The organism is Streptomyces sp. AP-93, from assembly GCF_022808175.1.
Taxonomy (GTDB): Bacteria; Actinomycetota; Actinomycetes; order Streptomycetales; family Streptomycetaceae; genus Streptomyces.
Genome location: NZ_JALGBX010000039.1, coordinates 1 through 55,287, shown reverse-complemented (window position 1 = coordinate 55,287; position 55,287 = coordinate 1). Strand labels below are relative to the sequence as shown.

45 protein-coding genes and 1 pseudogene are annotated in these 55,287 nt (G+C 73.7%); 26 read left to right on the top strand and 20 right to left on the bottom strand.

Annotated features, from left to right (window positions below):
• Positions 1-276 precede the first annotated feature (276 nt).
• The 3 genes from MTF69_RS39640 to MTF69_RS39630 all read left to right on the top strand — a co-directional run bounded on the left by MTF69_RS39640 (position 277) and on the right by MTF69_RS39630 (position 2,492).
• A complete protein-coding gene (locus MTF69_RS39640) occupies positions 277-1,707 on the top strand; it encodes a C39 family peptidase (protein WP_243341634.1) in 1,431 nt (476 codons plus the stop codon).
• Between the two features lie 84 nt (positions 1,708-1,791).
• Complete coding sequence (locus tag MTF69_RS39635; protein ID WP_243341630.1) at positions 1,792-2,217, top strand: SPW repeat protein; 426 nt, start codon at positions 1,792-1,794, stop codon at positions 2,215-2,217.
• Between the two features lie 116 nt (positions 2,218-2,333).
• Positions 2,334-2,492 carry an SCO1431 family membrane protein gene (locus MTF69_RS39630; protein ID WP_243341628.1) on the top strand — a complete coding sequence of 53 codons (159 nt, stop codon included), beginning with the start codon at positions 2,334-2,336 and terminating at the stop codon, positions 2,490-2,492.
• Here the strand turns inward: MTF69_RS39630 and MTF69_RS39625 are convergent.
• Genes MTF69_RS39625 through MTF69_RS39615 form a run of 3 tightly spaced genes read right to left on the bottom strand, consistent with a single transcriptional unit; the run spans position 2,467 to position 5,026 of the window.
• Entirely contained in the window at positions 2,467-3,441 is a 975-nt protein-coding gene (locus MTF69_RS39625) for a hypothetical protein (RefSeq protein ID WP_243341625.1), read from the bottom strand. The genes MTF69_RS39630 and MTF69_RS39625 overlap by 26 nt on opposite strands.
• A complete protein-coding gene (locus MTF69_RS39620; protein ID WP_308401512.1) occupies positions 3,438-4,400 on the bottom strand; it encodes a DUF6114 domain-containing protein in 963 nt (320 codons plus the stop codon). The genes MTF69_RS39625 and MTF69_RS39620 overlap by 4 nt, the downstream gene beginning before the upstream one ends.
• Positions 4,391-5,026: a DUF6230 family protein gene (locus MTF69_RS39615; RefSeq protein ID WP_243341621.1), complete on the bottom strand. Its 636-nt coding sequence runs from the start codon at positions 5,024-5,026 to the stop codon at positions 4,391-4,393. Before MTF69_RS39615 ends, MTF69_RS39620 begins: the two co-directional genes overlap by 10 nt.
• Positions 5,027-5,137: 111 nt before the next feature.
• Between MTF69_RS39615 and MTF69_RS39610 the strand changes: the two are divergent.
• The 5 genes and pseudogenes from MTF69_RS39610 to MTF69_RS39590 form a co-directional block, all read left to right on the top strand.
• Positions 5,138-5,671 (top strand): annotated as a pseudogene (locus MTF69_RS39610) (TetR/AcrR family transcriptional regulator); the annotation flags it as partial.
• Between the two features lie 495 nt (positions 5,672-6,166).
• On the top strand, positions 6,167-7,336 hold the full coding sequence (locus MTF69_RS39605; RefSeq protein ID WP_243341620.1) for an acyl-CoA dehydrogenase family protein: 1,170 nt from the start codon (positions 6,167-6,169) through the stop codon (positions 7,334-7,336).
• Positions 7,337-7,427: 91 nt separating this feature from the next.
• Positions 7,428-7,775, top strand: a complete 348-nt coding sequence (locus tag MTF69_RS43960; RefSeq protein WP_374325439.1) for a hypothetical protein — start codon at positions 7,428-7,430, stop codon at positions 7,773-7,775.
• An 849-nt stretch (positions 7,776-8,624) separates the two neighbouring features.
• Positions 8,625-9,758, top strand: a complete 1,134-nt coding sequence (locus MTF69_RS39595) for a hypothetical protein (protein WP_243341619.1) — start codon at positions 8,625-8,627, stop codon at positions 9,756-9,758.
• 85 nt (positions 9,759-9,843) lie between these two features.
• Positions 9,844-10,947 (top strand): phosphotransferase family protein, encoded by a 1,104-nt coding sequence (locus tag MTF69_RS39590; protein WP_243341618.1) that lies wholly within the window; start codon positions 9,844-9,846, stop codon positions 10,945-10,947.
• Between the two features lie 28 nt (positions 10,948-10,975).
• Here the strand turns inward: MTF69_RS39590 and MTF69_RS39585 are convergent, their stop codons facing one another.
• Positions 10,976-11,431 (bottom strand): hypothetical protein, encoded by a 456-nt coding sequence (locus tag MTF69_RS39585; protein WP_243341617.1) that lies wholly within the window; start codon positions 11,429-11,431, stop codon positions 10,976-10,978.
• A 218-nt stretch (positions 11,432-11,649) separates the two neighbouring features.
• Here MTF69_RS39585 and MTF69_RS39580 point away from each other — a divergent pair, with 218 nt between their 5' ends.
• The 4 genes from MTF69_RS39580 (at position 11,650) to fxsA (ending at position 15,780) form a co-directional block, all read left to right on the top strand.
• Complete coding sequence (locus MTF69_RS39580) at positions 11,650-12,090, top strand: Lrp/AsnC family transcriptional regulator (RefSeq protein ID WP_030240692.1); 441 nt, start codon at positions 11,650-11,652, stop codon at positions 12,088-12,090.
• Positions 12,091-12,306: 216 nt separating this feature from the next.
• The gene (locus MTF69_RS39575) at positions 12,307-13,938 is read left to right on the top strand and encodes an amidohydrolase (RefSeq protein ID WP_243341616.1); all 1,632 of its coding nucleotides are present in this window, start codon (positions 12,307-12,309) and stop codon (positions 13,936-13,938) included.
• Positions 13,939-14,246: 308 nt separating this feature from the next.
• Complete coding sequence (locus MTF69_RS39570) at positions 14,247-15,080, top strand: polyprenol monophosphomannose synthase (protein WP_243341615.1); 834 nt, start codon at positions 14,247-14,249, stop codon at positions 15,078-15,080.
• 106 nt (positions 15,081-15,186) lie between these two features.
• Positions 15,187-15,780, top strand: a complete 594-nt coding sequence (fxsA, locus tag MTF69_RS39565; protein ID WP_243341614.1) for an FxsA family membrane protein — start codon at positions 15,187-15,189, stop codon at positions 15,778-15,780.
• A gap of 106 nt (positions 15,781-15,886) precedes the next feature.
• On the opposite strand, the gene MTF69_RS39560 is transcribed toward fxsA, so the two are convergent.
• From MTF69_RS39560 to MTF69_RS39550, 3 genes are all read right to left on the bottom strand, one after another.
• Positions 15,887-16,261: an RNA polymerase-binding protein RbpA gene (locus MTF69_RS39560; protein ID WP_007262928.1), complete on the bottom strand. Its 375-nt coding sequence runs from the start codon at positions 16,259-16,261 to the stop codon at positions 15,887-15,889.
• A 329-nt stretch (positions 16,262-16,590) separates the two neighbouring features.
• Positions 16,591-17,991: an MFS transporter gene (locus tag MTF69_RS39555; RefSeq protein ID WP_243341613.1), complete on the bottom strand. Its 1,401-nt coding sequence runs from the start codon at positions 17,989-17,991 to the stop codon at positions 16,591-16,593.
• Between the two features lie 66 nt (positions 17,992-18,057).
• Positions 18,058-18,828 carry a glycerophosphodiester phosphodiesterase gene (locus tag MTF69_RS39550; RefSeq protein WP_243341611.1) on the bottom strand — a complete coding sequence of 257 codons (771 nt, stop codon included), beginning with the start codon at positions 18,826-18,828 and terminating at the stop codon, positions 18,058-18,060.
• A gap of 215 nt (positions 18,829-19,043) precedes the next feature.
• Here MTF69_RS39550 and MTF69_RS39545 point away from each other — a divergent pair, with 215 nt between their 5' ends.
• Positions 19,044-20,546 carry a PLP-dependent aminotransferase family protein gene (locus tag MTF69_RS39545; RefSeq protein WP_243341609.1) on the top strand — a complete coding sequence of 501 codons (1,503 nt, stop codon included), beginning with the start codon at positions 19,044-19,046 and terminating at the stop codon, positions 20,544-20,546.
• A gap of 27 nt (positions 20,547-20,573) precedes the next feature.
• Here MTF69_RS39545 and MTF69_RS39540 read toward each other — a convergent pair whose 3' ends face one another.
• Both MTF69_RS39540 and MTF69_RS39535 read right to left on the bottom strand, forming a co-directional pair.
• A complete protein-coding gene (locus MTF69_RS39540) occupies positions 20,574-22,211 on the bottom strand; it encodes a hypothetical protein (RefSeq protein WP_243341607.1) in 1,638 nt (545 codons plus the stop codon).
• Positions 22,212-22,261: 50 nt separating this feature from the next.
• A complete protein-coding gene (locus MTF69_RS39535) occupies positions 22,262-22,456 on the bottom strand; it encodes a hypothetical protein (protein ID WP_007262923.1) in 195 nt (64 codons plus the stop codon).
• 280 nt (positions 22,457-22,736) lie between these two features.
• Between MTF69_RS39535 and MTF69_RS39530 the strand changes: the two genes are divergently transcribed.
• The 3 genes from MTF69_RS39530 to MTF69_RS39520 all read left to right on the top strand — a co-directional run bounded on the left by MTF69_RS39530 (position 22,737) and on the right by MTF69_RS39520 (position 26,839).
• Positions 22,737-23,216 carry an ankyrin repeat domain-containing protein gene (locus MTF69_RS39530; protein WP_243341606.1) on the top strand — a complete coding sequence of 160 codons (480 nt, stop codon included), beginning with the start codon at positions 22,737-22,739 and terminating at the stop codon, positions 23,214-23,216.
• Positions 23,217-23,563: 347 nt separating this feature from the next.
• Positions 23,564-24,970: a HEAT repeat domain-containing protein gene (locus tag MTF69_RS39525; protein ID WP_243341604.1), complete on the top strand. Its 1,407-nt coding sequence runs from the start codon at positions 23,564-23,566 to the stop codon at positions 24,968-24,970.
• Between the two features lie 546 nt (positions 24,971-25,516).
• On the top strand, positions 25,517-26,839 hold the full coding sequence (locus tag MTF69_RS39520; protein ID WP_243341603.1) for a tachylectin-related carbohydrate-binding protein: 1,323 nt from the start codon (positions 25,517-25,519) through the stop codon (positions 26,837-26,839).
• A gap of 72 nt (positions 26,840-26,911) precedes the next feature.
• Here the strand turns inward: MTF69_RS39520 and MTF69_RS39515 are convergent, their stop codons facing one another.
• The 3 genes from MTF69_RS39515 to MTF69_RS39505 are packed head-to-tail and all read right to left on the bottom strand — an operon-like array spanning position 26,912 to position 29,210.
• Positions 26,912-27,781, bottom strand: a complete 870-nt coding sequence (locus tag MTF69_RS39515) for a biotin-dependent carboxyltransferase family protein (protein WP_243341601.1) — start codon at positions 27,779-27,781, stop codon at positions 26,912-26,914.
• On the bottom strand, positions 27,778-28,404 hold the full coding sequence (locus MTF69_RS39510) for an allophanate hydrolase subunit 1 (protein WP_243341599.1): 627 nt from the start codon (positions 28,402-28,404) through the stop codon (positions 27,778-27,780). The genes MTF69_RS39515 and MTF69_RS39510 overlap by 4 nt, the downstream gene beginning before the upstream one ends.
• Entirely contained in the window at positions 28,401-29,210 is an 810-nt protein-coding gene (locus MTF69_RS39505; RefSeq protein ID WP_243341598.1) for a LamB/YcsF family protein, read from the bottom strand. Before MTF69_RS39505 ends, MTF69_RS39510 begins: the two co-directional genes overlap by 4 nt.
• A gap of 119 nt (positions 29,211-29,329) precedes the next feature.
• On the opposite strand from MTF69_RS39505, the gene MTF69_RS39500 reads away from it, so the two are divergent.
• The 3 genes from MTF69_RS39500 to MTF69_RS39490 all read left to right on the top strand — a co-directional run bounded on the left by MTF69_RS39500 (position 29,330) and on the right by MTF69_RS39490 (position 37,207).
• On the top strand, positions 29,330-30,853 hold the full coding sequence (locus MTF69_RS39500) for a hypothetical protein (RefSeq protein WP_243341597.1): 1,524 nt from the start codon (positions 29,330-29,332) through the stop codon (positions 30,851-30,853).
• 556 nt (positions 30,854-31,409) lie between these two features.
• Positions 31,410-32,333, top strand: a complete 924-nt coding sequence (locus tag MTF69_RS39495) for a hypothetical protein (RefSeq protein ID WP_243341595.1) — start codon at positions 31,410-31,412, stop codon at positions 32,331-32,333.
• Positions 32,334-32,446: 113 nt separating this feature from the next.
• Entirely contained in the window at positions 32,447-37,207 is a 4,761-nt protein-coding gene (locus MTF69_RS39490) for a hypothetical protein (protein WP_243341594.1), read from the top strand.
• Positions 37,208-37,241: 34 nt separating this feature from the next.
• On the opposite strand, the gene MTF69_RS39485 is transcribed toward MTF69_RS39490, so the two are convergent.
• Positions 37,242-37,736, bottom strand: a complete 495-nt coding sequence (locus tag MTF69_RS39485; RefSeq protein ID WP_243341593.1) for a hypothetical protein — start codon at positions 37,734-37,736, stop codon at positions 37,242-37,244.
• 360 nt (positions 37,737-38,096) lie between these two features.
• On the opposite strand from MTF69_RS39485, the gene MTF69_RS39480 reads away from it, so the two are divergent.
• From MTF69_RS39480 to MTF69_RS39465, 4 genes are read left to right on the top strand one after another with little or no spacing between them, the layout of a single operon-like run.
• Complete coding sequence (locus tag MTF69_RS39480; protein ID WP_243341591.1) at positions 38,097-41,276, top strand: nitrate- and nitrite sensing domain-containing protein; 3,180 nt, start codon at positions 38,097-38,099, stop codon at positions 41,274-41,276.
• Entirely contained in the window at positions 41,273-41,710 is a 438-nt protein-coding gene (locus tag MTF69_RS39475; RefSeq protein ID WP_243341589.1) for a roadblock/LC7 domain-containing protein, read from the top strand. The genes MTF69_RS39480 and MTF69_RS39475 overlap by 4 nt, the downstream gene beginning before the upstream one ends.
• Positions 41,711-41,720: 10 nt before the next feature.
• On the top strand, positions 41,721-42,155 hold the full coding sequence (locus MTF69_RS39470; RefSeq protein WP_243341587.1) for a DUF742 domain-containing protein: 435 nt from the start codon (positions 41,721-41,723) through the stop codon (positions 42,153-42,155).
• Positions 42,136-42,774: an ATP/GTP-binding protein gene (locus MTF69_RS39465; RefSeq protein WP_243341586.1), complete on the top strand. Its 639-nt coding sequence runs from the start codon at positions 42,136-42,138 to the stop codon at positions 42,772-42,774. The genes MTF69_RS39470 and MTF69_RS39465 overlap by 20 nt, the downstream gene beginning before the upstream one ends.
• A gap of 219 nt (positions 42,775-42,993) precedes the next feature.
• On the opposite strand, the gene MTF69_RS39460 is transcribed toward MTF69_RS39465, so the two are convergent.
• Genes MTF69_RS39460 through MTF69_RS39445 form a run of 4 tightly spaced genes read right to left on the bottom strand, consistent with a single transcriptional unit; the run spans position 42,994 to position 45,955 of the window.
• On the bottom strand, positions 42,994-44,193 hold the full coding sequence (locus MTF69_RS39460) for a lipid-transfer protein (protein ID WP_243341584.1): 1,200 nt from the start codon (positions 44,191-44,193) through the stop codon (positions 42,994-42,996).
• Positions 44,190-44,651: a Zn-ribbon domain-containing OB-fold protein gene (locus tag MTF69_RS39455; RefSeq protein WP_243341583.1), complete on the bottom strand. Its 462-nt coding sequence runs from the start codon at positions 44,649-44,651 to the stop codon at positions 44,190-44,192. The genes MTF69_RS39460 and MTF69_RS39455 overlap by 4 nt, the downstream gene beginning before the upstream one ends.
• Positions 44,652-44,694: 43 nt before the next feature.
• On the bottom strand, positions 44,695-45,075 hold the full coding sequence (locus MTF69_RS39450) for a DUF962 domain-containing protein (RefSeq protein WP_243341581.1): 381 nt from the start codon (positions 45,073-45,075) through the stop codon (positions 44,695-44,697).
• 13 nt (positions 45,076-45,088) lie between these two features.
• Complete coding sequence (locus MTF69_RS39445; protein WP_243341579.1) at positions 45,089-45,955, bottom strand: M15 family metallopeptidase; 867 nt, start codon at positions 45,953-45,955, stop codon at positions 45,089-45,091.
• Between the two features lie 29 nt (positions 45,956-45,984).
• Between MTF69_RS39445 and MTF69_RS39440 the strand changes: the two genes are divergently transcribed.
• Entirely contained in the window at positions 45,985-46,494 is a 510-nt protein-coding gene (locus MTF69_RS39440; protein WP_243341578.1) for an NUDIX domain-containing protein, read from the top strand.
• Positions 46,495-46,643: 149 nt separating this feature from the next.
• Here MTF69_RS39440 and MTF69_RS39435 read toward each other — a convergent pair whose 3' ends face one another.
• Positions 46,644-49,250 (bottom strand): glycoside hydrolase family 31 protein, encoded by a 2,607-nt coding sequence (locus tag MTF69_RS39435; RefSeq protein ID WP_243341577.1) that lies wholly within the window; start codon positions 49,248-49,250, stop codon positions 46,644-46,646.
• Between the two features lie 248 nt (positions 49,251-49,498).
• Here MTF69_RS39435 and MTF69_RS39430 point away from each other — a divergent pair, with 248 nt between their 5' ends.
• Together MTF69_RS39430 and MTF69_RS39425 are read left to right on the top strand one after the other, a co-directional pair.
• Positions 49,499-51,478 (top strand): acetoacetate--CoA ligase, encoded by a 1,980-nt coding sequence (locus MTF69_RS39430; RefSeq protein ID WP_243341576.1) that lies wholly within the window; start codon positions 49,499-49,501, stop codon positions 51,476-51,478.
• Between the two features lie 70 nt (positions 51,479-51,548).
• Positions 51,549-52,466, top strand: a complete 918-nt coding sequence (locus tag MTF69_RS39425) for a hypothetical protein (RefSeq protein ID WP_243341575.1) — start codon at positions 51,549-51,551, stop codon at positions 52,464-52,466.
• Positions 52,467-52,566: 100 nt separating this feature from the next.
• On the opposite strand, the gene ptsP is transcribed toward MTF69_RS39425, so the two are convergent.
• A complete protein-coding gene (ptsP, locus tag MTF69_RS39420) occupies positions 52,567-54,237 on the bottom strand; it encodes a phosphoenolpyruvate--protein phosphotransferase (RefSeq protein ID WP_243341574.1) in 1,671 nt (556 codons plus the stop codon).
• A 71-nt stretch (positions 54,238-54,308) separates the two neighbouring features.
• A complete protein-coding gene (locus MTF69_RS39415; RefSeq protein ID WP_243341573.1) occupies positions 54,309-54,758 on the bottom strand; it encodes a PTS glucose transporter subunit IIA in 450 nt (149 codons plus the stop codon).
• Between the last annotated feature and the right edge of the window lie 529 nt (positions 54,759-55,287).

Genomic DNA, 55,287 nt, shown 5'->3' with positions numbered 1-55,287 from the left:
CAAACGCCGGAGGGGCTGGATCAGCCACATCCAGCCCCTCCGGCGTTTGAGGAGCGGGGTCTGGGGCGGAGCCCCAGAACGGGTCCGGGCGGAGCCCGGGGAATAGGGGAAGGGCGGGTCGGGGAGAGCCCCGCAGGGCCCGCCCCCGGGGAGCGGGGCAGAGGGGGCCGCGCCCCGTCACCCCGACACGGCCCCCCGGCTTCACGGCCCCGCAGGCGGGAACTGGAAGGGTGGGCGGGAGCCGATCCGCCGCACCGACCCCTGGGGGCCACGCCGATGACCGCAGCACCCACACCCCGCCGCGCCCTACTGGCGGTAGCCCTGGCGGCAGCCACCGCCGCCACCATCCCCGGCGGCCACGCCTCCGCGGCCGGGCCGAAGCCAGCCCCCGGGGGCCCGGGGCATGCCCCGACCATCCCGCCCCCGGCCGGAGCCGCCGCCGAAGCAGCCCCCGAAGCCGCCGGAGCCACCCGCAAGACGGTCGACAACCGCTTCTGGTACTCGTACGCCCACTGGACCGCCGGCCTCCACCAGGGCACCACCGCCATCGGCGGCGCCCGCCCCGGCCTGGAGATCAAGACCCCGACGGGCCGCACCGAGTACAAAGACCCGCACACCGCCAAGAAGAGCACCTGGGAATACGCCACCTGGACCTCCCCGGTCCACACCTCCACCGTGCCCGCCACCGAGGCCATCGCCTCCTGGAACGCCCGCACCCCGGCCGGCACCTGGATCCAGGCAGAACTGCGCGGCACCTACACCGACGGCGCCGCCACCCCCTGGTACGTGATGGGCCGCTGGGCCTCCGGAGACGGCGACATCCGCCGCACCTCCGTGGACGGGCAGACCGACGGCAAGTCCACCGTCTGGACGGACACCCTGGCCGTGGACGCCCCCGCGGGCGGGCTGCGGATCAAGGACTGGCGGCTGCGCCTGACCCTGTACCGCAAGCCCGGCGCGAGCCGCGGCCCGACCGTGTGGCTGGCCGGCGCCATGGCCTCGGACGTCCCGGACCGGTTCACCGTCCCCGCCTCCGCCGCCTCCGGCGGGGCCCACGAGCTGAAGGTGCCGAGGTACTCGCAGGAGACGCACGCCGGCCAGTACCCCGAGTACGACAACGGCGGCGAGGCCTGGTGCAGCCCCACCTCCTCGCAGATGATCATCGAGTTCTGGGGCCGCAGGGCCAGCGTCTCCGCCGTGGCCTGGGTCAAGAAGGACTACGCGGACCCGCAGGTCTGCCACGCGGCCCGCTCCACCTACGACGCCGCGTACAAGGGCTGCGGCAACTGGCCCTTCAACGCCGCCTACGCCGCCACCTACCGGCAGTTCGCCGGGGTGGTCACCCGCCTCGGCTCCCTCACCGACCTGGAGACCCTGGTCCGGGCCGGCATCCCGGTCATCACCTCCCAGTCCTTCACGGCCGAGGAGCTCACGGGGGCGGGCTACGGCACGGCCGGCCACCTGATGACCGTCATCGGCTTCACCGCCGCCGGCGACGTGATCGCCAACGACCCGAACTCGGCCGACAACGCCGCCGTGCGCCGCGTCTACCGGCGGCGGCAATTTGAAAACAACTGGCTCCGGACCAAGCGCCACAACGCGGCCGGCAAGGTCGTCTCCGGCACCGGAGGCGTCTGCTACCTCTACGGTCCGATCCGGCCGAACCCGGCTCAGGTCCTGGCGCTGCGGGCGGTCGGCGTGCTCTGAGATTTCGCGTTGCCCCGGATGGCATGTAAGTGGAACATAAAGGGCAAAAGGGCAATAGGAGCTTCTCATAGGAGGCAGCCCGCCATGACCACCCAACCGAGAATGGAACACCACCCCGACCTCGCTGAGATGCGCTCGCGGTTCGAGCGGGTCACCAGCACCCCGAGTGCGCAGGTCGTCGAGGCGCTGGCCCTGATGACGGGCCTCTACATCGCCGCTTCGCCGTGGATCGCCGGATTCAGCGGGCTCAGCTCGCTGGCGATCAACAACCTGATCGCGGGCCTGGCGTACTGCCTGTGCATGAGCGGACTCGGCTCCGCTTACGAACGCACCCACGCCATGGCCTGGACGGCGGTCGGTCTCGCCGCCTGGACGATCGTCGCGCCCTTCGTCATCTCCGGCGACGTCAGCACCACCCGCACGGTGTGGAGCAACGTCATCGCCGGCGGCATCGCCCTGTGCCTGGCACTGGCGATGGCGGGCATGGCGGGCCGCGACCGCACCACCTGATCCGGCACGCACCCCTCACGCCCCCGGTCCGCACCACGCGGCCGGGGGCGTGAGACATGCCACCCGTGACCATCGTCTCTACCGCGAGGGCCGCCCCCGCTGTCACATTGGAGGGCATGACCGCACACAGCGCCGCCCTGACCGCCCGCGCCCGCAACCTGGTCCGCACCGGCGGACCCGAGGACGATTCCTCCTCCTGGCTGGAGCACGTGCTCGGCTGGACCCTGGTCGTGGTCGTGGCCATGTTCGTCACCCAGGTGGGCTGGTTCTTCTAGCCTCCGCGGTCCCGCCTCCAGTCCTCGCCCCAGCCCCTTTCCCGGCCCCGGCCCCGGCCTTCGGCTCGGCCTCCGGCTCCACCCGCCAGTGCCGGTCCGGAACGCCCACCAGCCCGTACAGCGCCCGCACGGGCGAGCGCGCCGGCAGCAGCACCACCCCGGCCAGCAGGGCGAAGGCCCCGATCCCGGCCCACCACCCCAGCAGCCGGACGAGGACGCTCGCGCCCACCGCCCCCGCGAAGGGCAGCCCGTAGACCCCCGCCCCGGCGATCGCCACCGCGACCACCCGGGGCACCTTGAGGTCCGCCGCGGCGCCGGGCAGCCGCCAGCCCTCCACCAGCCAGCCGATCTCCGCCAGCAGCATCGTGCCGATGACGGCCGTCCCGAAGATCAGCACGGCGAGGAAGGTGCCCGAGGTCGCGAAGGCCAGGCACTGGTTGACCACCGATTCACCGGCGGAGCCCTCCGCGGACCAGCCGGCGAAGGCCCGTGGATCGGCGCTCAGCAGCCGCTCGTACCCCGTGCCGTCCCATCCGTGGATCAGGGTGAAGAACAGCAGGAAGTACCCGGCCACCGCCTGGAGGTACCCCCAGTACCCGGCCCCGACCAGGACGAACAGGCGCGCCGCCAGGAACCCGAGCAGCGCGCCGGCCACCACCGAGGCCCCGTAGAAGAGGGCGAAACCGGCCCACACCCCGTCGTGGTCGCGGGCCACGTGCATCGTCGACCAGGCCGGGTTCTGCCAGAGCAGGTAGATCCCGGTCGGGGCGGGCAGCAGGGCCGCGTAGAGCAGGGTGAGTGCCAGGTACGGATTGGCCGCGCGGCTCCTCGTACGGACGCCCTCGCCCCGGACCGACCGCTCCCACCACTGGAGCTGGCGCCCGGCGGCCACCGCGAAGGTGGCGCCGATGCCGTACGCCCACAGCGGCGCGGCCTGGACGGGGATCACGAGGCCACCAGCCGCAGGCTCCGGGTCCTGATCACGTCGGAGGTGACGAGCGCCTGCTCCGCGCTGACCCGGGTCATGAAGACGAACGGCGGGATGACCGGGGGAGCGGGCAGCCCGGCCGGGCTGAAGGTCACGCAGAGCAGCCCCTCGATGCACCCGCTGAACCTCGTCAGGTACAAGGTCACGTCGCCGCTCAGGTCGAGCCTCTCGGCGGCGAGCCCGTACTCCTCGCGGCCGTCGCGGCTGCGCAGCTCGTAATCGGTGAGCGTCGCGGCCCGCATCCGCAGCACCAGCACCTTCAGCGGCCCGTCCACGGTGGGTACGTGGGTGACCCCTGCGAAGGCGAACCCCTGCGGGGCGAAGAGCGAGGTGGTCACGGTCGGGGGAGTGCGCGCGGCCATCGGCGGAGCGCCCCGGGCGGCCCTCGCCTCCCCGGTGCCCGCCACCAGCGAGGCGAGCAGCACCACCGGCAGCGCGGCCGCCAGGGTGCGCGGCCCGCTGCCGTCCAGGCTCGGGATGTACGGTCCCTCCTCGCCCGCCCCGGGATCGGGCAGCGGGGTCCATCCGAAGGCCAGCGCGCTGCCCGCGATGCCGAGCAGCATGCCGAGGAGGAAGCCCCCGAGGTTGGTCGCCACGAAGGACAGCACCGAGAGCAGTAGCGCGTGCACGGAGACGTAGGCCCGGGCCTGGGGCAGCAGCCACAGGAACAGGCCGGCGGCGATCAGCGCGAGGCCGATCCCGATGGCGGCGATCCCGCCGAGGCCCAGGCTGACCAGCACGGTGAGCGGGGAGAGCGGGACCAGCAGCAGTTCGGTCCCGCCCAGGATCACCAGCAGCCCGCCCCAGAAGGGGCGGGTGCGGCGCCAGTCGCGCAGCCGCCGCCGGGGACCGGGCAGCGGGAGCCGCCGCTCCAGCCACCCGCTGCCCGGCCCGGCGGCCCGGCGCAGGCCTAGAAGCACTTCTTGCCGTCCAGGCTGACGTTCAGCTTCAGGCCCTTGAGGTGGAAGTTGCCGCCGGTCGCCGACCAGGCGTGCGACTTCACGTCCACGACCTCGATGTCCCCGGCCTGGAGGCCGAACTTGCCGGCCTCGCCCTTGATCCCGCCGACCTGGTCGAGGGTGGAGGCGTCACGGCCGATCTGGGCCGTCCCGAAGACGGCGTCGCCGGCCAGGTCCTCGCCGTCGATGACGAGATTGCTGGCGGTGACGTTGCCGGCCGGGCCGCCGGCGGTCAGTTTGAAGACCACCTTGCCCACCGGGGTGTCCACCTCGGCGGCCTGGCAGATGTCCGTGAGGGTGGCCTCGCCGATGCCGAGCAGGGCGACGGGATGCCCCTTGCCGTCGACGGAGCGGTCCGTGTGCACGTAGGAGGCCAGGCCCTTGCTGCTCAGTTTGGACGAGGAGACCTGGAAGCTGGTCCCCGAGACGGCGAAGGAGGCGGCGAGCGCGCCCTGCGCCATGACCATCGCCATCGCCCCGACCGCGACGACCGCGGGCATGGCGACGGCGGCCGTCTTCTTCCAGTCGACCCGGCCCTCGGGGGTCCTTCGCGTCCTTCTCGCCGTGCTCGTCCTGCCGTTGCCCATGATGTGGTCCTCCCGTACGTCGTCCGGTGCGCAGGGGGAGTGCAGAGGGGGGGTGCACAGGGGTCTGCCATACTGCGGGCTTCCTGTGGCAGTTCGAGGCTAGGGCTGAATTTGAATAATAGTCAACAGCGCGGAACGACCGGACGTTCGCAGGTTCGGAGGGCCGAACTGATAGCGATCGGGCGCAAGTTGTTCGCCGACACCTCGTACGACGCGCTCTCCATGGACGACATCGCCAAGCACGCAGGCGTGGCCAAGGGGCTGATCTACTACTACTTCAAGAGCAAGCGGGGCTACTACCTGGCCATCGTCGAGGACTCGGTGGCCGAGCTCGTGGCCCGCGCGGCAGGCGAGAGCGAGCTGCCCAACGCGCAGCGGGTGCGCACCACCATCGACGGCTACCTGTACTACGCCGAGCACCACCAGGCCGCGTACCGCACCATCGTCACCGGAGGCGTCGGCTCCGACTCCGAGGTCCTCGCCATCCGCGACGCCGTCCGCGAGGAACTCATCGCGACCATCGCGGAAGGCGCGTACGGCCACCGAGAGATCCCGCCGATCGCCCGGCTGGCACTGGTCGGCTGGCTGGCGGGCGTCGAGGGCAGCACGCTCGACTGGATCGGCCCGGCGGAGGCTCCGGCGCAGGTCCCGGCGCAGGCCTGCGGCGAGACGCCCGGCGAGGCCCCTGACGAGACTGCCGGCCGGCCCTCCGCCCAGCCCCTTGCCGAGACCCCTGCCCAGACCCCCGCCCAGCCCCCTGCCCAGACCCCTGCCGAGCCCCCTGCCCAGACCCTTGAGCACGGCCTTACCCAGGCGCAGGACGGCGGTGGACCCGGGGCTTCCGGGCACCGCGGCCACCCCGACCGGGCCGAGTTCGGCGCCCTGCTGGTGCGCACGCTGCGCGCGACCCTGACGGTGATCGAGGAGTTCGCCCCCGAGTGCCCGGCCCCGCCCGTACCCGAGGAGGATCCCGTGCCCGTGACGGGAAGCCCCTGATCGGGCATACTCAACCGCCGCAGCCCCTTGAACTGGACCTTCCCGCGATCCGGGAGGGCGCCATCGGTTGTGAGCCCCGAGACCCGGCGACGCGTACCACCCTCACGCGCCGCCCCGTGCTTGACGAGTGAGGAGAGCGCCGCCATGACCGACCGCGCGCCGCAGGTGGACCGATCGCTGCCGACCGAGGAGTCCCGCGACCTGCTCGCGCTCGTACGCGAGATCGCGCAGCGGGAGATCCGCCCCCGGGCCGCCGAGGAGGAGGACGCCGGCCGGTTCCCCCGTGAGGTCTTCGCACTGCTCTCCGAGGCCGGACTGCTCGGGCTCCCGTACGCCGGTGATTTCGGCGGCGGCGACCAGCCGTACGAGGTCTACCTCCAGGTGCTGGAGGAGCTGGCCGCGGCCCGCCTGACCGTCGGGCTCGGCGTCAGCGTGCACTCGCTGGCGTGCCACGGCCTGGCCGGCTACGGAACCAAGGAACAGCAGGCCGCGCACCTGCCCGCCATGCTCGGCGGCGGACTGCTCGGCGCGTACTGCCTCTCCGAGCCCGCCTCGGGCTCGGACGCCGCGTCCCTGACCACCAAGGCGGTCCGGGACGGCGAAGACTGGCTGATCAGCGGCACGAAGGCCTGGATCACCCACGGCGGCGTCGCCGACTTCTACACGGTGCTGGCCCGCACCGGCGCGGACGGCCCGAAGGGCATCACGGCCTTCCTGGTCCCGGGCGACGCGGAAGGCCTCACGGCCGCGGTCCCCGAGAAGAAGATGGGCATGAAGGGCTCGCCCACCGCCCAGCTGCACTTCGACGGCGTACGGGTCCCCGACGCGCGCCGCATCGGCGAGGAGGGCCAGGGCTTCACCATCGCCCTGGCCGCCCTGGACGCGGGCCGCCTCGGCATCGCCGCCTGCGCGATCGGCGTGGCGCAGGCCGCCCTGGACGAGGCCCTGGCCTACGCCCTGGACCGCAAGCAGTTCGGACACCCCATCGCGGACTTCCAGGGCCTGCGGTTCATGCTGGCCGACATGGCGACGAAGATCGAGGCGGGCCGCGCGCTGTACCTGGCGGCGGCCCGGCTGCGGGACGCGGGCAAGCCCTTCTCCCGCCAGGCGGCGATGGCCAAGCTCTTCTGCACCGACGCGGCGATGGCCGTCACGACGGACGCGGTCCAGGTGCTGGGCGGCTACGGCTACACGGCGGACTTCCCGGTCGAGCGGCTGATGCGCGAAGCGAAGGTCCTCCAGATCGTGGAGGGCACGAACCAGATCCAGCGCATGGTGATCGCCCGCCACCTGGCGGGCCCGGAATCCCGCTGACCGTACGGGAGGCCCTGTCCGACGCCGAGCTGAACCGACTGTTCTCCGCGTCCTGGCCGGGGCACCGGGACACGCCGTCGGCTACGCCAACGTGGCCTGGGACGGGGGCGCGCACGCCTTCGTCCTCGACAGCACGGTGCACCCGGACGAGCGCCGCCACGGGCTCGGGGTGCGCCTGGTCCGGACGGGCGGCCGAGGCGGCGCGGGGCGCGGGCGCGCAGTGGTTGCACGTGGACTACGAGCCGCACCTCGGCGCGTTCTACGCCCGGTGCGGTTTCCGTCCGACGGCGGCGGGCCTGCTCGCTCTGTGAGCGGTCAGCCGCCGAAGAGGGGGCCGGTCGGCCAAATGGGGGAGGAGGCGATCCGGGACCACTCCGGATCGCGCTGCCCCGGCACGGTCCGGCCGTCCTCCTCCCACCGGGTGAGCAGCGCACGGTAAATGGGCGGGTCGGGGGCCTGCCGAACCGATTCTTCGTACCCTTCGGCGGGCGCCCGCCGTCGACGCCCCACCCTCGGCGTGGAAGTCTCCATCGTGGTCATACCGGGCCAACGCGCCACCGGACCCACGGGTAACCCCGCCCATCCGTTCGACCTTTCCCCACACCCCCGACGCAGGCTCCCCCCGGTCGGCACGCACCAACGGCCCGACCCCGGCCAACTCCGGCCACATTCCAGCCCCGCCGACGTGAGAGGCCCGCGGGCCGGCCCCCGGCAACGGCGCCGCACCGGGCACCGCGTCCGGGCGAAGCCCGGGGACCGGCCGGGAGGGACGCCGCACCCGGCAAGGGTCCGGGGCGAAGCCCGGGGCGCGACTGGGAACGGCGCCGCACCGGGCATCGGGTCGGGCGGAGCCCGGGGAACAGCCGGGAACGGCGCCCTCCGGCCGCATTCCAGCCTCGCCGGCGTTTGAGGCGCGGGGGTCCGGGGGCTGGCCCCCGGGAACGGCACCGGGTCCGGGCGAAGCCCGGGGAACGGTGGAAGGGCGGGTAGGGGACAGCCCCGCAGGGCCCCGCCCCCAGCAGGAGCGGGATCAGCGCCAACCGGGAAGCGTCCCGCACACTCGGCCGGAGCCCCCGGAGCCCCCGGAGCCCCCGGAGCCCCCGGAGCCCCCGGAGCCAGGAGGCCCCACCCCACCGCCGGCCCGGCCCCAACCGGGCCCCCGCACGACGTGTCTCCCTGCCAGTTCGTGCCACAACCCTGGCCCCCACCCACCAATCTGACGTACCGTCATCTCCGCCCAGGTGTCACCCCCCGCACTCGCACCCGCACCCGCACCCGGAGGTCCGCCATGCCCGCCGACCGGCCCGTTCCGCTCGATGAATACCCCATCCACCAGGCTCCGTTGTCGATGAAGCACCTCGTCACCGGCGACCGCAACGCCTACGACCGCTGCATCTTCCACGTCTTCGACCACGCGGGCCGAGCCGTCCTGATCCTCGGCCTCGGGGTCTACCCCAACGCCGGTGTCATCGACGCCTACGCCACCCTCCGCGTCGGCGACGAACTCCTCGCGGTCCGCGCCTCCGACGCCCTCACCGACGACCGCATGAACCTCTCGGTCGGCCCGCTCCGCATCACCGTCGACGAACCCCTCCGGCGGCTCACCCTCTCCTGCGCCGCCGACCCCGAGGACCCCGACGGGCTCTCGTACGACATCACCTGGACCGCCGAGTTCCCCGCCGTCTGGGAGCCGCACCACACCCAGCGCCGGGGCGACCGCCTCATCCTCGAAGGCCGCCGCTTCGTCCAGGCGGGCGGCGTCACCGGCACCATCCGCGCCAAGGGCGAGGAGTTCACCCTCGACGCCGGCTGGACCGGCACCCGCGACCGGAGCTGGGGCGTGCGCCCGATCCCCGGCGAGGAGGGCGGCCGCGCCGCCGAGGAGCACCGGCCCGAGGGCTTCCACTGGCTCTGGATCCCCGTCCGGTTCGAGGACCGCTTCCTGATGGTCATCACCCAGGAGGACGCCGACGGCCACCGGGCCCTCAGCGAGGCCGTCCAGGTCTTCCCCGAGGGCAGCGGCCGCCACGACGTACAGCTCGGCTGGCCGCACACCGACATCCGCTACCGCCCGGGCGGCCGCCACCCCGAGAGCGCCGTCGTCCACCTCACCGACCCGGCCGGCCGCAAACCCCTGGAGCTCGGCGTGGAGATCCTGAACTCCTCCCCGCTCGCCGTCGGGGCCGGCTACCCGCCCGCCTCCGACTGGCAGCACGGCACCTGGCAGGGCCGCGCCTGGACCGACCGCCGCACCTACGACCTCTCCGACCCCGCGGCCCACCCCATGGCCGCCTTCGGGGTCACCGACCACTCGGCCCGCTTCACCCTCGAAGGCCGCACCGGCTACGGCATCTTCGAGCACGGCAGCTTCGGCCGCCACGACCCCAGCGGCTTCGCCGACTACAGCTCGGTGGCCCCGTAGCCCCGGCCCGCCAAACGGAACGACCGGCACCAGCACCTCGACCTCAACCTCAACCTCAACAGCCAAGCCAGAGAAGGGGTTTCCCATGGCAGGACCGGCACCGCGCCCCCGTACCTCCACCCGCGAACCCGAGGAGCTGGGCCGGCGCCTCGCCGCCTGGCTCGACACCGAGCTCCCCGGTGCGAAGGTCACCAACATCTCCGTCCCCGGTTCCAACGGGATGTCCAGCGAGACCCTGCTCTTCGACATAGAGCACCCCGACGCCCCGATCCGGGCCTGCGCCCTGCGCCTCGCCGCCGACCCGGCCGCCTACACCGTCTTCCCCACCTATGACATGCCCTGCCAGCACCGGGTCATGAGCCTGGTCGCCACCCACACCGACCTGCCGGTCCCGCGCGTGCAGTGGCTGGAAGAGGACCCCGGCCCGCTCGGGGCCCCGTTCTTCGTGATGGCCCGCGCCGAAGGGCGCGTACCGCCCGACGTGATGCCCTACACCTACGAGGGGAACTGGCTGCACGCCGCGACCGACGCGCAGCGCGCCGCGCTCCAGGAAGCGAGCATCGCGCTCCTCGCCCGGCTGCACGACCAGTTCCCGCCCGAGGAGGCGCGGTTCCTCCTCCCGGAGGGCGACGGGAGCCCGCTGCGCGGTCACGTCGAGTCCCAACGTGCCTACTACGACTGGGTGGTGGCGGGCAAGTCCCGATCACCGCTGCTGGAGCGGGCGTTCGCCCGCCTCGAAGAGCTCTGGCCGGACGGCGAGGGCGGCCCGGCCGTCCTCAACTGGGGCGACGCGCGCATCGGCAACGTCATCTACGAGGCCGACGGCTTTGAACCCGTGGCCGTACTCGACTGGGAGATGGCGGCCTGCGCCCCGCGCGAGGTCGACCTCGGCTGGACCGTCTACCTGCACCGGTTCTTCCAGGACCTGACCGTCGGTTTCGGCCAGCCGGGCCTGCCGGGCTTCCTGCGCCGCGAGGACATCGAACGCCGGTACGCCGAACTCACCGGGCACGCGCCGCGGGACATGGAGTTCCACACGCTCTACGCCGCCCTGCGGCACGGGATCGTGATGTTGCGCATCGCCTACCGGCAGGCGCACTTCGGCGAGGTGGAGATCCCGGCGGATCCGGACAGCCTGATCCTGCACCATGCCAGTCTCACCGCCATGGTGCAGGGAACGTACTGGTAAACGCCCCGGTAGCCGCCCGGCCCGCGGCTCAGGCGGCCTGCGCGTGCTGGCGCATCTGCGGCATCGCCGCGGGCGCCGGCATCCGCACGGGACGCGAGCCGGGGCCTCCGACGTGCGAGAAGGGCTGCGTACGCCAGTCCAGCCCCTGCGGAAGCGCCAGGTGGACGACGGGCTCCAGCTCGAGCTCCTGGGCGAGTTCGTCGTCACCGAAGCCGAGGGTGGGCAGCGCGTCGGAGGCCGGCCGCCCGGTGCCCGCGCACACAGTGAGCCCGAAGGGGTTCCACGGGGTCAGGCACAGGGCGTGCTCCGGCAGGAACTCCTCGTCCGCGACGAGGGCGATCGACTGGCCGCAGTCGGGGCAGGTGGCGTGGTGGATCTCGAAGCCCTCGGCGTATTCGAGGTAGTCGTCGTCGTCGGCGTAACCGCTCTCGACGATTTCCAGGGGCTCCGGTTCGGTACGACCGGCGCGCTTGGTGTTCAGCATGGATGTACTCCCCCTTGGGTGGGCCGGGCGGGCAGGTTCTTCGGCCACGGCCACCCCAAGCACTTCCCGTCGCGCGGCACGAGTAACCACATCCGGCCGCCGTACGCCCGCATACGCCTGTGGCCTTGGTCACATGCCTGCCGCAGGTGCCACCTCAATCCGTGGACACGGCTGGGCCAGAACGGTTCGGGGCCGTAAGTTGTGCGGCTATGAGCGCAATGGAGGAGCTGGACCGCCAGATCGTGGATCTGCTCGTGCGGGACGGGCGGATGAGCTACACGGACCTGGGCAAGGCCACCGGACTGTCCACGTCGGCGGTCCATCAGCGAGTACGCCGGCTGGAGCAGCGCGGGGTCATCCGCGGTTACGCGGCGGTCGTCGACCCCGAGGCCGTCGGCCTTCCCCTGACGGCCTTCATCTCGGTCAAGCCCTTCGATCCGAGCGCCCCCGACGACATCGCGGAGCGGCTGGCCGGGGTTCCCGAGATCGAGGCCTGCCACAGCGTCGCGGGCGACGAGAACTACATCCTCAAGGTCCGCGTGGCCACCCCGCTGGAGCTGGAAGACCTCCTGGGCCGCCTGCGCGCCCTGGCCCACGTCTCCACCCGCACGACGGTGGTCCTCTCCACCCCGTACGAGGCCCGCCCGCCCCGCGTATAGACGCGTATGGATCCGGCATCGCCGGCCGAATCCAGCCCCGCCGGCGTTTGAGGCGCGGGGCCCGGGGCGGAGCCCCGGCAACGGCGCCGCACGATGCGACGGGTCCGGGGCGCAGCCCCGGGGAGCGGGGAGGGGCGGGTAGGGGAAACGCCCCGCAGGCCCCGCTGCAGAGGGGCCGTGGTCCGCGACGCGGAGCGCACCCGCCAGACTGTCGGCATGACAGACCGCACCGCCGCCCCCGCCAACGCCGCCGGAGGCCCCCGCCCCCGTACAGTCCTCCTGCGCGGCGGCGAGGTCCACAGCCCCGCCGATCCCTTCGCCACCGCGATGGTCGTGGAGCGCGGCCACATCGCCTGGGTCGGCTCCGAGGGCGCCGCGGACGCCTTCGCACCGGGCGTGGACGAGGTCGTCGACCTCGACGGGGCGCTCGTCACCCCCGCCTTCACCGACGCCCACGTCCACACCACCTCCACCGGACTCGCCCTGACCGGCCTGGACCTGTCCACGGCCGGCTCCCTCGCCGAAGCCCTCCAGCGCGTGCGCGCGTACGCGGCCGCCCGCCCCGCCGACCGGGTGCTGCTCGGCCACGGCTGGGACGCCGCCCGCTGGCCCGAACGCCGTGCGCCCCGCAGGCAGGAGCTCGACGAGGCCACCGGCGGCCGCCCGCTCTACCTCAGCCGCATCGACGCGCACTCCGCGGTGGTGACCACGGCGCTGCTGCGGCTCGTGCCCGAGGTGCGCGCGGCCGCCGACGAGCCGCTGACCCAGGGCGCCCACCACGCGGTACGCCGCGCCGCGCTCGGCGCCCTCACCCCGGCCCAGCGCGCCGAGGCCCAGCGGGCCGCCCTCGACCGGGCCGCTTCCCTCGGGATCGGCTCGGTCCACGAGTGCGGCGGCCCGGAGATCTCCTCCCCGGAGGACTTCACGGCCCTCCTGGAGCTCGCGCAGACCCACCCCGGCCCCCGGGTCTTCGGCTACTGGGCCGACCGGGACCTCGCCCGGGTCAAGGAACTCGGCGCCGTCGGTGCGGCCGGCGACCTCTTCGTCGACGGAGCCCTCGGCTCGCACACCGCCTGCCTGCACGCCCCGTACGCCGACGCGGACCACACGGGCATCGACTACCTCGACGCGCGGGCCGTCGCCGAACACGTCGCCGACTGCACCGAAGCGGGCCTCCAGGCGGGCTTCCACGCCATCGGAGACGCCGCGATCACCGCCGTGGTCACCGGCGTCCGGGCCGCGGCCGACAAGGTCGGCCTGGACCGCGTCCGCGCCGCCCGGCACCGCGTCGAGCACGCCGAGATGATGACCCCGGCCACCATCGCGGCCTTCGCCGAGCTCGGGCTCACGGCGTCCGTGCAGCCCGCCTTCGACGCGCTGTGGGGCGGCGAGGAGGGCATGTACGCCGACCGGCTCGGCGGCGAGCGCGCCCGCACCCTCAACCCGTACGCGGCCATGCTCAAGGCGGGCGTACCGCTCGCCTTCGGCTCCGACGCCCCGGTCACCCCGCTCGACCCCTGGGGCACCGTCCGGGCGGCCGCCTTCCACCACACCCCCGCCCACCGCATCTCCGCACGGGCCGCCTTCGCAGCCCACACCCGCGGCGGCTGGCGGGCCCTGGGACGCGACGACGCGGGCATCCTCGTCCCCGGTGCCCCGGCCGACTACGCGGTCTGGGACACGGCCGAACTGGTGGTGCAGGCCCCCGACGACCGGGTCGCCCGCTGGTCCACGGACCCCCGCTCGGGCACCCCCGGACTGCCGGACCTGACCCCCGGCGGCGAGCTGCCGGTCTGCCTGGCCACCGTGGTCGGCGGCCGGGAGGTATTCGTACGGCCACAGGGGTGATCCGGGTGGCCGTGGTTCGGTGAGGGCGGCCGGACCCGGATAGGTTCGGCCGGGTCCACCACCGGACGTCCGAACCGGACGGAGCCGATCGCACAGCCGCGCCCGCGCCTCGGGGGCGAGGGAAGGTTTCACCGCAAGGGTGTCCCCCCTGCTTCGCAGGGAGTTGGGGGCGGGTGGCCTCAGGTCGGGGCCCGCGGTCCAGTAGACAACGGTCAGGCGGCCCGCAGCCAGCGGGAGCCGGTCCGGCCCGAAGGACCGCGGGCCCCGATCGCTGTTCTAAAATCATCCTCTGCGACACGGCGTACAGGATGTACGAGAACGCAAAAGGGGAATCAGTGAGCGACGGCGGACAGCGAAGCTACGGACCGCTCGGCACGGCCTTGGTGATCATTCCGACCTACAACGAGGCGGAGAACATCGGGCTGATCGTCGGCCGCGTCCGCGCGGCTGTACCCGGGGCCCACGTCCTGGTCGCCGACGACAACAGCCCGGACGGCACCGGAAAGCTCGCCGACGAGCTGGCGGCCGCGGACGACCAGGTCCACGTCCTGCACCGCAAGGGCAAGGAGGGCCTCGGGGCCGCCTACCTGGCCGGCTTCGGCTGGGGCCTGGAGAACGGCTACGGCGTCATCATCGAGATGGACGCCGACGGCTCCCACCAGCCCGAGGAACTGCCCAGGCTGCTGACCGCCCTGGAGGGCGCCGACCTGGTGCTGGGCTCCCGCTGGGTGCCGGGCGGCCGGGTCGTCAACTGGCCCAAGAGCCGCGAGTTCCTCTCCCGGGGCGGGTCCACGTACTCCCGGCTGATGCTGGGCGTCCCGATCCGCGACGTGACCGGCGGCTACCGCGCCTTCCGCCGCGAGACCCTCGAAGGGCTGGGCCTGGCCGACGTGGCCTCCGCCGGCTACTGCTTCCAGGTCGACCTGGCCCGCCGGGCCGTGCAGAAGGGCTTCCGCGTGGTCGAGGTGCCCATCACCTTCGTCGAGCGCGAGTTCGGCGACAGCAAGATGAGCAAGGACATCGTGGTGGAGGCCCTCTGGCGGGTCACCCAGTGGGGCATCAAGGAGCACGCCGGCAAGCTCTCGGGCAAGGTGTCGGACAAGCTGACGGGCACGCTGACGGGCAAGGCCCGGGGCAAGTAGGCCGCCCGCGTGGGCAGCCCGCGCCCGGGGCGGTCCGCCACCCCTAGGGGATGTCCGGTACCTCCGGCTGAGGACGTCTTTACGCCCGCCCAGGCACACTGGGGGTATGACGACCGGAGTTCCGACCTCTACGGCCCCCCGGCGGCGTTCGCCCGCCCGTACGTACCTTCCCCTGGCCATCGCGGCCTGGTTGATCCTGGAGATCTGGCTGCTCGGCCAGGTCGCGGGACTGATCGGCGGCGGGGGTGTCGCCCTGCTGCTCGCGGGCGGCCTGGTGCTGGGTGCGGTGGTCATCAAGCGGGCCGGGCGACGCGCCTTCAAGAACCTGACGGACACCTTCCAGCAGGCCCAGGAGGGCCGTCAGCCGACTCCGCAGCAGCCCGGCAAGCCCGGCACCGGAAACGGCCTGACCATGCTGGCCGGCCTGCTCCTGATGATGCCCGGCCTGATCTCCGACGCGGCCGGTCTGCTGCTCCTGCTCCCGCCCGTCCGCGCCTTGATCGGCCGCCGGGCCGCCCGCTCCCTGGAGCGCAAGATGGCCTCCGCTCCGGCCGGCTCCTTCGGCGACGCCTTCCAGCAGGCCCGGATCCACTACCCGGACGGCAAGGTCGTCCCGGGCGAGGTCATCCACGGCGAGGTCATCCGCGAGGACGCCCCGCAGCGGCCCGACAACGGCTACCGGCCGCCGCTGACCCCCTGACCGGCCGGCACAGTAAGACAGCACGAAGCAGAGGGGCCCCCCACACAGCGTGGGGTGGGCCCCTCTGCTTCGTGCTGTCTTACTGTGCCGCTGTGGCGTCCGGCTGTCAGGCGGACTTGCGGCTGTCCCGCGGATGCACGGCAATGTTCATGGCGCCGGAACGAAGGACCGCGAGCCTCTCGGCCAGCACTTCCTCCAGCTCCTCGCGGGTGCGCCGCTCCATGAGCATGTCCCAGTGCGTTCGCGCAGGCTTGCCCTTCTTCTCTTCGGGCCCATCCCCGTCAACCAGGAGTGCCATGGCGCCACACGCCTTGCACTCCCACTCCGGCGGAATTTCTGCCTCAACCGAGAACGGCATCTCAAATCGATGTCCGTTCTGGCATGCGTACTCCACCGCCTGGCGCGGGGCCAGATCGATGCCGCGGTCCGTCTCGTAGCTGGTAACCACGAGCCGCGTACCGCGGAGAGCTCGCTCACTCATGAATCGTGCCTCCCGGGCTTGTCGCCCACAGGACAGGTGTCGCTGTCGTCGTCATCCGGTCAACGTCCGGTCGGCGGTATAGATTCCCGCTCCGGGTCATGCGTCGCCCGTCGTACCGCCCCTTGTTGTACCCACCAGTGCCCGTTTTGTCACATCTGGCAGCAGATGTCACCCAACGTCTTCACTTCATCAGCGCGCAGTAACGGTCCGCCTGGCAGGCCAAAGGCGTACACTACCGGCCCTTAGCTTGAACGTCGAAATTCGTTCCGAATTCGCGCGGCTGAAGTCTCCCGGATCCGGCGGAACCGCCGGATCCGGCGGATCCCCGGTCAGATCCGTTCGGGTACAGGATTCCCCGCCGCCTCAACCGCGCGCCGCACCGGCACTCGGGCGAGCAGCACGAAACCCAGTGCGAAGAAGACCACCAACGAGATGATCGCGTCCCGGTAGCTGCCCGTGACCTGGTACGTGAGCCCGAAAACCAGCGGCCCCACCCAGCTCAGCCCCCGGTCGCTCATCTCGTACGCCGAGAAGTACTCGGCCTCCTTGCCCGCCGGGACCAGGTGCGAGAACAGCGAGCGCGACAGCGCCTGGCTGCCGCCGAGCACCAGCCCGATCATCGCGGCGAGTGCGAAGAACCACACCGGGGTCCGGGCCGGCAGGAAGTATCCGGCGGCCAGCGTCACGCCCCAGGCCGCCAGCGATCCGAGAATCGTCCGCTTGGCGCCGTACCGGAGGGCCAGCCGGCCCATCCCCAGCGCACCCGCCACCGCCAGGACCTGTACGAGCAGGATCGCCCCGATGAGGGTGGACTGCTCCAGTTTCAGCTCCTCCGACCCGTAGATCGAGGCCTGGGAGATCACCGTCTGCACGCCGTCGTTGTAGATCAGGTACGCCAGCAGGAACGACAGGGTCAGGGGGTAGCGCCGCATGTCCTTCAGGGTGGCGATGAGCTGCTTCCAGCCGCTGACGGCCGGGGCGGCGCCCGGCTCCCGGACCACGGCGCGGTCCCGCAGCCGGCGCAGCGGGATCAGCGCGAAGGCCCCCCACCACAGGCCCGCGGAGGCCAGGCAGATGCGGATCGCCATGCCCTCGGTGAGACCGAAGGAGTCGTGGCCCATGTACAGCGCCAGGTTCATCACGAGCATCAGCGAGCCCGAGGTGTATCCGAAGGCCCAGCCGCGCGAGGAGACCGTGTCCCGCTCGTCCGGCGTGGAGATCTGCGGCAGATAGGCGTTGTACAGCACCATCGAGACCGACAGCGAGGCGTTCGCGACGATCAGGAGCAGCCCGCCCAGCAGGTAGCGCTCGCCGGCCAGGAAGAACATGCCGGCCGTCGCCGCGGCCCCCGTGTACGCGGCCACGGCCAGCAGCGGCTTCTTGCGGCCGGTCCGGTCGGCGACCGCCCCCGCCAGCGGCATGAGCAGCACGGCCAGGATCACCGAGGCGGACACCGTGTAGGCGAAGAAGGAACCGGCCCGCACCGGGATGCCCAGCGGATGCACGAAGCCCTCGGCGTCCGCCGCGGCCTTGGCGATCGACGTGAGGTACGGCCCGAGGAACACGGTGAGCACGCTCGCCGAGTACACGGACACCGCGAAGTCGTAGAAGTACCAGCCGCGCTGCTCGCGCTTGCGCGCAGCCGCAGCTGTAGCCGCAGCCGCCTCCGTGGCGGCGGGTCTGCCGTCCTCGGAGCCCGGTTCCGCTTCGTCCGTCGTCCGCGCGCTCATGGCGGCCCCCTCGCTGGTCCCCGTAACGCCCCGCTGCCTCGTGCCGGTGCGGGGCCGCGGGCAGTGTCAGGCCCAGGCTCCGCGCCGGTCCAGCACCGTGCGCAAGATGTCGATCCGGTCGGTCATGATGCCATCGACTCCCAGGTCCAGGAGAGCCTCCATGCGTTCCGGTTCGTTCACGGTCCACACGTGCACCTGGAGCCCCCGCTCGTGGGCTGTCCGCACGAACCTGCGGTCCACCACACGGATGCCCGCCTGGGTCTCCGGCACCTGCGCCGCCACCGCGCCCGCGCGCAGCGCGGCGGGGATCGCGTAGGACCGCAGCCGCAGCCCGACCACCCCCGCCACCCCGTACGAGGTCGCCAGGCGGGGGCCGGCGATCTTCTGGGCCCGGGCGACCCGGCGCTCGGAGAAGGAGCCCACGCACACCCGGTCCCAGACCCCGGTCCGCGCGATCAGGCCGACCAGCGGGTGCACGGCGGACTCGTCCTTGATGTCCACGTTCCACCGTGCGTCGGGGAACTCCTCCAGCAGGTCCTCGAAGAGCGCGAGGGGCTCGCTCCCGCCGGCCCGGACCTCGCGGATCCGGCTCCACGGCAGCTCCCGGATGCGGCCCTGTCCGTCGGTGACCCGGTCCAGGGTGGCGTCGTGGAAGGCGACCAGCTTCCCGTCGGCGCTGGCGTGCACATCGGTCTCGAAGTACCGGTAACCCGCGGCGGCGGCCCGCCGGAAGGCGGCGGCGGTGTTCTCCAGCCCGTCCAGGGACCCGCCGCGGTGCGCGAAGGGGATCGGACCCGGGTGGTCGAGATAGGGGTGGGGGAGGCGTACGTGTGTCACCGCGGCAGTATGCCCCCTGCTCCCGCCGGGCCGGGCGCGCCCCCGTGTCCGGCCGGTGAACGCCCTCCCCCCCGCCCCCTGGACCGCCTGCGTCCCGGTGGCCCCCTGGGTCCGGCTTCCTACCGGCCCCGTGGCACTCTGGACCGTAAGGATCGATCCAATGCCGCCCCCAGGAGGGCGGCAGGGGCCAATTTCGCGAAGGTGGACCGGAACGCATGGCGCAGTGGACCTCGGCCGTCGGTGCCGCACAGCTCGGCCGCCTCATCACCTCCCAGCAGGGCCGGACCGCCGCGCCCGGCGGGCGCAAGCTGCCCGCGTACCGCACGCTCGCCGACGGCATCCGCATGCTCGTCCTCGAAGGCCGCATCCCCGTCGCCGCCCGGCTCCCCGCCGAACGGGAGCTGGCCGTCGCGCTCGCCGTCAGCCGCACCACCGTCGCCGCCGCCTACGAGGCCCTGCGCGGCGAGGGGTTCCTCGAATCCCGCCGCGGCGCGGGCAGCTGGACCTCGGTGCCCGCCGGCAACCCCATGCCCGCCCGCGGCCTGGAGCCCCTGCCCCCCGAGTCCCTCGGCTCGATGATCGACCTCGGCTGCGCGGCCCTCCCGGCCCCCGAGCCCTGGCTCACCAAGGCCGTCCAGGGCGCGCTGGAGGAACTCCCGCCGTACGCCCACACCCATGGGGACTACCCGGCCGGCCTGCCCGCGCTGCGCCGCATGCTCGCCGACCGCTACACCGAGCGCGGCATCCCGACCATGCCCGAGCAGATCATGGTCACCACGGGCGCGATGGGCGCCATCGACGCCATCTGCAGCCTCTTCGCGGGGCGCGGCGAGCGGATCGCCGTCGAATCCCCGTCCTACGCCAACATCCTCCAGCTCATGCGCGCCGCCGGGGTCCGCCTCGTACCCGTCGCCATGGGGGAGGGGCTGACCGGCTGGGACATGGACGTCTGGCGCCAGGTGCTGCGCGACTCGGCGCCCCGCCTGGCCTATGTGGTCGCCGACTTCCACAATCCGACCGGGGCCCTGGCCTCCGACGAGCAGCGCCGCGCGATGGTCGAGGCGGCCCGCTCGGCCGGCACCGTCCTCGTCGCCGACGAGACCATGGTCGAGCTCCAGCTCGATCCGGTGATGGAGATGCCCCGCCCCGTCTGCTCCTTCGACCCGGCCGGCTCCACGGTCATCACCGTCGGCTCCGCCAGCAAGGCCTTCTGGGCCGGCATGCGCATCGGCTGGGTCCGCGCGGCCCCCGACGTCATCCGCAGCCTGGTGGCGGCCCGCGCCTACGCCGACCTGGGCACGCCGGTACTGGAACAGCTCGCGGTGGACTGGCTGATGCGCACCGGAGGCTGGGAGCGGGCCGTGGAGATCCGCCGCGACCAGGCCCGCGAGAACCGGGACGCCCTGGTGGCGGCGGTCCGCCGGGAGTTGCCGGACTGGGAGTTCCGGGTCCCGCTCGGCGGCCTGACCCTGTGGGCCCGCGCGGGCGGGCTCTCCGGTTCCCGGCTGGCCGAGGTGGGGGAGCGGGTGGGCGTACGGGTCCCCTCGGGGCCCCGGTTCGGTGTCGACGGGGCCTTCGAGGGGTACGTCCGGCTCCCCTTCACCGTCGGCGGCCCGGTGGCCGAGGAAGCGGCGGCCCGGCTGGCCGCCGCGGCCCGGCTGGTGGCCACCGGAGCGGGCGGCGGCGGGGCGGAGCCGCCGCGCACCTTCGTCGCGTAGAACCGGCCCGGTCCGGAGGGAAACGCCCTACGGGGCGTCCGCCGGGACCTCGGGGATCTCCGAGGCGTCGATCGCCGGGGCCTGCGCCTGGGCGGGCGGCTGGACGATGTGCAGCGGCTTGCCCGGCGTGACGTGGTCGGGGACCGGTTTGGGCGGCGCCTGCCGCTCGGGCAGCAGGTCCAGCACCGCCTGCCGGTGTCCCGGGTGCGTGGCCTCGTCGTACGGGTCCGGCGTGGCCGGCACCTGGAGCCGGTGCACGGGACCGGCGCCGAGCCGGGCGTACCCGCGCCCCGGCGGCGGTACGGCCGTCGGCGTGGTGTGCGGGGGCAGCCCCAGCACATCGGCGATCTGCTGGATCGTGGCGGCTCCGAGCACCGCCCGGGCCCGCGTGTGCTGCCAGACGGAGTCGTTCAGCAGCTCCAGGTGGTCGAACTGCTCGGCCACCACCACGGTCACGTGCGCGGCGCGCCCGTGCCGCAGCGGCACCTGGAGCTGCGCGATCGGGTCGGGGGCGCCCTCGGCGACGGCCAAGTGGGCCAGCACGCTGGGCCGGTCGAGCAGGATCCACAGCGGACGGCGGGTGTCCTCGGGCGCGGGCCGGCCGGCTTCGCGGGCCCGGTGGGTGGCGATCAGGCGGCGCTCGGTCTCGCGGGCGGCCCATTCCAGGGTGGCCAGCGCCCCGGCCGGCCCGCACTCCACGGCGAGGACGCCGGCGCGGCCGGAGAGGCAGGAGTACTCGCCGGTGCCGCCGCCCTCCACGATCAGTACGTCGCCCCCGTGCCGCAGGGCCTGCAGGGCGATGGAGCGCAGCAGCGTGGACGTACCGCTGCCGGGCTGGCCGACGGCCAGCAGGTGGGGCTCGGCGGAACGGGAACCGGTGCGCCAGATGACCGGCGGCATGTCCCGGGGCGCGTCGCCGTCCAGGACGGGCAGGGTGCGCTGCACGCTGCCCGGGTCGGTGAATCCGAGCACGGTCTCACCGGGGGAGGTGACGAAGGGCTGGGCGGCGATACCTGTCGGCAGCGCCGCCAGCACGCTCAGGTCGAGCTGGTTTCCCTCCTCGTCCCAGTCGAAGAGATACTCCCGTCCGCGCCCGGACTTGGCGTGCAGCAGTGCCTCGATCCGGGCCCTCGATGCGGCCTCGCCGTCGGTGAAGTAAGCCGGGTAGCGGATGTGGAGCCGGGTGACGCGGCCCGCCTCGTCGAACTCGTAGCCGCTGAAGGCCTTGTCCCATTCCCCGCCGTGGGCGAAGAGGGGGCTCGGGTCCTCCGGGATGGAGAAGTACGGCACGAGGGCTTCATAGAGGGAGCCGAGCCGTTCGGTCTCGGCATCGCTGGGCCCGGTCTTCACCGGGGTGCGGTCGCGTCCCTGCCAGGCCGCCGCCGCCATGAGAGTGATCAGGGCGGTGAGGGGGCCGTAGGGGACGAGGGCGACCACGAGGACGCCGGCGGCCCCCAGGAACAGCGCGGGACCACGCTTGTCCTTGGGGGTGTCGCACCACTTGCGGCGTCCGGCCGAGGCCAGGACGCGCAAGCCCCGTCCGATGGTGAGGAGCGGATGGAGGACGTCCGTGGCGCTGTCGGCGGCCGTGCGAGCGAAGTCGCGGCCCCGGGTCAGCGACACGGTGCCGCTGCTGAGGATGCGGGGAAGTGGGCGCCGGGCCACGGGCGTCTCCTGGAGTTGTGGATGCTTCGGGTGGGTTCCGGGGCCGGGCGCTAGAGCTTGATCCCGCCGAGAAGGCTCGCGAGGCTCGCCGTGCTCGCCGTGATGCTGGGGGCGATGGCGGATCCGGCGAGGAAGAAGCCGAAGAGGGCGCACACGAACGCGTGCGTCAGCTTCATGCCGTCCTTCTTGAAGAACAGGAAGCAGATGATGCCGAGCAGGACGACACCTGAGATGGACAGGACCATGAGTCAGTTCTCCTGGTGGGTGGGGACAGTCACCATCAGTTCTTCCAGGCTCACAGGAAGTATCAATGCGATAAAAGGTGCATATGGGTGAATCCGGTAATTTTTCACTTGACCGGCCCATCCCGGCTGGCGCGCCTGGCGGGATGGGGGAACGGGGGCCGCAGGGTGATCATTGCCTCGGCCCGCGCCTCTCATGTGCAGGTCCGGGCGCTACTCTGACGCTTCACCCGTACGGACGCAGTGCCGTGCGCAGCCCTGCCCGTGAAAGGCGGTACGACCGATGAGTGAGCACGTCGAGAACGGCTCCCAGGACTCCCAGGACTCCCAGGATTCCCAGAACTCCCAGGGCTCGCCGGACGCGCCGGACTCCCCGGGCGTTCCCGACGAGGACGTCGTCGAGCTGGCCACCAAGATCTTCGACCTCGCCCGCCGGGGCGAGACCGAGACCCTGGCCGCGTACGTCGACGCGGGCGTCCCGGCGAACCTCACCAACGACCGCGGCGACACCCTCGTCATGCTCGCCGCCTACCACGGCCACGCCGACGCCGTCACGGCCCTGCTGGCCCGCGGAGCCGAGGCCGACCGCGCCAACGACCGCGGCCAGACCCCGCTCGCCGGGGCGGTCTTCAAGGGCGAGACGGCCGTCATCCGCGCGCTGCTCGCCGGCGGAGCCGACCCGAACGCCGGAACGCCCTCCGCCGTGGACACCGCCCGCATGTTCGCCAAGGCCGACCTGCTGGAACTTTTCGGAGCCAACTAGTCCGCTTCTGGCCGTTCCCTGGCCGGTTCCAGGCCGGTCCAGACCTCACGGGTTGGTCACGGCGGCCTTAAATGTGGTCGCGGCGCACAAACCGCCTGGGTCATCATGGCGTCGGATTCGATTCGCGGACAGGGCGGACGGGCAGGAGCGGGCAGGACACAACGGGTGTCCGGCCCCTGCTCCTGGCCGGGTGGGGACCGCCGCCCTGGCCGAGAACACCGACGAGAGTGAGAAGGCAATGGTCTACATCGAGCGGAACCAGACGGCGGACGTCCTCACATGCTGTTACGCGGCCCTGTGAATTCCGATTCCCGGTTGCGTCCCCAGCTTGATTTGAGGCCATTCCCATGTTCGAACCAGTCATAGCGCCGAGCGGCACCCTGCTCGGGCTCCTCCAGCGCGGCCGCGGTGACGGCACGCTGCACGCACTCGCGGCGCCCAGGGCCGAGGCCCTCGCGGCGCTCAACCACTGCGTGGCCGGCGATCCGCGCCAGGACTGGCAGGTCGAGAACCGCTCCCTGTACTACGCACGCCTGTACCTGGACCTCGACGGCCCCCTGGGCGAGATCGAGGCCCACCTCTTCAGCGTCGACGACCTCGTCGACGAGGACGACCGCCGCACGGGCCTCGCCCTGTCCGTCCTGGGCCACCTGGCCTCGTACGGCCGCGACGACGCGCTCATGCTGCTGCGCCGGTACGCCGCCACGGGCGCCAACTGGGCCTGGGCCCTCGACGAACTCGCCCTGCGCGACGACGACGAGGGACTGCGCTCCCTGGCCGCCCCCGTCCTCGCCCGCTTCCCCGCCACCGCCGAGGGCGAGGCGCGGCTCGCCGCCGCCGTCCGCGACGCCTACGAGCCCAGGCCCTGGTGCCTGTGGGAAGAGGACCCCGGAGCCCCCGAATACGCCGAGCGGCTGCGCGTCGCCCGCCAGCAGGGCTCCTTCGACCGCTGGCAGCGCCAGCTCACCCCCCGCGGGCCCCAGCCCGGCTGGGGCGTCCAGGCCGTCTTCGACTGGGCCGCCGACGGACTGCGCCGGGGCACCCCCCTGCACGTCCCGGCCGCCCGCTGCCTCGCCGCCGTGGCCACCCCCGAAGACCGCTCCGCGATCCTGGCGGCCGCCGCCGGCGCCTCCGGAGAGGCCGCCCGCGCCACCGCGCTGCACCACCTGGTCCTCGCCGAGCCGGAGAACCCGGCCGTACTGGACCTCATCGAAGCCGTCGGCGACGAGCCGGCCGTAGCCGCCTACGAGCGCATGTGCGGCCCCGCCGCCGTCGAGCGGGCCCGCCGCTGGGTCCAGCGCCCCGACGCCCTCGGAACGGCCGCAGGGACCCTCCTGGCCGCCCGGGGCGGAGCGGAGGACGCCACCCTGGTCCTCGGAGCCCTGCGCTCCACCGTCCGCGGCTCGGGCCCGGACTCGACGCCGCTGTTCACCCTGGTCGACGGAGCGGGCCGGCTCCGCATCGGCTGCGCGGCGCCGGTACTGCGCCACATCTACCGCGAGACGGCCTCCTCCCACCTGCGGGGCCGCGCCGCGCGGGCCCTGGCGGCGACGGACCCCTCCTTCGCGGCGGGCTTCGCCGTCGAGTGCCTCTGGGACTGCGAGGAGACGACCCGGGAGGTGGCCGCCCGCCACGCCGAAACGGCCGACGCCCGCGTCGCCCCGCGCCTGCGCCGCCTGGCGGCGGACCCCGCGGAGGAAGAGGACGTCCAGTCGGCGGTCCGGAGCCGGATCGCCCCGGAGTCGGCGGTGTAGCAGTGCGGGGAGCGGCCGGCCCGGGGCGACCCGGGCCGGCGCCCGCGGCGGGCATGCGCGCCGCAAACTTGTCGACCGGTGTGCAACCCCCGAGGCGCACGAAGCGCCGTCCGTCCGTCCGTGCGTGCGTGCACGCGTACACGTCTGAAGACGCGAAGACCCGGGGACATCTTGAACGCCACTCGCCGCGCCACTCACCGCGCCACGCGCCCGGCCACCCATCGGACCCGGCTCGCGCTGGTCGCGGGCATCGCCGTCCTCGCCGGGTGACGCCCCCCTGGCCACGGCTTCCGCCGTCACCCCGGTCGTGCGGGCCGGCGCCGAGGCTCCCGCGCCGGTGACCGTGTCCAGTCGAAAATCCGTTGAGCGGCATACAACCCTCGGGGTGCATGCGGTGTCGTACAGGTGAACGCACACGCGCGCGCTGATGCCGCACGCCGCACGCCGCACGCCTGGATCCTGGGTCCTGGGTCCTGGATCCTGAAGTTCTATGGGGGAATTGTGAATACCGCTCGACGCGCCTCTGGCCGTACCCGTCTCGCGCTCGTGGCCGGCCTTGCCGTCCTCGCGAGCGTGGCGGCTCCGATGGCCTCGGCCTCCGCCGTCACTCCGATGGTGGCGGCTGCCGCGGAGGATGCCGCGCCGGTGACCGTGATCCAGGAGACCAGCGACATCCGTACGGGTGACGTGCCGGTCTCGCAGATCCGGTTCACCGCCGAACTGCCGGCGGGGTTCTCCGGTGACGTCAAGGCCCAGATGGTGATCGACAACACCCCCGGAGGCGGGTGGGACACCCCCTCCAGGATGATCAGCGGGTTCAGGAACGTCAGCTGCCTGGTGAACGGCGTCCCCGGCTCGCCGTGCAAGTTCTTCGGCGGCACCACCGAAGACGACGACGGCACCCTCTACCTGGACCTGCCCACGGCCACCGTCGTCCCGAGCGCCAGTGGCCAGAAGGTCACGTGGGTGCTCCGGATGAACGTCGCGGACAACCTGTTCGGCTCCATGGGGGGCCGGATCGACCTGAGGGACGCCGCCGGAGCCGCGCTGGCCACCGCCCCCGTCAAGATCAATTTCGTCGAGGGGCGCGCGTCCTACCGGCCGACCTTCTTCGGCCGTGACGCTGCCGGTGTGCTGTGGCAGTACGAGTCCGACGGCAAGACCGGCAGCGTCCGCTACGCACCGCGCACGAGGGTCGGTGGCGGTTGGAACATCTACGACACGATCACCCGTCTCGGCTCTTCCCACGTGGGCAGCGAGGCCGCGCCCCCGGGATACGGCACCGAGCTGGTGGCTCGTGATGCCGCCGGGCAGCTCTGGTTCTACGAGCGGAGCGGGGATCCGGTGAATCCCTTCAAGTCCCGCAAGCTGGTGGGCGGCGGCTGGGGCCAGTACACCTCGATCGTCGGCATGGGTGATTCCCGCAGGGACGGGGTCAGCGACCTGCTGGCCCGGGGCAGCGACGGGGTCCTCTGGTTCTATCGCGGTACCGGGAACCCCGACCGTCCGTTCAAGCCGCGCGTGAAGGTCGGCGGCGGCTGGAACCAGTACACGAGCCTCACGGCCTTCCCCAACGGGCTCCTGGCGAAGGACGCGGCCGGAGTCCTGTGGTACTTCGAGGCGAACCCGACCGGTGAGGTCGCCGCCCCGCTCAAGCCCAGGCGTCAGATCGGCACCGGGTTCGGCCCCTTCACCGCCCTCGCGTACGCCGGGGACAAGAACGCGCTCGGGCACGACGACATGCTGGCCCGGGGCCGCGACGGCAGCCTCTGGCTGTACGAGGGCGCCTGGAACACCAAGGGCTACAAGCTCAGCGGCAAGCGCACCCTGGTCGGTGGCGGCTGGAACATCTACAACACGCTGATCTGACACCCCGTGCGGACCCGGCCCCCGGGTGCCCGGAGCCGTTCGGCGGCGGGCCCCGGGCGGCGGGACGGTCGCTCACCGGCTCCGTACGAACCGCACCGGGAGGCCCGGCGGCGACTGGGCCGCCGCGTCGAGGGCCGGGCCCGGTGGGACGACGCCGACGACCGGGTAGCCGCCGGTGACCGGGTGGTCGGCCAGGAAGACCACCGGCCGGCCGTCCGGGGGGACCTGGACTGCGCCCAGGACCATGCCCTCGCTCGGGAGTTCGCCGCCACGGGCCCGGAGCAGGGCCGGCCCTTCCGTGCGCAGGCCGATGCGGTTCGAAGCCGCCGAGACGGTGTAGCGGCCGCGCAGCAGGCGCTCCGTCAGTGACTGCGCCGTGAACCAGTCGGCCCTCGGGCCCAGCCGCAGCGGGAGTACCAGTTCCGAGGGCGGGCCCGGCGCCGCCGGGGCGTCGGCCCCGGCCACCGGATCGGGACCGGGCGCGCCCACCGGCAGCACCGCCCCCGCGGTCAGGACCGGTGGCCCGAGGCCCGACAGCAGATCGGTCGAGCGACTGCCCAGCACCGGCTCGACCGCGAAACCTCCCCGCACCGAGACGTAGCCGCGCACCCCCGACTCCGCCCGGCCCACCTCCAGCTCCGCCCCGGCGCGCAGCCAGACCGGGGCTCCCCAGGCCACCGGGCGCCCGCAGGCCCGTACCGCACAAGGCGCCCCGGTGACCGCCACCGTCACCGGGCCGCCCACCGCCCGCAGTGCCACGCCGTCCACGGTCGTCTCCAGGACTGCGGCCCCCGGCGGATTGCCCAGCAGCCGGTTCGCCAGCGCGTGCGCCCCCGCGTCGAGGGCCCCCGAACGGGGGACGCCGAAGTGGGCGTACCCGGGCCGGCCCAGGTCCTGGAGGGTGGTCAGCGCGCCCGCCCGTACGACCTCCAGCCCCCTCACAGCGCCGCTCCCGCCTCGGTGAACCGCACCCGTACCCCCGGCGCGAACAGCGCGGCCGGCTCGCGCGCCGGGTCCCACAGCACCGCGTCGGTGGACCCGATCAGCTGCCAGCCGCCGGGGGAGGAGCGCGGATAGACCCCGGCGTACTCGCCCGCGAGGGCCAGCGAGCCCGCCGGTACCGCCGTACGGGGCGTCGCGCGCCGGGGCAGGTGGAGGCGGGCGGGCAGGCCCGTCAGGTAGCCGAAGCCCGGGGCGAACCCGCAGAAGGCCACCCGGAAGGTGATCGCGCCGACGATGCCGGGCACCTCCTCGGGGGACACCTCCCACCGTGCGGCCACCTCCGCGAGGTCCGGGCCGTCGTAGCGCACCGCGACCGTCACCGGGGGCGGCCCGTCGGCCGGCGCCAGCGGGGGGACCCGCCAGCGGGCGATCCGGGCCGCGAGGGCGCGCGGCTCCCGTACCCCGTCCAGCAGGACGGTCCGGGCCGCGGGCACGATGTCCCGTACGCCGCCCAGCTCGCCCGCGTCCCGCCGGCGCAGCAGCTCCGCGTGAAGCGCGGCCACCTCCTCGGCGGAGTCCACCTCCAGCAGCAGCGCCCCGGCGCCGGCCTCCAGGGCCCTCACGCGAAGGCCTCCACCCGGACCCCGGCCCCGCCGAGCGCCCCGCGGACGCGCAGGGCCAGGTCCGCCGCCCCGGGGGTGTCCCCGTGCAGGCACAGGGACCGGGCGTCCACCGGGATCCGGGAGCCGTCCGCGGCCGTCACCACGTGCCCGGCGGCCATGTCCACGGCGCGGGCCACCACCGCGTCCGGGTCGTGGACCACGGCGCCCGGCTCGCCTCGCGGTACGAGCGTGCCCGCCGGGGTGTAGGCGCGGTCGGCGAAGGCCTCCGGGACGGCCGGCAGCCCGGCCCGCCCGGCGGCGTCGAGCAGCAGGGAACCGGGCAGCCCGAGCACCGGGAGCCCGCCGGGACCGGCCGCGAGCAGCACGCCGGCCACCACGGCGGTGGCCTGGCCCGCGTCGTGCACGGTGCGGTTGTAGAGCGCGCCGTGCGGTTTCACGTACGACACCCGGGAACCGGCCGCCCGCGCGAAGACCTCCAGCGCCCCGATCTGGTAGGCCACCTCGTCGGCCAGCTCACCGGCCGGCACGTCCATGGAACGGCGGCCGAAGCCCGCCAGGTCCCGGTACGAGACCTGCGCGCCGATCCGCACCCCGCGCGCGGCCGCCAGCTCGCAGACGCGCCGCATGATGGACGGATCGCCGGCGTGGAAGCCGCAGGCGACGTTGGCGCTCGTGACGACGGACAGCAGGGCCTCGTCGTCGGTCAGCGTCCACCGCCCGAAGCCTTCGCCGAGGTCGGCGTTGAGATCGATCACCGGGATTACCGGGCCGGGCGCCGGGGTGTCCGGCGTGATCATGGGAGCCATGCGGTGAGCGTAGAACAGGGCGCGGGCCGCGCTCTCGTCCGACGGCGCGAGGACGGCGGGAGGATCGGGCGAACCATCCCGTTTGGGATGTTGTCAGGGTCAGCGCCTAGTCTTTGCCCGTGACTCTCCCTGCCCCGGCGAAGACCCTTCCCTCTCCGGCGTCGGGCCCGGCCGCCGACGAGGGCCTGGCCCGGCGGCTGCGCGCGCTCGCCTGCACCGCCCCGCTGCACGACCTCGACGTACGCAAGGCCAATCTGGCCGGCGAGTACGGGGTCTACGCGATGGCGGAGGTCGCGCTCGCCGCGATCGACCTGGTCACGCTCAACATGGACTTCGACACCGGCGCGGACCACGAGCAGATAGTGGCCCGCCTGCTGCCGCGCGTCGCCGCCCAGGCACCTGCGCGCCCCGCGGCCGAGCACGAGCGGGTGGCCCGCTGGGTGCTGGAGAACCTGATCAACGTCGGCAGCGTCGACCGCGGATTCCGCGCGATCTACGGCACGTTCGGCCCGGACGGGGTGTACGTCCGCCGCGACTACGACTTCAAGCTCATCGAGGAAGTCCCGGGCTACGGCGGCACGGTGTACCTGCGCACCACGGATGAGGCCGTCAACGTCCTGGTCGGCGCCCTCGACACGGACGTCACCAGCGCGCAGATCGCCGCCGAGGTCAAGCTGGAGGTCCTGATCAGCCGGGGCCGGCTCGCCGACGCCCAGCTCGCCGCCGAACAGGCCCGCTACCGCACCGTCCAGTACGCCGAGACCCTGCGCCGCACGCTCGACGCGACCCGGCGCAACGTGCGGGCCGTGGACTGGCTGGTGACCGTCCCCGACATGATCGCGGAGGCCCTGGACCACGTCGCCGACCGCTACCGCCACGAGAACGCGATCCTGACCAACATCCGCAAGGCCCGCGACGAGGCGGAAGCTGTGCCTGATTCGAAGACGGGGGACAACAAGCGGCGCGCCGCCGAGCTCGTCGACATCGTCAAGGACTGCATCCGCCGCCACACCCAGCTCCAGTCCCGACTGCTCGACGCGGGCCCGCTCTTCCGCGCCGAACAGGACCGCCAGGCCTTCGCGGCCCCCGCGCCGCGCACCGGCATCGACCTGTACGGGCAACTGGTGGCCCCCGCCCTCCCTCTCCCCGTCGCGCAGGCCATCCGGGTCACGGACGCCTTCTTCGCGTCGGGCGCCGGCCTGCGCACCCCCGTCTCCGTCCGCGTCGCGGACCTGGTGGAGATCCTGCTGACCCCGCCGGTGGAGCGCGAACACCTCGGCGTGGAGATGCCGGAGCCGGACCTGATCGCCACCCCCGACGACAGCCGCTTCAGCGAGGAGCAGCTCGCCGCCGCGATGGCACTCCTGGAACTCCCGCACGACGCCCCGCGCCGCCTGTCCGGTCTCCTGGCGGAGGCCCGCCGCTCCGATCCCGACCTGCCCTACCTGGTCGCCCTGCTGGCGGTCCACGCGGCGAGCCCGGCGGTGGGCACGGCGTACCGCCAGGGCGAGGAGCGGCTCCTCTTCGCGGTCGACGACGGCACGGAACTCGAAGACCCCGAATTCGGCGGCGCGGACCTCATCGTCGGCACCGCCCTCCTCGACGCGGCAGCCATGACGGCAGACCGCACGGAGGCGGCATGACCCGCCGCCCCACCACCCCGCTAACCGCCCGCCCCGCACACACACCCTCCCGCGACCCTGCCACCCGCCCAACCCCTGCGCCCGGCTGGCCTGCACACCTCGGGCTGGGCCCTGGCTCCCGTGGCGGGGGAGTGCTGATCGGCCCCGCGCCCTTGCCCGGCCCTGCTGCACGCCCCGGGTCGGGCCCTGCGCCCTCGCGCGGCGGGTCCGGCCCCACGCCCGTGCGCGGCGGTGTCGCCGGCCCCGGCGGGCCCGCAGGCTCCGTCGCCGGGGCGGAGCCCCTGGCGGCCCGGTCCCACCCGGGGGTGTGGGGGCTTGCCCCTGCTTTCGGGAAGGGGCGGGGTGGGGGAAGGTCCGCCCCCGCAGCGGGCCCCGCTGCCGCCGCCGCTGTGGCGGTGACCGCCGGCTCCGCTACCGCCGCCGGGCCTGCCTGCCCCACCGCCGCACGGCCACCCGCGCACGCCCGGACGCGAGCCGCCGTCCCGCACACCGCAGGTGCCCCGCACACCCGCACTCGCACCAGCACCAGCACCCGCACCGCCGAGGAGACCCACCCGTGAGCGACCACCACGCCGAGCACCCCGCGTGGAGCGAGCCCGACGCACAGTCGGCCTCAGCCTCGGCACCAGCACCGGCACCGGCACCACCGGGCCCCACCCCCGTGACCCCGGCGGACGCCGCAGACGCGGCCCGCCTCGTCGCGTTCGGGCTCCAGCCCAAGCTGCTGCCCGCCCGCGACGCCGAGTACGCCGAACTGCTGCGCCGCTACCGCGAGGACCCCGCCTTCGCCCGGCTCGCCGACGCCGTCGCCACCGGCCTCGGCCTCGTCGTCCTGGAGGTGTCCCCCCGCGCAGGCATGGCCGTCGCCGCCGGTGAGGACTCCGTCTTCGCCGTCCGCATGGGCGACTACGCCCGCCGCACCACCGCCGACTCCGCGGACCGCTTCCTGCACGGCCTCGCCCACCTCGCCGTGGCGGCCCTGGCCTTCCCCCGCCCCGAGGACCTCGCCGACGACGGCTACATCGGCCGGATCACCGTCAACGGCGTCGACGCCTTCGTCCGGCAGACCTGCCGCCGCCTGGAGGAGCGCGCCGAGGAACTCGGCGAGAACACCGACCCGGCCTCCGACGCCCCCGGCCTGGAGGCCGCCTGGCGGGTCTACACCCGCCGCAGCGCGACCGGCGCCACCAAGGACGCCCGCCGGCTGGCCGGTTCCACCACCGGCATCGTCGGCAAGGCCGCCGCCTTCCTCACCGACTCCGGCTTCCTCCAGCGCACCGGGGACGAGGCCGGAGGCACGTACCGCACCACCCCCCGCTACCAGCTCCAGGTCCGCGACATGGCGGGCAGCGCGGCCATGGCCGAGCTCCTCGACCTGGGCGTGGTCCCCGTCAGCGACGGCTCCGCCAGCCTGCTGCCGCCGCCCGAGGGCGACGACCTGGAGCTCGCCGCCGACGCGGGCCTGCCCTTCCACGCCTGAGCCGCCCCCCCAACCGCCCGGGCCACCCACCCCACCCACCCCACCCGCGCCACCCGCGCCGCCCGCCACCCCGTCCCCGTACGACCTACGAAAGACCACGAGAGTCCGCCGCCATGTACGAGCTGTCCCGGATCCGCCTCTACTCCATCGGGCCCGCCGGCGCGCGCTACGCCGACACCGTGCTCGACCTGCGCGGAGTCGGCGAGCCGGTGCCCCACCCGGCGCCCACCCAGGCGGAGTTCTTCGAGGACGAGCCCACCGGCCCGCCCCGCCGCCCCGCCCCCGCCGGCGTGCTCTTCCTGGAGAACGGCGGCGGCAAGTCCGTCCTGCTCAAGCTGATCTTCTCGGTGATGCTGCCCGGCCACCGCAACACCCTCGGCGGCGCGAGCTCCGGCGTCCTGCGCAAGTTCCTGCTGGCCGACGACTGCGGACACGTGGCGCTGGAATGGCAGCACACCCAGACCGGCGAGTGCGTGGTCGTCGGCAAGGTCAGCGAATGGCGCGGCCGCCAAGTCTCCAACGACCCGCGCAAGTTCGCCGAGGCCTGGTACTCCTTCCGCCCCGGCCCGGGCCTCAGCCTGGACAACCTCCCGGTGTCCGAGGCCACTTCGGTGCGCCCGCCCGTGGAAGGAGCCTCCGGCGCCCAGGGCCGGCGCCGCACCATGAAGGGCTTCCGCGACGCCCTGACCGAGGCGGGCAAGGCGTACCCGCACCTGGAGGTGTACTTCGAGGAGATCCACGACCGCTGGAACGAGCACCTCACCGAGGTCGGCCTCGACCCCGAACTCTTCCGCTACCAGCGCGAGATGAACGCCGACGAGGGCGAGGCCGCCGGCCTCTTCGCGGTCAAGAAGGACTCCGACTTCACCGACCTGCTGCTGCGCGCCGTCACCGACACCCGGGACACGGACGGCCTCGCCGACCTCGTCCACGGCTTCGGCAACAAGCTCGGCCGCCGCGCCGAGCTGATGGCCGAGCGGGAGTTCACCGCAGGCTCCGTAGACCTCCTCACCAAGATCGTCGAGGCCGCCGCGGCCCGCTCCCGGCTCCGCGACGTCCACGCCGGGGCCGAACGCCGTACGCGCACCCTCGCCCGGCGCCTGTCCGCCCGCGCCGGCGAGGAGCGCGGCCGCGCCGCCGACCTCGCGCAGCGGGTCACCGCAGCCGCCCACCAGGTCACCGCCGCCGAGTCCGCACGCACCCGCAGCGCCGCCGTCTCGGCCGAACTCGCCTACCGGCACGCCTCGCTGGCCCTGACCGTCGCCGACAAGGCCGCCGCCGCGCAGCGCCGCGAGCTGCTCGAAGCCCGCACCCTGCACTCCGCCTGGCAGGCCGCCGAGCACGTCCTGCGCCACCGCTCCGCCGCCGACCGCTCCGCCCGGGTCGCCGCCGCGATCCTGGAAGCCGAGCGGGACGCCGCCCCGGCGCTCGCCGCCCGCGCCACCGCCGCCACCGAGCTCGTACGGGCCCTGCACGCCGCCGCCGAGCAGGGCGAGCGCGCCGCCAACGAGGAGGAGGAGCGCTCCGCCGCCCTCCAGGAGACCGGCGAAGCCTCCCATCGCGCCGCCACCGCCGCCGCCACGGCCGCCCAGCGGGCCCGCAGCGAGGCCGAGCACCTGCGCGCCCGCCTCGCCGAGGTCCAGCAGGAGACCGCCGAGGCCGTCCGGGCCGGCTGGCTCGACGACTCCGCCCCCGACGCCGACCCGGCGCGCGCCGCCCTGGCCGCCGCCGACGCGGAGAAGACGGCCGTGGCCGCCTGGGACGAGTCCCGCGAGGCCTCCCGCGCAGCCGCCGAGGCCGCCCGCGAGGCCGCCGCGGCGGAATCCCGCGCGGAACTCACCGCCGCCCGCGCGGCGGACGCCGCCGACGCGGCCGAGGCGGCCCACGACGCCGAGCACCGGGCCGCCGCCTCCCTCGCCGGGGCCCCGCGCCTGGCCGCCCTCCTGGGAGCCCCGTCGGCCCCCGGCACCCCCGACCCGTCCCCGCGGGCCGACGGCGGTACGCCTCCCAGCCGGCCGGGGGCCGACGCCCCCGGCCGGGGCTCCGCCGGAACCCCGCCCGCGGGGCACCCCGCCACGCCCGGCGGCACCGGCGCCGGTGCCGCAGGCGCCCCCGCCGCCCCGGGCGCAGTCCGCGCCGCCGCCACCGGCTGGCTCACCGCCGAGGACCTGGACCGGGGCGCCGACGACCTCCGCACCCTGCTCACCGACGGAGTCGCGACCGCCGAACGCCAGCTCTTCGACCTGCGCACCGCCGCCGCCGACGACTCCCGCATCCTCGGCGCCCTCGGCGACGGCGGCCTGCTGCCGCCCGGCCCCGACGTCCTCGCCACCGTCGAGTTCCTCGGCGAACACGGCATCCCGGCCCTCCCCGGCTGGCGCTACCTCGCCCAGTCCGTGGACCCGGCCGACCACGCCGCCGTCCTCGCCGCCCGCCCCGAACTCGTCGACGGCGTGGTCATCACCGACCCCGACACCCACTCCAGGGCCCGCGAGGTCCTCTCCGGCGCCGCCCTGCTGCCCCGCTCCACCGTCGCCGTCGGCACCGCCGCCGCCCTGCTGGCGCCGGTTCCCCCGGCCGGCGACGCCACGGGGTCCGGCACCTCCGGCATCTTCATCGTTCCGCCGAACCCGGCCATGCACGACGAGCACGCCGCCGACGAGGAGCGCCAGGCGCTGCGCGCCCGCGCCACCGCCCGCGACACCGAGATCCGCGAGCTCGCCGCCCGCCTGTCCGGCGACCGCGAGCTCGCCGCCCGGCTGCTGTCCTGGCGCACCGGCTGCCCGCCCGGCCGTCTCGCCGAGCTCGCGGAGCAGGCGGCCGCCGCCCGCGGCTTCGCCGAGGAGACCGACGCCGAGCTCGCGGAGGCCCGTACCGTACGCGCCGAGGCCGACGAGGCCGCCGCCGACGCCGCCCGCGTCCGCGACGAGCGCCAGGACACCGCCCAGCGCGCCCGCCGCGTCGCGGACGCCCTCGCGGGCCTCGCGTACCGGCTGCGCGAGCGCGCCGGCTGGCAGGCCAAGCTGCGCGAACTCGCCGACGATGCCGCCGAGTCCGAGGCCCGCGCCGAGGTCTGCCTCGACCGGGCCCGCGCCGCCGACGAGGACCGCCGCGCCGCCCAGCGCGCCGCCGACGACGCCCGCCGCACCGCCCGCGCGCTGCGCGCGGAGCGCGCCGAGATCGCCGGAGCCCCCGATCCGCTGCCGGAGGGCGACGGTACGGCCAAGGCCCCGCTCCCGGCGCTGCGCGAGGCCTACCGCGCCGCATCCCAGCTCTACGAGAAGGTCGGCGTCGGCGCCGACCTGCGCTCCGAACAGGCCCGCGCCGAGAGCGACGAGTCCGTGGCCCTCGCCGAACTGGACCGCCTCACCAACAAGGTCCGTACCCGCGCCGCCCAGCTCCTCGAAGGCACCGACGGAGCCGACGGCCCCTCCCGCCAGGCCGCGGCAGCCCGCGCCGAAGCCCTCGTGCAGATGCTGGAGACCCGCGCCTCCACCGCGAGCGAGCAGCTCGGGCGGCTGCGCGGCGAGGCCGAACGGCACGCCCCCGCCGAGGGCGGGGCACACACCGAGCTGCCCGAGGAGCTGATCCCCGACAACGTCGAGGACGCCCAGGCCGGGCTCCGCACCGCCACCGCCCAGCTCGCCGCCCACACCGCCGCCGTGGAGTCCGCCCGCGCGGCCCACGCCGACCTGCTGCGCGCCCACCGCACCGCCGAGGAGGGCGCGGGCGGTTTCGACGAGACCGCGGCCATGCTCCGCGACCTCCTGCGCGACCACACCCACCCGGAGGACGAGCAGGAGCCGGTGGCCCACCCCGGCAGCCTGGAGGAGGCCCGCCAGTCCGCCACCGAGGCCCGCCGCTCGCTACGGGCCTGCGCCGCCGACCTGTCGGCCGCCGAGGCCGCCGTCCGCGAGGCGAGCGACATCCTGGTCCGGCACGCCAACGCCAACCGCTACGAGCAGGTACGCACCCCCGCGCGGCAGCAGATCCGCGAACTGCCCGCCTCCGCCCTGCCCGAACACGCCGCGGCCTGGGCCGTGGCCTTCGCCCCCCGGCTGCGCGTCCTCACCGACGAGCTGGCGCAGCTGGAGCGCAACCGGGACAGCATCGTGGACCGGCTGCGCGGCCTCGTGGAGTCGGCCCTGGCCACCCTGCGCTCCGCCCAGCGGCTCTCCCAGCTCCCCGAGGGCCTGGGGGAGTGGTCGGGCCAGGAGTTCCTGCGCATCCGCTTCGAGGAGCCCGACCAGGCCACCCTCACCGAGCGGCTCGGCGAGGTCATCGACGAGGCGACCCGCGCCGCCGTGAAGAAGAACAGCACCGCCTCCTTCGGCGAGGGCCGCCGCGACGGCATGTCGCTGCTGCTGCACGGGGTCCAGGCGGCCCTGGAACCCAAGGGCATCGCGGTGGAGATCCTCAAGCCCGACGCGGTGCTGCGCGCCGAGCGGGTCCCGGTCGGCCAGATGGGCGACGTGTTCTCCGGCGGCCAGCTGCTCACCGCCGCGATCGCGCTGTACTGCACGATGGCGGCGCTGCGCAGCAACGACCGGGGCCGCGACAAGCACCGGCACGCGGGCACGCTCTTCCTCGACAACCCGATCGGGCGCGCGAACGCCACGTACCTGCTGGAACTCCAGCGGGCCGTCTCGGACGCCCTCGGCGTCCAGCTGCTGTACACCACGGGCCTGTTCGACACCACGGCCCTCGCCGAGTTCCCGCTGGTCATCCGGCTGCGCAACGACGCCGACCTGCGCGCGGGGCTCAAGTACATCAGCGTCGAAGAACACCTGCGCCCGGGCCTGCCCCAGCAGTTCGCGGAGGGGGAGACGATCCACGGCGAGATCACGGCGACCCGCATGTACCGCCGAAGCTAGAGCGCCGCAGCTGGGGCGCCTCATCCCGCGGGCCTCAGCCCCGCCCCGTGCCCGTCTGCGGCGGCCAGATGCCGGTCGCCTCGCCGCGCACGGGTATGCGGGGCGGCAGGGGAGGCGCCGAGCGCGCCTCCCGGCGCGCCCTGCGCCGCTCGCGCCGCCGGCCCCGCGCCGTACTGCTGGGCTCCGAGAGCACCCCGTAGCGCTGGTTCCACGTCTGCCGGGTGATCAGCACGTCGAGCACGCCCCACGTGGCCACGACCACCCCCGCTATCGCGCACAGCGACAGCGGGAGCGCCAGCCAAGAGCCGGTGACCGTCAGGAAGAAGGCGATCGTCGCGTCCGTCAGCGTCACCGCGACGATCAGCACCGCCCGCACGGCCGATCTCCGCACCGGGTCCGGCATGCGCCTGCGCCCCGCCGGCTGGTCCACCCACAGGGCCCGCCCCCGCGGCGCCCCGGGCCCCGCGTCGCCGACCGTGTCGTCTTCGTAGCCTTCGTAGCCTTCGTAGCGCTCGTACCTCTTCGCCATGGTCGGCTCCCTCCCCTCCACGCGGCCGCTCATGCCCGCCCCGAACAGGTAGACGCGCGGAGGGCCCGATAGATTCCCGGATCCCGGACGCACCGGGAGCCCGGAAGTATCGCGGAACGAAGAATTCCAGCCATCCATTCCGCGACGGGAACCTTGGCCCCACCAAGTGTCATCTGCCGCATATCGGGCCGCACTTCACGGGAACTATCGGACAACTCGTGATCTTCGTCCGGGGCTCAGGCCGAAAACGTCCGGACAGTCCTTCGAAGGTTCGCTGTGGCAGTAGTAGGCTCACGCCGTTTAAATGACGGAACACCAACCCCCGGTAACGGGGTTGAGCTGGGGGAGGCTGGGGAGGCCATGCGCTTTCGCGGGAAGTCCATCCGCCGGAAGATCGTGGCGTTGCTCCTTGTGCCGCTCGTCTCCCTGACCGCCCTCTGGGGCTTCGCAACGGTGATCACCGGCCGGCAGGCCGTCCAACTGCTCGGTGTCGCCTACGTCATCGACAAGGTCGGCTATCCCGTGGAGGACGTCGTCCGCGTCATCCAGAAGGAGCGCCGCCAGACCCTCGTGGTCATCGGCGACCCGCGCGCCGCCACCGCCAACACCGAGCTGCTCAAGAGCCGTGCGGCCACCGACGAGGCGGTCGAGAGGATCTCCGCCGACGCCAAGGACCCCGAGGTCGCCGACGAACTCGACCCGGACTCCTCCCGGCACCTGAGCTCCATCCTCGAAGCCTTCCGCAGCATCGGAGCGCTGCGCGGCGCCGTGGACGGGGGCTCCCTCGACACCAACCAGGCGCTGGAGCTCTACAACCGGCTCGTGGACCCCTGCTACGAGTTCCTCATGAACCTCCACGCGCTCGAGGACGTGGAGATGGACAAGCAGGGCCGCGCCCTCGTCGGCATCACCCGCGCCCGCGAGACGCTCTCGCGCGAGGACGCCCTCGTCGCGGGGGCCCTGGCCGCCCGCAACGTCAGCCAGGCGGACATCCGGCACGTCTCCGACTACGTGGCCAACCGCAAGCTGCTCTACGAGTTCAACCTCGCGATCCTCCCGGCCGCCGACCGGGAGCAGTTCGAGCAGTACTGGAACAACCCGGAGAGCCGCTCCCTGCGCGAGGCAGAGGAACGATTCCTCGTCCAGGGTCCGACCCACAGCCCGCGCAACGTGACCGCCGCCGCGTGGGACGCGGCCGCCGGCAAGGTGCTCGAAGACCTCGCCGTCATGGGCACCGGCGCGGGCGACCGCTACCAGAAGCGCGTCGAACCCGTCGCCATGGACGTCCTGGTCCAGGCCGCCCTCGCCGGGGTGCTCGGGTTCATCGCCCTCATCGTCTCCCTCGTCCTGTCGATGCGCATCGGCCGCGACCTGATCCGCGACCTGTCCCGGCTCCGCAAGGAGGCCCACGAGGTCTCCGGCATCCGCCTCCCCGGCGTGATGCGCCGCCTCGCCGCGGGCGAGCACGTGGACGTGGAGACCGAGGCCCCCCGCCTGGAGTACGAGAAGGACGAGGTCGGCCAGGTCGGCCAGGCCCTCAACTCCCTCCAGCGCGCGGCCATCGAGGCCGCGGTCAAGCAGTCCGAGCTCCGCCGCGGTGTGTCCGAGGTGTTCGTCAACCTGGCCCGCCGCAACCAGGTGCTGCTGCACCGCCAGCTCACCCTGCTCGACACCATGGAGCGGCGCACCGAGGACACCGAGGAGCTCGCCGACCTCTTCCGCCTCGACCACATGACCACCCGCATGCGCCGCCACGCCGAGGGCCTGGTGATCCTCTCCGGCGCGGCACCCTCCCGCCAGTGGCGCAAGCCCATCCAGCTGATGGACGTCGTACGGGCGGCCGTCGCCGAGGTGGAGGACTACGAGCGCATCGAGGTACGCCGGCTGCCGCGCCTGGGCATCGCCGGCCCGGCGGTGGCCGACGTCACCCACCTCATCGCCGAACTCCTGGAGAACGCCACCGTCTTCTCCCCGCCGCACACGGCGGTCCAGGTCCTCGGCGAGCGCGTGGCCAACGGTTTCACCCTGGAGATCCACGACCGCGGCCTCGGCATGACCCCCGAGGCGCTCTTCGACGCGAACCTCCGGCTCAGCGAGACCTCCGACTTCGAACTCTCCGACACCGATCGGCTCGGCCTGTTCGTCGTCAGCCGGCTCGCGCACCGGCGCGAGGTCAAGGTCCGCCTCCAGATCAGCCCCTACGGAGGCACCACCGCGGTGGTGTTCCTCCCGGCGGCCCTGCTGACGGAGGCTCCCGAGACCAACGGCACCGGCATCCGGCTGGACGGCGGCAAGGCGCTCGGCGCGCCGGTCGGCGCCACCCGCCACAGGGCCGTCGCCGAGAGCAACGCCGCCGGCCGCCGGCTCCCGGCCGGCGCCGAACTGCGCGGCCCCGTCGAGCTGGAGGCCCCGATCGGCATGCTGGGGCTGGACGAGCCCGTCACGGCCCCCGAGGACGCCCCCACCGGCATCGCGGGATCCGTCGGAGCCACCGGGCTCACCGGGCTCAAGGGGGTCTCCGGAGCCAAGGGCCGGCCCGCCATGGCCACCCTCGACGACGAGACCCCGCCGAACGGCATCTCGCGCAACTCCCTGCTCGGCCTGCGCCCGGGCGCCCGCCCGCACACGGACCGGCACGCCGAGCGAGGCGCCCCCCGCAAGGGCGACCGCAGCGCGGACCGCATGGGCGAGCGGGGCGCGGACGGCTCCGGCGACCGCACGGGCCTCTGGAAGGGCGACCGGTCCACCGACGCCCCCGCCGAGCGGGGCGGCGCCCGGCTCACCGACCGCGACGCGGGCCGGGACGGCCTCCGCGACCGCGAGCGCGACCGGAGCCACGACCGGGACCGCAGCCGGGACCGCAGCCATGACCGCCGCGACCGCGAGCGGGAGCCCCTGCCGCCCACCGGCCCGGTCCGCCTGGAGCCGGCGCGCGCGGATTCCGCCCGCCCCGACGGCGCCCGCTCGCCCGGTGCCGTACCGCTCCCGCGCCGCCGCCCCACGCCCACCCTGGTGGCCGAGCACGGCCGGCGCGTGGAGCCCCGTCCCGTCTCGGCGGTCCCGGACCCCGTGCAGGAGGGGCCGGTCCCGAACGGCCCGGCGCACCCCGCGGCGGCGCCCTCCGGGGCGGCCCTGCCCCGCCGGATCCGCCAGGCCAGCCTCGCGCCCCAGCTCAAGGACGCCCCGGCACCGGCACCCGCCGAAGCCGCCACCGACCCGGGGGCCGACCGCGACGCCGAGGACGTACGCCGGCGCATGTCCTCGCTCCAGCGCGGCTGGACCGCGGGCCGCGACCACCACGCGCGGCAGCAGGCGGAGCAGGCCACGCAGTCACAGGAAGCACAGCAGGCACAGCAGGCACAGCAGGCACAGCAGGCAACGCAAGCCGGCCCCGCGGAGCGGCCGGCACGGACCGCGCCCGCCCGGCAGGCCGACCAGACGCAGCAAGTGCGGCGACACGCACCACACCAGTCCGTGACCGAGGCCGGCACCCCTGCCGCCACCGGTCCCGGAAGCGAGAACGAAGGGGACGGTCGATGACCGCACCGCAGTCCGGCAACGACACCAGGGGCCGCGGCTCCGGCCCGCTCAACTGGCTCCTCGACGAGCTCGTCGACCGGGTCGCCAGCATCCGCAAGGCCGTGGTCCTCTCCGGCGACGGCCTGCCCACCGGCAGCTCCAAGGACCTCACCCGGGAGGACAGCGAGCACCTGGCCGCCGTGGCCTCCGGCTTCCACAGCCTCGCCAAGGGGGTCGGCCGCCACTTCGACTCCGGCAGGGTCCGCCAGACCGTGGTCGAGCTGGACGAGGCGTTCCTCTTCGTCATGGCGGCCGGCGACGGGAGCTGCCTGGCGGTGCTCGCCGACGCCGACTCCGACGTCGGCCAGGTCGCGTACGAGATGACCCTCATGGTCAAGCGGGTCGGTGACCACCTGGCGACCGCCCCGCGCACCGGGCTGCCAGCCGGAGGGTGAGTCGGACGGCATGAGCGATCCAGGCCAGGACCACCCCGCCCACATCCCCGACGCCGCCCCCGACGCCTCTTGCGACCAGTGGTTCGACGACGACGCGGGTCCGGTGGTACGTCCGTACGCGATGACCCGCGGCCGGACCAGCCACGCCGGACAGCACCGCCTCGACCTGATCGCGCTGGTGGTCGCGGAAACCGCGGCCGACGACCCGGTCTGGGACACGACCCTGTCCCCGGAACACGCCGACATCCTCGGGCTCTGCCTGCTACGCCCGCAGTCCGTCGCGGAGCTCGCGGCCGAACTCGACCTCGCGGTCGGGGTCGTACGCGTCCTGATCGGCGACCTCGTCGACGACGAACTGGTGCACGTGACCCGGCCGGTCCCTCCGGCCGAACTGCCCGACGAATCCATTCTGCGTGAGGTGATCGATGGCCTTCGGGCGCTCTAGCCGCACCGGCGCCATGCATGCCGTGACGCCGGTCGAGCCGCTGACCCTGAAAATCCTGGTCGCGGGCGGTTTCGGGGTGGGCAAGACCACCCTGGTCAGTGCGGTGAGCGAGATCAGACCGCTCCGGACGGAGGAACGCCTCTCCGAGCCGGGCCGCGGCATCGACGACACCGGGGGAGTGGAGGGCAAGGACACCACCACGGTGGCCATGGACTTCGGCCGCATCACCCTGCGCGAGGACCTGGTGCTGTACCTGTTCGGCACGCCCGGACAGAACCGCTTCTGGTTCCTGTGGGACGAGCTGGCCCAGGGCTCGCTCGGCGCCGTCGTCCTCGCGGACACCCGACGGCTCTCCGACTGCTTCGCCGCCATCGACTACTTCGAACGGCGCGACATCCCCTTCCTCGTCGCCGTGAACTGCTTCGACGGAGCCGACCAGTACCCCGTGGTGGCCGTACGGGAAGCCCTGGACCTCACTCCCGAGGTACCGGTGCTGCTGTGCGACGCACGGGACCGGGAGTCCGTGAAGGACGTCCTGGTGGGAGTCGTGGAGCACGCGATGACACTGGCCCGGGCCCGCCGCCGGAGCCTGACGACGGGGGACCGCGGCCCGGCCTGATCCCGAAGGGCACGCGCCGGCCCGGACCGCGACATGGAGGCGGCCCGTACCCCCGCCGACTGGGGTACGGGCCGCAGCTCTCATGGGGGGATCCGGTGTCCCGGTCGCGGCGCGGGACCGTGGAGAGAGTGTGAACCCGCCACCGGGGGCCGTCAAGCATTCGGACAGCAGCCGCTGTTCAGCGGCCAACCAGGGCGCTGAGCTGTCCTGGCGAGACCGCTAGCGCACGGCGACGACCGCCGAACCGTGCCCGAACAGCCCCTGGTTGGCGGTGATTCCGGCCCGCGCTCCCACCACCTGCCGCTCCCCTGCCGTGCCCCGGAGCTGCCAGGTCAGCTCGCACACCTGGGCGATGGCCTGCGCCGGCACGGCCTCCCCGAACGACGCCAGCCCGCCACTGGTGTTGACGGGGATCCGCCCGCCGAGCGCGGTCGCACCCTCCCGCACGAGCTTGGCCCCTTCGCCCTCCCCGCACAGGCCGATGTCCTCGTACCACTCCAGCTCCAGCGCGGTGGACAGGTCGTAGACCTCGGCGAGCGAGAGGTCGTCCGGCCCGAGCCCCGCCTCCTCGTACGCGGCCCGCGCGATCGAGGCCCGGAAGGAGCCCGGCGCCGGTACGGCCGCGGTGGTCGAATCGGTGGCGATGTCCGGCAGGTCCAGGACGGTACGGGGATACGTGGGCGTCACCGTGGACACGGCCCGGATCCGCACCGGGTCCAGGACGCCCCGCGAGCGCGCGAAGTCCATGCTGCTCAGCACGAGCGCCGCGCCCCCGTCGGAGGTGGCGCAGATGTCGAGCAGCCGCAGCGGATCGGCGACGATCGCCGACGCGGCCACCTGCTCGGCCGTCACGGCCTTGCGGTAGCGGGCGTTCGGGTTCAGCAGCCCGGCCGCCGCGTTCTTCACCTTGACCTGCGCGAAGTCCTCACCGGTGTCCCCGTAGAGGGCCATGCGGCGCCGGGCGTACAGCGCGAAGTACGCCGGGTTCGTGGCCCCCAGGACCCGGAAGCGCAGCCAGTCCGGGTCGTCCGGCCGGTCCCCGCCCGCAGGCGCGAAGAACCCCTTCGGGGCGGCGTCCGCCCCGACCACCAGCACCACGTCGGCGAGCCCGGCCAGGATCTGCGCCCGGGCCGCGCCGATGGCCTGGGCGCCGGACGCGCAGGCCGCGTACACGCTGGTCACGCGTGCGCCCTGCCAGCCCAGCGCCTGCGCGAAGGTGGCTCCGGCCACGTAGCCGGGGTAGCCCGACCGCACGGTGTCGGCCCCCACGATGGACTGCACGTCGGTCCAGTCCAGCCCGGCATCGGCGAGCGCGGCCCGCGCGGCGGCCCGCCCGTACTCGACGAAGCTGCGGCCCCACTTGCCCCACGGATGCATCCCGGCCCCGAGCACGGCGATGTCGGCGACGGAGGCGCTCATCCGGCCACCACCCCCACGGGCCGGAACCGCCACGTGGTCCAGGCGGCGCCGTCGGCCTCCTCGTTCAGCACGCCGCCGACCACCTCGACCTCCATCCCGACCGCCAGATCGCCGACGCCCACCCCGGGCACCGTCTGCCCGAGCACGACCATCCCCTCGGCCTCCAGCTCCACGGCGACCAGGGTGTACGGGGTCCAGGGCGCGTCCGGGTCGGACACGTACGGCGCGGGCGGCCGGTACCGCCCGTCCGTGTAGGACCAGACCCGGCCGCGCGGGGAGAGCGGGGTCTCGGCGAGCTCGCCGCCGCCCGGGCAGCGCGGATTGCGGCAGTACGCGTCCTCGCGCGGGAAGAACACGGCGGCGCAGGCGGAGCACCTGGTGCCGAGCAGGCGGAACCCGCCGTCCGCATCGTCCCCGGTGAACCACCCGCTGACCACGGGTGTGCGTGTGCGTTCCAAGACCCCTCCCGAGACCGACATCTGACGAAGCGTCAGAAGTCTGTCAGGGAACGAGCGGGAGCGCACCCCCGGGAACGCACTCCTCGCACGGGTTCTCGGCGAGCCACTTCCGCGCGATCTCGCCGAGCTCGGCGTCCCGCCCGGCCAGCATCATCCGGATCATCTGCGCGTCCCCGCGCAGCGACCAACCCGGATTGCCGAAGCTGGCGGGGTTGTTCCGCTCGATCAGGAAATGCGCCGGCCACGCAGTCCCGTAGCCGATCAGGGGGAGCGCGGCGAGATAGCGCTTCCGGCCGCGCGCCAGCCCGTACACGGTGAGAGCGAGGCCGGAAAGGGTGCCGGTGAGATGGATCCAGCGGGTGGCGGCGCGGGAGTGCATGGCGACGTAGTAGGGCCAGAACTCCTCGTACGAACTGAATGTCATGCGGGCACGGTACTCAGCGGTGAACGGAGGCGACAGAGACGGGAAAATCGAAATACGCGTCCGGGAAAGCCTCCGGTGCGTAGGTGAAATGCCACCACTCCTGGGGCAGGTTCACGAACCCCTGCGCGCCGAGCAGCCGCCCCAGCAGCTTCCGGTGCTCGCGGGCCGCACCCGTCACCCGCGGGCTGTCGGTGTGCGCGAGCGGATCGAAGAAGTCGAAGGGCGTCCCCATGTCGAGCGGACCCCGGCCCACCTGCGTCAAGGTCACGTCGACGGTACTGCCACGGCTGTGCCCGGACCTCTCGGCGATGTACCCCTCCGGGATCAGCCGTTCCTTGGCCACCTCCGGATAGAACTCCGCCTTGGTCCGCTGATCCGCTCCGTCCCGGGCCCACCGCACGAACCGGTCGACGGCCCGCTGCGGCCGGTAGCAGTCGTAGACCAGCAGCGAGTACCCACCCCGCAACGCCTCCCGCTGCGCCCGCCGCAGCGCCTCGGCGGCGGGCCGGGCGAGCAGACAGACGGGCTCGTCATACCCGTCCACGACCGCCCCGGTGAAATTCCGCGACGTGGCGTACCGCATCTCCTGCCCGATCGTCGCATCCACCTCACCCACCACGGCGAACCCCCCACCCGCCGCATCCCGCCCCGCGGAAACGACCCGGGGCGGAACTGCCACTCCGGGCGCGGCCCCCGCTCCGGGACCGACCCCCGCCTCGGGCGCGTCCACGGCCCCGAGCGGGATCGCCGCTCCGGGGGTTGCCCCTGTGCCGGGTGTGGCCGCTCCAGGCGCCACCGCTCCGGGCGCGGCCACCGCCCCCGGCGTGATCACCGCCGCCAGTACTCCCAGCGCGCCCACCCATCCCGCAACGACCGCCATCCGCATACCCCTTGGCATACCATCGCCGCATGCCGGCGCACCTGAAGGACTCGCACTGCTCCACCTGTGGAGCCCTGTTCGATACGGCCGACTGGCCCCGTACCTGCCCCTCGTGCGGAGCGGTCGCCTACCGCAACCCCCTCCCGGTCGCCGTCGCCCTGCTCCCCGTCGAGGACGACCGCGGCACCGGCCTCGTGGTCATCACCCGCACCATCGAGCCCGCTCGCGGCGGCATCGCCCTGCCCGGCGGTTTCATGGACTTCGGCGAGGACTGGCGCGATTCGGTCGTCCGCGAACTCCGCGAGGAGACCGGCATCCACGCCCCGGCCTCCGAGGTCGCCCTCGCCGACACCCTCAGCTCCCCGGCCGGCCACCTGCTCGTCTTCGGCCTGCTGCCCGTCCGTCCCGCCGCCTCCCTCCCGCCGTCGGCCCCGACGGACGAAACCACCGGCTGGCACGTCCTGCGCCGCCCGGAGCAACTGGCGTTCCCGCTCCACACGAAGGCCGCCGACGCGTGGTTCGAAGGCCGCTACACCTGAGCACGCGCACGGCATAGCCCGGTCCGGGCTCCTGCCGACCCTGGCTCGCCCGGCCCCCGGCCCCCGGGCCCCAGCCACAACTCCCCCTCGGCCCCCGTCGGCGGCCACCGACTGCCCCGACGCCACGCCGCTGCACCCGCAGGGCCACCTCAAAGCCCCCGCAGCACCACCCCCTCCACCCGCTCCCCGGCCTCGTCCTCCACCACCACCGCGTCCCCGTCCCACCGCACCACGTACCGTTCGACCTCGCCCTCCTCGAAGCCCGGCCCCGGGTCCCGGATCACCAGCCCGCCGCCTGTGCGGCCCCGCGCCGGGGCCCACGCCTCCAGGCCCACCGACCCGTCGGCCACCCGCACCGGCAGCAGCGAGCCGGCCCGTGCCAGCACCGGGATCCGGTCCGCCGGGGCGTCCAGCAGTATCTGGCCCGGCCCCTCGTACGCCCGCCCCGTCGCAGTGTCGTACCACCGCCCACGCGGCAACCGCACCGCCCGCCGGTCCGACCCGCACTCCAGCACCGGGGCCACCAGCAGGGCGTCACCCAGCAGGAACGCGTCCTCGCAGTCCCGCAGCGCCCGGTCCTCCGGCGCCCCCCACCACAGCGGCCGCACGTACGGGGCCCCGGTCCGCCGCGCCAGATGGGCCAGCGTCACGAAGTACGGCCGCAGCCGCTCCCGTTCCGCCAGCACGGCGCGCGCGGTCCGGGTGGTCTCCTCCCCGAACTCCCACGGCTCCCGCCGCCCCGCCCAGATCGCCGAATGCGTCCGGAACAGCGGCAGGTAGGAGCCCAGTTGCAGCCACCGCAGGTACAACTCCGGCGAGGGCGAACCCCAGAAGCCGCCGACGTCCGGCCCTGAGTACGGCACCCCGCACAGCCCGAGGCCCAGGACCAGCGCCAGCGAGGCCCGCAGCCCGTCCCAACTGCTCTCCACGTCACCCGACCACGTGCCCCCGTACCGCTGCATCCCCGCCCACCCCGACCGGGAGAAGAGGAACGGGCGCTCGGCCGGGCGCAGCCGTACGAGCCCCTCCCAGCCCGCGCGCGCCATCGCGAGGGCGTACACGTTGTGCGCCTCCCGATGGTCCCCGCCGGCCCCGTCCAGCACGTGCCGCGCAGAACGGGGGAGCGTCCGGTCCCCGAACGGGGCGAAGGAGACCGGCTCGTTCATGTCGTGCCAGACCCCGGCGAAGCCCTGCGCGAGCCGTTCCCCGTACAGCCCGCCCCACCACCGCCGCACCGCCGGATCGGTGAAGTCCGGGTACGCGCACTCGCCCGGCCACACCTCGCCCCGGACCTCCCGCCCCGCCGCGTCCCGTACGAAGGCCCCGTGCGCGCCGACCGCGAGCCCCGAGTCGTGCACCGGGTCGCCGGCCTTCACCGCCGGGTCGACGATGGAGACCAGCCGGACACCGGAATTCCCCAACTCCCGTGCCAACCCCGGCAGATCGGGGAACCGCTCGCGGTCCACGGTGAAGACCCGGTGGCCGTCGTAGTGGTCGATGTCCAGATGGAGGGCCGACAGCGGCAGCCCGTGCTCGGCGTACCCCGCCACGATCCGCCTCACCTCCGCCGCGCTCCCGAACCCCCACCGCGCGTGCTGGTACCCGAGCGCCCACTCCGGCGGCACGGCCGCCCCGCCCGTCAGCCCGGACCAGCCCTGCAACACCCGCCCGGGCGGCCCCACCAGCACCCAGCACCTCAAGGGGCCGCCCTCCATGCGCAGTTCGCAGGAGCCGGGCCTGTCCGCCCCCGAGCCGGCGCCCTCCTCGCCCTCCCGCAACACCACCCGCCCGTCCCAGGAGTTGTCGTGGAAGACCAGGTGCGTGCCCGCGTCCGCGACCACCAGCTGCACCGGCATCGTGATGTACAAGGGTTCCTCGCCGGAACCGGACCCGAACCCACCCTTGGGATCGGTGTTCCACAGCCGGTAGCTCCCGTTCCGCAACCGCGGCCCCACCGCCCGCCCGCCCAGCCCGAACACCCGGGCGTCAGCCGCCACCTCGCTACGCAACAACCACCGCCCGCCCCCGCCGCCCCCGCGGCCCCTACCGCGGGCTTCCCCCGCTCCCGCGGCGCCGACCTGCCCGCTCGCTCCGCCCCCGCGGCCTGTACCGCCCCCGCCGCCCCCACGGCCCGTCCCGCCGGCTTCGCCCGCGCCACCGGCCCAACTGCCCGTTCCCGCGGCCCGGTCCGTACCGCCGCCTCCGTCGGCACAGCCTCCGTCGGCACCGGCCCCGCCGTCCGATCCGCCCCCGCTCCCCGGCCCGGCCGCATCACCCCCGGACCCGGCGGAGCCCACCGGCTCCCACCACCGCGGCGGCAGATCCCGCCGCAGCACCGTCCCGCCGGGGGTGCGGACCTCCACCGCCCCGTGCCGGGACACCGCCACCGTCACGCGCTCGGACACCACCCGCCAGCCCCCGTCGGTGTCCGGCTCCAGCACAGCGCGCGGATCGGGCTCCGGCCCGCTGCCGACCACCGCGTACGAGGGCGTCGGCGCGGCGCCGTCCCAGCCCCAGAACACCGCCCCGCCCACGGTGACCCGGACCAGCAGCTCCGAACGGGTGAACCGGAGCACCCCACCACCCGGCCGGGGCTCCGTACCGGTCAGCAGACCCGGCACCCGAGCCCGCTCCGCGCCCCGGGGTGCGAGCCCCGCCGCGTCCACGCGCCGGTTGCGCCAGGCCGAGCGCCAGGCGCGCCGCCCCCGCTCGCCGCCGAGGTCCTTCACCGCACGCACCAGCCCACGACCGTCCATGGCGCCCACCCTGCCACCGCTACCTGGCCCAGAAGGCGCCGTTCAACTGCCGTTCACCCGCAAAAGGATCACAGCCGACCGCCGATGACGGCTCTGGTGCGGATGTCGATCACATGGCATCGTCCCTGTGAGCCCCCGTGCGCACACCCCGCGCGCGATGGCACCGTACGAACACAGACGCCACACCACACCGCACACCACGACACGCCCACGAAGCGCGAACCGCAGACGTGACCGGGAGCCGACGCATGACCGCAGCAGCCACCCCCTCCGAGCCCCTCTGGTCCCCGGGCCCCGACCGGATCGCCGCGGCCCGGGTCACCGCCTTCCAGGCCTGGGCCGCCGAACACCACGGCGCCCCCGCTGACGGCGGCTACCCGGCCCTGCACAGCTGGTCCGTCGACGCACTGGACACCTTCTGGCAGGCCGTCGCCGAGTGGTTCGGCGTACGCTTCACCACCCCGTACGAGGCCGTCCTCGCGGACCGCTCCATGCCGGGCGCGGCCTGGTTCCAGGGCGCCACCCTCAACTACGCCGAGCACGCCCTGCGCGCCGCCGAGGACCCGGCCCGCGCCGCCGAGGCGGCCCTGCTCCACGTGGACGAGACCCACCAGCCCACCCCCGTCACCTGGGCCGAGCTCCGCCGCCAGGTCGGCGCGCTCGCCGCCGAACTGCGCGCCCTGGGCGTGCGCCCCGGCGACCGGGTCAGCGGCTACCTCCCCAACATCCCCGAGGCCGTCACCGCACTCCTCGCCACCGCCGCCGTCGGCGCCGTCTGGACCTCCTGCGCCCCCGATTTCGGAGCCCGCAGCGTCCTGGACCGCTTCCAGCAGGTGGAGCCGGTGGTCCTCTTCACCGTCGACGGCTACCGCTACGGCGGCAAGGAACACGACCGCCGCGACACCGTCGCCGAACTGCGCGCCGAGCTCCCCTCGCTGCGCGCCGTGGTCCACATCCCGCTCCTCGGTACGCCGGCCCCCGCGGGCGCCCTCGACTGGTCGGCCCTCACCTCGGGCGAGACGGAGCCGGTCTTCGAACCGGTCCCCTTCGACCACCCGCTCTGGGTCCTCTACTCCTCCGGCACCACCGGCCTGCCCAAGGCCATCGTCCAGTCGCAGGGCGGCATCCTCCTCGAACACCTCAAGCAGCTCGGCCTGCACTGCGACCTGGGCCCCGGGGACCGCTTCTTCTGGTACACCTCCACCGGCTGGATGATGTGGAACTTCCTCGTCTCCGGCCTCCTCACCGGAACCACCGTCGTGCTCTACGACGGCAGCCCGGGATTCCCCGACACCGGTGCCCAATGGCGCATCGCGGAGCGGACCAAGGCCACCCTCTACGGGACCTCCGCCGCCTACGTGATGGCCTGCCGCAAGGCGGAAGTCCACCCCTCCCGCGACTTCGACCTCTCCTCGGTCAAGTGCGTGGCCACCACCGGGTCCCCACTGCCGCCCGACGGCTTCCGCTGGCTCCACGACGAGGTGGCCGAGGACCTCTGGATCGCCTCCGTCAGCGGCGGCACCGACGTCTGCAGCTGCTTCGCCGGCGCCGTCCCCACCCTCCCGGTCCACATCGGCGAGCTCCAGGCCGCCTGCCTGGGCACGGACCTCCAGGCCTGGGACCCCTCCGGCAAGCCCGTCACCGGCGAGGTCGGCGAGCTCGTCGTCACCAACCCCATGCCGTCCATGCCGATCCGTTTCTGGAACGACCCCGACGGCAGCCGCTACCGCGACAGCTACTTCGAGATGTTCCCCGGCGTCTGGCGCCACGGAGACTGGATCACGATCACCGACCACGGGTCGGTCGTCATCCACGGCCGCTCCGACTCCACCCTGAACCGCCAGGGCGTCCGGATGGGCTCCGCGGACATCTACGAGGCCGTCGAGCGACTGCCCGAGATCAAGGAATCGCTGGTCATCGGCTTGGAGGAACCGAACGGCGGGTACTGGATGCCGCTCTTCGTCCACCTCGCGCCCGGCGCCGTCCTCGACGACGCCCTCCGCTCCCGGATCAAGGCGACGATCCGCGAGGAGCTCTCCCCGCGCCACGTCCCCGACGAGATCATCGAGGTCCCGGGCATCCCGCACACCCTCACCGGCAAGCGCATCGAGGTTCCGGTCAAGCGCCTCCTCCAGGGCGCCCCCATGGCCAAGGCGGTCAACCCCGGCTCGGTCGACAACCTCGACCTCCTGCACTTCTACGAGGAGCTCGCCCGCACCCGCGGCTGACACGGACGGCCACTGTCAGTGGCGATGATTACTCTGAGTGAGCAAGTGATCGCGTCACTCAGGGGGAACCATGCCACGCTCGAACGACACCGGAACCGCCGCCACCACGGGCCGTCCGGCCCGCACCGGCAGGCGCCGCACCCTGCGCCGCGAAGTCCCCAGCACCGTCGGCCTCCTGGCCGACGCCGGGGACTTCGCGGCCATGCGCGGATACCGCAGCTTCGCCTTCGACGACCACCGCGACTACCTGGACCACGTGGACCGGCTGCTCCGCTCCCTCGCGGCCCAGGGCATCCACACGACCATCGCCCTCTTCGATCCCGTGGAGTACGCCGACTACTGCGCGGACCGCGGACTGGATCCGGACACCCCCGGAGCCCGCACCCGCTTCACCGCCGTACTGGGCGGCGCCACCGGCGGCCTCCCGTATGCCGGCCAGCCCATCGACGAACTGGTCCCGCTCCTCGTGGACGCGGCCGTCCGGCAGGCCACCTGGGAGTACGCGAGCTCGCTGCTGGCCGAAGTGGGCCGCTGCGCCGACTGCGGGGAGGACATCGGGACCGCCTCCCTGGAGCGCGCCACCGAGGCGCTCCGGCGCCTGGTCGCCCGGGCCGGCCCGGGCCACCACCACCTGGTGTGCAGCGTCCCGGCACAGGAAGAACAGCTCGTGGCGGTCCTGCACGCCGACACCGGCCCCGGTGACCGGCCCCGGGTGGACGGCCGCGACGGCCTGGACTTCGTGACGGTCCTCGCCGCGGGCCTGGCCCTCGGCGGGCCCGGGGGACTGGTCCTGCGCAGCACCACCGAGGGCGACCGGGACCGCGTCCACGGCTGGCGGCTGGACCGCGGCCGCCTGGTCCCCCTCTCGGCGGCGGCCGTGTTCAACGCCTACTGCACCGACGCCGACACCGGAGAGCCCGTGGGCCCCGAGCCCGGCGTCGAGTACTGCCCCGGCTACGAGGTGGACGAACCGGGCCCGCACCACTGAGCCGGGCGGTTCCCGCCACCCGGCAACGGCCGAGGGGCCCCCGCCACCGGCGAAGGCCCCTCGAACGTCGCCGACTCGCCGGCGCGGCGTCTGGCTCCGACTACTCGCCGGACAGCACGGCCTGGGCGGCCACGCGGGCCTCCTCGGCGCTGTCCGCGGCGCGCGCGGCGGCAGCCGCACGCTCGCACTGCGCGAGGGAGTACTTGGCCAGCGTCGCCCGCACGTAAGGAATCGAAGCGGCACCCATCGAAAGGGAGGTGACACCCAGACCCGTCAGCACACAGGCCAGCAGCGGGTCGGAGGCAGCCTCGCCACAGACGCCGCAGCTCTTGCCCTCGGCCTTGGCGGCCTCGGCCGACATGGCGATCAGGTCGAGCAGCGCGGGCTGCCACGGGTCCTGCAGCCGCGAAACGGCGCCGACCTGACGGTCGGCGGCGAAGGCGTACTGGGCCAGGTCATTGGTGCCCAGCGAGAGGAACTCGACCTCCTGGAGGATCGAGCGCGCCCGCAGCGCGGCGGAGGGGATCTCAACCATCGCACCGAACTTCGCCTTCAGACCGGCCTCGCGGCAGGCGTCCGCGAAGGCCTTGGCGTCGATGCGGTCGGCCACCATCGGGGCCATGACCTCGAGGTAGACCGGCAGCCCCTCGACGGCCTTGGCCAGCGCGGTGAGCTGCGTACGCAGCACGTCCGGGTGCTCGAGCAGCGAACGCAGACCACGGACACCCAGAGCCGGGTTCGGCTCGTCGGCCGGGGTCAGGAAGTCCAGCGGCTTGTCGGCGCCGGCATCCAGAACGCGTACGACGACACGGCCCTCGGGGAAGGCTTCGAGGACCTTGCGGTACGACTCGACCTGCTTCTCCTCGGTCGGCGCGTGCTTGCTGTCGTCCAGGAAGAGGAACTCGGTGCGGAACAGGCCCACACCCTCCGCCCCGGCATCGACGGCGGCCGGCACGTCCGCCGGGCCGCCGATGTTGGCCAGCAGCGGCACCTTGTGGCCGTCGGACGTGGCTCCCGGACCGGAAGACGCGGAGAGAGCGGCCTTGCGCTCGGCGGCCGCGGCCTCCAGCTCGGCCCGCTTCGCCGCACTCGGCTCCACGAACAGGTCGCCGGTGCTGCCGTCGACGGCGATGACCGTACCTTCGGCGATCTCACCGGCACCGGGCAGCGCGACGATGGCCGGCACGCCCAGCGCCCGCGCGAGGATCGCGCTGTGGCTGGTCGGGCCGCCTTCCTCGGTCACGAAACCGAGGACCAGCGCCGGGTCGAGCAGAGCGGTGTCGGCGGGAGCCAGGTCCCGCGCGATCAGCACGTACGGCTCGTCGCTGTCGGGCACACCCGGCATCGGCACGCCGAGCAGGCGCGCGACGATGCGGTTGCGCACGTCGTCCAGGTCGGCCACGCGGCCGGCCATGTACTCACCGGCACCGGCGAGCAGGTCACGGTAGGCGGCGAACGCGTCGTACACACCGCGCTCGGCGGTGCTGCCGACGGCGATGCGCCGGTCGACGTCCGCCATGAGCTCGGGGTCCGTGGCGATCATCGCCTGGGCCTCGAGCACGTGCTGGGCCTCGCCACCGGCCAGCTGGCCCCGGGCGATCAGGTCGGCCGATACAGCTTCCACGGCCTGACGGGCGCGCCCCTGTTCGCGCTCCGCCTCGTCCGCGGTGATCTGCCTCGCCGGCGGCTCGAGAACCGCCGTGCCCATGTGCCGAACCTCGCCGATCGCCACACCGTGGCTCACGCCGACGCCTCGCAGCGTTGTCTCCATTTCACCTGTCTCCGATTGAGCGGCGGGTCCACCCGCCGCGTTGGATGTGCCAGTGCGTCTAGAAGCGAAGGTCACTGCCAGCCGAAGAGGGCGTCTCCGGCCTTGACGTCTCCGGCCTCGACCACACCGGACAGGGAGTCGGCAGTCGCTTCCAGCGCCACCACGGGGCAGATGGGGGACTTGCCGGCGGCCTCGACCGCGGCGGGGTCCCAACGAATGACCTCCTGGCCGCGGGTCACGGTGTCGCCCTTGTTGACGAGAAGCTCGAAGCCCTCGCCGTTGAGCTGAACGGTGTCGATGCCCAGGTGCGTGAGTACACCGTGGCCTTCGCCGTCGACGACGACGTACGCGTGCGGGTGCAGGGAGACCACTACACCGTCTACGGGGGACACGGCCGCCGAAGGCTCGCGCACGGGATCAATGGCGGTGCCAGGTCCCACCATCGCGCCGGAGAACACCGGATCGGGCACTGCCGCGAGTCCGATCGCAGTCCCGGCAAGTGGGGACGTCACGCTGGTCATGGGGGCCTCCCAGGGGTGGGGCTTCGTCGTGTCGCCGTCGCTACCTGTCGCGAACGGCGTACTCTCCAGAAGGATAAGTCACAACATGTTCGGGTTCGCCCGATGTTGGTCCCGAACCGGACTGGTCCTTCGGCACGGAGACTAGTGGACTAGACCGGTGGACTAGACCATACGCCTGAATCGATTTGCTTGGGCCCTGGTGGACCTGTACTGTCGTGACTCCCGCCAGGAAGCCCCGCGTGAACATTTCGCGAACGGCCGATGGACGGGACTCCTCCACTCTCTTGTTCTGATCTTGATCTCGCCTCCTTTCCGCATGCCTATTCGGCAAAACGGAGAGTGGTCAGAGAGAAAGAAAAGGACTGGTAGAGTCGGACTCGCCGGAAAGGGAAAACGCGAAAGCGGATGACCTGGAAGGCGGAAAACAAGCGAGACGGACTCTGATAGAGTCTGAAACGCAAGAACAGAACGAAAGCCCGGAGGAAAGCCCCAGTAATTGTTACTGAGGGTGAGTACAAAGGAAGCGTCC

Bases quoted from the DNA above. Each gene is read 5' to 3' on its own strand.
- MTF69_RS39415 (WP_243341573.1), bottom strand. From the start codon at position 54,758: ATGACCAGCGTGACGTCCCCACTTGCCGGGACTGCGATCGGACTCGCG.
- MTF69_RS39630 (WP_243341628.1), top strand. From the start codon at position 2,334: ATGACCGCACACAGCGCCGCCCTGACCGCCCGCGCCCGCAACCTGGTC.
- MTF69_RS39430 (WP_243341576.1), top strand. From the start codon at position 49,499: ATGACCGCAGCAGCCACCCCCTCCGAGCCCCTCTGGTCCCCGGGCCCC.
- MTF69_RS39585 (WP_243341617.1), bottom strand. From the start codon at position 11,431: ATGCTGAACACCAAGCGCGCCGGTCGTACCGAACCGGAGCCCCTGGAA.
- MTF69_RS39450 (WP_243341581.1), bottom strand. From the start codon at position 45,075: ATGACATTCAGTTCGTACGAGGAGTTCTGGCCCTACTACGTCGCCATG.
- MTF69_RS39525 (WP_243341604.1), top strand. From the start codon at position 23,564: ATGTTCGAACCAGTCATAGCGCCGAGCGGCACCCTGCTCGGGCTCCTC.
- MTF69_RS39530 (WP_243341606.1), top strand. From the start codon at position 22,737: ATGAGTGAGCACGTCGAGAACGGCTCCCAGGACTCCCAGGACTCCCAG.
- MTF69_RS39445 (WP_243341579.1), bottom strand. From the start codon at position 45,955: ATGGCGGTCGTTGCGGGATGGGTGGGCGCGCTGGGAGTACTGGCGGCG.
- MTF69_RS39465 (WP_243341586.1), top strand. From the start codon at position 42,136: ATGGCCTTCGGGCGCTCTAGCCGCACCGGCGCCATGCATGCCGTGACG.
- fxsA (WP_243341614.1), top strand. From the start codon at position 15,187: ATGACGACCGGAGTTCCGACCTCTACGGCCCCCCGGCGGCGTTCGCCC.
- MTF69_RS39480 (WP_243341591.1), top strand. From the start codon at position 38,097: ATGCGCTTTCGCGGGAAGTCCATCCGCCGGAAGATCGTGGCGTTGCTC.
- MTF69_RS39425 (WP_243341575.1), top strand. From the start codon at position 51,549: ATGCCACGCTCGAACGACACCGGAACCGCCGCCACCACGGGCCGTCCG.
- MTF69_RS39570 (WP_243341615.1), top strand. From the start codon at position 14,247: ATGTACGAGAACGCAAAAGGGGAATCAGTGAGCGACGGCGGACAGCGA.
- MTF69_RS39580 (WP_030240692.1), top strand. From the start codon at position 11,650: ATGGAGGAGCTGGACCGCCAGATCGTGGATCTGCTCGTGCGGGACGGG.
- MTF69_RS39615 (WP_243341621.1), bottom strand. From the start codon at position 5,026: ATGGGCAACGGCAGGACGAGCACGGCGAGAAGGACGCGAAGGACCCCC.
- MTF69_RS39590 (WP_243341618.1), top strand. From the start codon at position 9,844: ATGGCAGGACCGGCACCGCGCCCCCGTACCTCCACCCGCGAACCCGAG.
- MTF69_RS39555 (WP_243341613.1), bottom strand. From the start codon at position 17,991: ATGAGCGCGCGGACGACGGACGAAGCGGAACCGGGCTCCGAGGACGGC.
- MTF69_RS39505 (WP_243341598.1), bottom strand. From the start codon at position 29,210: ATGGCTCCCATGATCACGCCGGACACCCCGGCGCCCGGCCCGGTAATC.
- MTF69_RS39485 (WP_243341593.1), bottom strand. From the start codon at position 37,736: ATGGCGAAGAGGTACGAGCGCTACGAAGGCTACGAAGGCTACGAAGAC.
- MTF69_RS39605 (WP_243341620.1), top strand. From the start codon at position 6,167: ATGACCGACCGCGCGCCGCAGGTGGACCGATCGCTGCCGACCGAGGAG.
- MTF69_RS39575 (WP_243341616.1), top strand. From the start codon at position 12,307: ATGACAGACCGCACCGCCGCCCCCGCCAACGCCGCCGGAGGCCCCCGC.
- MTF69_RS39635 (WP_243341630.1), top strand. From the start codon at position 1,792: ATGACCACCCAACCGAGAATGGAACACCACCCCGACCTCGCTGAGATG.
- MTF69_RS39490 (WP_243341594.1), top strand. From the start codon at position 32,447: ATGTACGAGCTGTCCCGGATCCGCCTCTACTCCATCGGGCCCGCCGGC.
- MTF69_RS39595 (WP_243341619.1), top strand. From the start codon at position 8,625: ATGCCCGCCGACCGGCCCGTTCCGCTCGATGAATACCCCATCCACCAG.
- ptsP (WP_243341574.1), bottom strand. From the start codon at position 54,237: ATGGAGACAACGCTGCGAGGCGTCGGCGTGAGCCACGGTGTGGCGATC.
- MTF69_RS39475 (WP_243341589.1), top strand. From the start codon at position 41,273: ATGACCGCACCGCAGTCCGGCAACGACACCAGGGGCCGCGGCTCCGGC.
- MTF69_RS39545 (WP_243341609.1), top strand. From the start codon at position 19,044: ATGGCGCAGTGGACCTCGGCCGTCGGTGCCGCACAGCTCGGCCGCCTC.
- MTF69_RS39470 (WP_243341587.1), top strand. From the start codon at position 41,721: ATGAGCGATCCAGGCCAGGACCACCCCGCCCACATCCCCGACGCCGCC.
- MTF69_RS39435 (WP_243341577.1), bottom strand. From the start codon at position 49,250: ATGGACGGTCGTGGGCTGGTGCGTGCGGTGAAGGACCTCGGCGGCGAG.
- MTF69_RS39460 (WP_243341584.1), bottom strand. From the start codon at position 44,193: ATGAGCGCCTCCGTCGCCGACATCGCCGTGCTCGGGGCCGGGATGCAT.
- MTF69_RS39535 (WP_007262923.1), bottom strand. From the start codon at position 22,456: ATGGTCCTGTCCATCTCAGGTGTCGTCCTGCTCGGCATCATCTGCTTC.
- MTF69_RS39560 (WP_007262928.1), bottom strand. From the start codon at position 16,261: ATGAGTGAGCGAGCTCTCCGCGGTACGCGGCTCGTGGTTACCAGCTAC.
- MTF69_RS39440 (WP_243341578.1), top strand. From the start codon at position 45,985: ATGCCGGCGCACCTGAAGGACTCGCACTGCTCCACCTGTGGAGCCCTG.
- MTF69_RS39640 (WP_243341634.1), top strand. From the start codon at position 277: ATGACCGCAGCACCCACACCCCGCCGCGCCCTACTGGCGGTAGCCCTG.